Genomic DNA, 56,496 nt, shown 5'->3' with positions numbered 1-56,496 from the left:
GATGCAAATGCCTGTACAAGAACAATTACAGGGATTGTGGTTGGACAACCAGCCGCCGCTCTTAACGGAACTGCATCTACAACGGCGGTATCATGTTTTGGAGGAGCAAATGGAACAGCTACAGTTGTGGCTTCAGGAGGAACACCTGGATATACGTATTCATGGGCACCGTCTGGAGGTACAGCCGCTACAGCTACAGGTTTAGCAGCAGGAACTTATAGTGTAACTATTACAGACGCTAATGCTTGTCAAAGAACAATCACAGGTATTGTAGTAGGACAACCTGCAGCAATTGTTGATGGAACAGTTACAACAACTTCAGTTTTTTGTTTTGGAGGATCTAACGGTACTGCTACTGTTGTGGCTTCAGGAGGAACTCCTGGATATACTTATTCTTGGTCACCTTCAGGAGGTACAGCCGCAACTGCTACAGGATTAGCAGCAGGTACATATAGTGTAACTATTACAGATGCAAATGCGTGCACAAGAACAATTACAGGTATCGTAGTTGGTCAGCCGGCTGCTCTTGACGGAACTGTAAGCACAACAGTTGTCTCTTGTTTTGGTGGATCTGACGGAACAGCTACTGTTATAGGAACAGGTGGTACAGGTGGATATACTTATTTATGGTCTAATGGTGCTGTAACGGCTACAGCTGCAGGATTAACAGCAGGGACTTATAGTGTAATCATTACAGATGCAAACGCTTGTACAAAAGCAATAAACAATATAATAATTACGCAGCCAACTGTTATAAGTGCAAATCCATCACAGGTTGATGTAAGTTGTAATGGCGGCAGTAACGGTTCAGCAACTGTTGCACCAACAGGAGGAACAGGGGCTTATACTTATCTTTGGTCTAATAATGCAGCAACAGCTACAGTAAATGGTCTGTCAGCTGGAACTTACAGCGTTATTATAACGGATGCTAACTCTTGTACTATTACACAAAACTTTACTATTGCACAACCTGCAATTTTAGCAGCTTCAGAAGCTGGAAAAACAAATGTAAGCTGTAATGGCGTAGCCAATGGTACTGCAACAGTAGCAGTAACAGGAGGTGTAACTCCTTACACTTATTCGTGGTCACCTTCTGGCGGTACTGCAGCGACAGCTTCAGGATTAGCAGCTGGTACTTATACGGTAACCGTTACTGATGGTAATGGTTGTACGATAACTCAGAACTTTGATATTGCTGAACCAACGGCATTTACTGTTTCAAGTACACAAACTAATGTAAATTGTTTTGGAGATGTAACAGGATCTGCAAGCGTAACAGTTAGCGGGGCTACAGCTCCTTATACTTATTCATGGGCTCCAGCTGGAGGTACTGCAGCTACAGCTACAGGTCTTATAGCAGGAACTTATACTGTAACTATTACAGATGGCAATGGTTGTACAACTACAGAAAGTGTTACAATCACTCAGCCAACAACAGCTTTAACAGCTTCAGCAGGGGCAATTACTAATGTAAATTGTTTTGGAGATACGACTGGTTCTGCAACTGTAAATGTAACTGGCGGAACAGGAGCTTACACATACCTATGGGCACCTTCTGGCGGAACTGCGGCTACAGCTTCAGGATTAGCAGCAGGAACTTATACAGTAACTGTTACAGATGAAAATTTATGTCAGACTACGCAAAACTTTACAATCAGTCAGCCTGCCGCTGCACTTTCTGCAACAACGGCGACAACTGATGTAAGTTGTTTTGGAGGAAGTAACGGTACAGCTTCAGTTACAGTTTCTGGAGGAACATCAGGATATACTTATGCATGGGCTCCATCTGGTGGTACTGCTGCAATTGCAACAGGATTAGCTGCAGGGAATTATGCAGTAACCATTACAGATGCTAATGGATGTCAGCTTATTAAAAACATCACAATTGGTACACCTGCGCAATTCTCAACTTTTATTGCTAAAACAGATGTTTCTTGTAATGGAGGAAGTAATGGTACAGCAACTGTTACAGCAACTGGTGCTACAGCTCCTTATACTTATTCTTGGGCTCCAGCAGGCGGAACTGCGGCAACAGCAACAGGATTAGCGGCTGGTACTTACACAGTAACTATAACAGACAATAATGGATGCAGTATAACTGATAGTGTAACTATTGGTCAGCCAACGCTGCTTACTGCTGCAACTACACATGTTGATGTAACTTGTATTGGAAGAACAGACGGATCAGCAACTGTAACAGCTTCAGGAGGAACTTCAGGATATACTTATTTATGGGCTCCATCTGGTGGAACTGCCGCAACAGCAACAGGATTAGCTGCAGGAAATTATGCAGTAACGATTACAGATGCTAATGGATGTCAGATAACAAGATCGGTAACTATCTCAACTACTCCAGATACTACGGCACCAGTTCCAGATGTAACCAATCTGCCTGATATCACAAACTATTGTTCTGTTTTATCGTCACAAATTACAATTCCAACTGCAAGTGATTATTGTGCAGGAACTGTAACGGCAACTACGACAAGTCCTCTTAACTATACTGCCGAGGGAACTTACGTAATCACATGGAATTATAATGATGGAAATGGTAATACTACAACACAGAATCAAACTGTTAAAGTATTAGCTTCTCCATTAAATCAGGTAACTTTTACAGGAGCAACTTATACTTATAACGGAAATGCTCAGACTGTACAAGTTGCAAATCTTCCTGCGGGAGCGAGTGTAGTATATACTACTTCTCCAGCAACAGGAACATCAAATGGTGCTGTTAATGCAGGAGTTTATACTGTAACAGCGGTTGTCTCACCAGCGGCAACTTCTCCTAATTGCTCACCAATCACGCTTACTGCGCAGGTAACAATTAATAAAGCGGCACAGCAAATCACTTTTGCGCCATTAGGAGTAAGAACTCTTGGAGCACAAAATACATTTAATTTGACAGCTAGTTCAAATTCGAATTTACCTATCAGCTACACATCTACATTTATAACTCCTTTACCAGCGGCAACAGTAACGTCAGCAGGAGCAGTTACAATGTTGAGACCAGGAGAAATAACTATAACAGCAGAGCAAAGTGGTAATGCCAATTATTTACCTGCTGTAAGTGTATCTCAAGTATTAGTAATTAGAAACAACGACGTAACAATTACTAAAGTTACGATTGGTAATAAAGTATTTACAAATCCGGCTAAGAATCTATATTATTTAATGGAATGTGGAGAAAACAATGTAAACGTGGCATTTGTAAATGAAACGAATGCAGTTTTTAGTCCATCTGCTAATTTAACTATTAATCCTCCTAAGCCAGGAATTTATACACAGAATGTAACAGTTACTTCTGAGGATGGAAGTACAACTGCTACTTATGTTATAACTGTCGAAAAACCGTTTGGTTTCTATGATATTGTACACCAGAAATTTAATAACGTATTGTTAGTTAATAACAATCCTCAAACAAATGGAGGTTACGAATTTGTTGCTTACCAATGGCTTAAAAATGGTCAGGTTATAGGAACAAACCAATATTTTTCAGCAGGAGATGCTTTGTCTAATATCTTAGATTTGAACTCTGATTACAGTGTAAAAATGACAACTAAAGATGGAAAAGTACTGCAGACATGCAGCACTAAACTTCAAGCACAAAATTCATTTCAGATTAAACTTTACCCTAATCCGGTTCAAACAGGAAAAATTATTACTGTAGATGCCGACTTACCACAAAGTGATTTGGATAATATGCAAATTAGTCTTTACTCTGTTTCAGGTCAATTGATTACAACCATGAAATCATCAACTGCACAGACTCAAATACAATTACCTCTAACATCAGAAAGTAATATGTATTTGGTAGTTCTTGAATCTGGCAGTATCAAGAAATCATTCAAAGTAATTGTAAAATAAAAAAAACATACCGGTAACAGATCACAAATGTTACCGGTTAATACAACTTTAAGATGAAAAAGTATATATGTACCTCTATAAAATCTATAGCAGCAATCACCGCATTGTTTGCTGTATGCCTTCAGGGTTATAGTCAGGATAAAAAACAGGAACTATCGATATCTGTCGCAGGGCCAGCTTCTTTTCTAAAATATCATTCAGGGGGTGGTTTAGTACCAGGAAACGGAATTAGCGCAGGAATTCGATATTCTTACTATTTAAGTGAAACTCTAAGTATTGGTGTTGGTGTTGAGTATCAAACGTACAACTCAGATGCAAAATATGCATTTCTCAGTGGTCAGTACATGACAACTGATGCTGAAAATGAAAACTTTCAGTTCAGATACAGAGCAACGAACTTGAGAGAAGAGCAAAAATTAGGCTATGTAAATATTCCTATTGGAATCCAGTTTGAAACTCCTGGAACTAGTCAGTTGTATGTTGCGGCAGGTGCCAAAATAGGATTTGCTACTAGCGGAACTTATGAAAGCAAAATACAAAACCTTACAACAAGCGGCTACTATCCTCAATACAATGTGGAATTATTAAGTCCTGCATTTGCCGGTTTTGGTTCTTTCAATGACATAAAAAGCAGCAAACAAGATCTGAATACCGAAGTGTCTTATTCAGTTACTTTTGAAACTGGTTTAAAGCAAAAAATCGGAACAAGAAGTTCTTTTTACCTTGGTGCTTATTTGGATTATGGTCTTAATAATATTTATGACAAAAGCGATAATAAGCAGGTGGTTCAGTATAATCCCGAACTTCCTGTACAATTTCAATACAACAGTGTACTAGATTCTTCTTTTGCTCATGACATCAGATTGGTTTCATATGGTCTTAAGCTAAGATTTGCAATTCGCTAAACTTAAAAATAAATGTAAACCCTTTTTCTTCGTTAGGAGAAAATTTTAAAAAAGTCGATTTCTTGGGGGAAATCGGCTTTTTTTTTATAAAACAAAAAGGCGGTAATTCGAAAATTACCGCCTTAAAAATGATGTATGTTTTTTTATTTTGAAATCTCGTACCAGGGAATCTCAAATTTTCCTTTCATGAAATAAACATGTACTGCATCTTTTTCATTATAAGTATTGTATTCCTCTTCAGAAACCGAAACTTCATCTGGATTTTTTTGTTTGCCCCAAGGTGCTAGTTCTATATAATAGGTCTTGCTTTTTCCCGTGCTGATTCTTTTACTTAAAACAGAAGATTTATAATGAAGATTTTTTGATGTATCAAAATTACAATTTACAAAGACTATAGTGCCATAACTATATGCAGCCATTAAAGCAATTAAGAATAAAATTGATAAAAAATCTTTTGCTTTGTTAAATTTAAATTCTGAATTCCCAATGATAAATAAGGCCGTAAATACTAATCCTAAAACTGTCATTGGCATCCAGATATTCGAATAATTGAAAATATTAAAGTCAAACATGCTTCGAATGAAAACTGCTATGGCGGGAAAAAACAGCCCCGCAAAAATAGAGGGATAACTTGAATTTTCGCGGCTGTCAATTTGAATTAGACCTTTATAATATTTAAATAAAATTAAACCGATTATAGGAAACACAATACATATAGTAACAACTAGAGAATAAGGATTTGGATAGAAAAATCCCAAAACCGCCGCAATTCCTCCAGCCCAATTAAATATTTTTACGGTTTTAGAGGCACGTTTTAGCGTTTCTTCTCTTTCTTCTTTTGACCATCCAAATTTCGGGTTGTTTAGAATTTCTTTTTTCTCATTCTTTTTATCCTGTCTATCAAGATCAACGTATTGATTTTTTAACCAATCTTTAATATCGTTGAGGTTGGTTGTCTGCGACGCAATTTTAATAGTTTTTTGATCTTTATTTTTAGCTTCAATAAAAATAAATTTATCCGTAATTCGATATCCTTTTATTTCATCAAAAAGCAGTTCTTTTTTTGAAAATGCACCAATGCTTACAATTTTGTGCGTATCAATAATAAATTTTCCTTTTGCGGTTTCTATAATTCCAATCACAAAAACGACAATCATTAAGATAGAAAGCGGTGCCAGAAAATAATAATATGCTTCTTTTTGAATATCCTTTTCAAAACCTGGCAGAAAAGGCATTAACAATAAAAAGCTAAACAAAGCAACAAGCAGTAAACCGCCAACGTAAACTACACCAGCATAAAATTTTCCTATTCTGTATTCTTTCATTTTTTAATGTTTTAAAATGGAATAAAATGATAATAAAAAGGCGATAATTTTAAAACTATCGCCTTTAAAAAAAACTTTAACTAGAGAATGTTAAACCTTTCTCTTTAAAACTACTATAAAGTTCCTGACGAGCAATACTTATCGTTTCTTCGGTACGGTAAATGCTGCACCAGAATTTGATTAAAAGTTTGTATTTTCCATCAGAAATAGAACTGTAATAAATTTGTGAAGTTTTAGAATTATTCACCAACGGAAGCTTTAATAATGTCTCGTTCACAATAGTATTAATCTCTTCCGGAATAGTTTCTCCGTTAATTTCAAAAGTAATTTCTACCAATTTAAAATTATCAGTATACGTCCAGTTGGTAATGTTTTGAGATAATAAATTACCATTCGGAATAATAATTTCGGCACCATTTGGAGCATTAATTTTAGTAGTACGAAGTCCCATCGATTTTACACGTCCAGATTCTGAACTTATTTCGACAACATCGCCAATCTGAATCGGTTTATCAAAAATCAAAATGATACCCGAAACAAAATTGTTTACCACATTCTGAAGTCCAAGTCCGACACCAACTCCTAATGCTCCTAAAAGAATACTTAATTTGTCTAACGGCATTCCAGAAGCGGCAACAGCCAGAAGGTAACCACTTATTAAAACAATTAACCTTGTAATCAATAATTTAGAATGCTGTCTTTTATTGATATTTTCTTCGTTTTCATCGTCAATTTCACCAAAGAAATACGCCACATAATTTTGCAGTAAATGTGCAATCCAAATAATAATAAAGAACAAAACAATGTTACCCAAAGTAAAAGTTATACTTCCGATCGTATTTGGGTGACTTAATAGTTTTTGTATAGAAAGACGAAGTGATTCCCAAATATTCAAATTTGAAGCAATCACAATCAGCCACATATAACTGATTACGATTATGAAAGGTTTTTTAAGCGTATTAGATAAACTTTCGTAATCAAACATCTTTTCAATTCCTCTTTTTACTCGCGTAGTGTAGATTTGAAGCAGAATGATTTCTAAAATAATCTTCAATAAAACACTTAAAGCTACAATTTGAGTAAGCGAAATGAAAGCAGTAAGACTCAGCATATTTGAAAGCGAAACTCTCCCGAATAAATTGTAAAGAATAGAAAGTCCATTTAAGCCTATAAAAAGAATGCTGGCCCATTTAAAAAATCTCTTAATATAAAGCTGTTCCTTTAAGGTTTTAATTTGTACCAGCCCGTAACGAACCCCAAGTATATTGATAATAATAAAAGCGCAACGCTGCAATAAACCAATGGTAATAAATAAGTCTAAGAAACAAAGTGCAAAAAACAAAGCCAAAAGCAAAAGCCAATTGCGCATAGCAACGCCCGACCATTGGTTTTTAAATAAAATTGTCAAAGCGCCTAACAAAGCCAGCTGTAATAATTCTAAAAATAACGCTGGAGCATACAAATTGGTAACCACTGCAATATTTAAGGAAATAACGGCAACAGGAATTAAAACGCCTCTATTAAGATATTTAAAATTGAATTGCGATAAGTTTTCGGCGTGTCCGTTTTCTTTTAAGTATTTGATGTTTCGGGAAATGTACCAAAACAAAAGTCCCATAAAAAAGCACAAAGTAATCAATCCGCCGGCTTTGTAACTCAAGTAATAAGCAGCAACGTTTTCTTCTATAATAACTTTGGCTTTAATGTTATGCGTTACTTTTTTCTTTATTGCCGAATCGCTCGTCTGCCAAAGTGATGGGTATTCTTTCTTGAAAATACTGATTCCAGATTTTTCTAATTTGCCTTCAACCGTAACTAAAGCATTCGAAACAGATATTTTTCGCTGTACAGTAAGCCTTTTTTTATTGTTTAAAATCGACTGATTTTTGGTCATTAAACTATCAGTAGCAATGTATCTTTTTTTAAGATTAGCAAACTCTTTTTTAAATTGCTTACGACGAATAGTATCACGCAGCAAAGTAATTAAGGTTTTGTCTTTACGAAGATCAATAACTCTTTTTTTGATTTTTTCGAGATTAAGATTTCGTTCGTTAATTGCTTTGTTCTGCTCTTCAAGCTCCTGCTGAATTTCCTGCAGCACCAAACGGTACATCTGCTGGTTACGAACATTTGGATTGGCGCCTTTTAGACTTGCCAGAATAAGTTCAAGTTTACTTTCGGTACGTTTCATTTCTCCAAAAAGATGAAAAGTACCGCCTTCAAAATCAGTATCGTTATAAGCTGATTCCAAGACTTCGCCGGCTTTTTCAATCGACATCAAATAGTCACTGTCTGTGGCTGTTGTGTCATTAAATAATCTTCCGGGATTTTCTTTTTTTGCAATCGCTTTAGCCTGAGAAAAGGCTTGCTGCACCAACAAAAAAGAAAAAAACAGGGTAATAAAATAAAGTGGTTTTCTAATCATGATCATAATGTAAATGGTGTATTTAGGGAGCTCAAATTTAATTTTTTTTAAATGACTTTGAGTTAAGAAAAATTAAATTGCAGTACGCTTTTGATAATTTTCTTTTTTAACGCTTTTTACACTTTACTTTTTATCAATATGATCAAAAAAAGAGGCAAATTATAGGAGCTCCGTATTTTACCAGGTTTCTTTTTTTATTTTGTTTTTTTAATCTAAGTTTGAAACAATTAGAAACAAATGTATTTATGGAAGAGAAAGAGACCTGTCCGGCACAAAGGCTTTTAAAAATATTATCGGGAAAGTGGAAATCCGAAATTTTTCGTTTGGCTGTAGATGCGCCCTTACGATTTAATAATTTATTGAGGCTGATTCCAAATTCTAATAAACAATCTTTGTCTATAGCTCTAAAAGAATTAGAAGAGGAGGGATTGTTAGAAAAAACGACCATAAAACTAAAGCCGTTACATATAGAATATCATTTGACCGAAAAAGGAAAAACACTGATTCCGATTTTTCAGCAATTAGAAGGATTGTCTTAATTAGTTTTTCTATAAAAGATAGGAAAGATTCCCAAGTACTATTCTGTATTCTGACCCAAAATACAGAAGTTCTTCAAGAATCATCCTAATCCAAAAAATAAAAACGTCAGTTAAAAAGCAGTTTGGTTTTAGCTAATAAAACCAAATTGATTTTCAAAAGCTTTTCCAATTACAGGAATTGGTTTCTTTTGTTCGTTGGCTGCATTAATAATTCCGAAAATCCATAGAATGAAAATTACATAACCAATGTAGCTTAAAAAGTATAGTGCTGGGATAATTGACACTATAATTGTAAGCGCAATGTTTATGATTAACGAAACTATAAAAATTCCGAATCCTTGTTTCAAATGATAGTTTACCAAATCACTTTTTGGTGTTAAATCTTTACTTTTAACAAAAGCTATAATCCATCCAATAATAGTAATATAGCTTAAGATAGAAAGGGTTTTATTATTCATCGTTTTAGTTATTTATTGAAACAAAAATAAATACAAAGAATAGAACCCTAAATAGCCGCTTTGTCTTCGGTAGCTTTAGCTTGGTATTGGTATAATTTAAGTGGGTAAGAGGAGAAATGATGGTTGTAAAAAGTTAATTTTCTTCTTTCATCAATTTAAAAAACTGTTCTTTTTTTCCTCTAGAAATAGGTACTACCGATTTATCATTCATATGTACCATTCCTTCGCGCGAATAACTCACAATCGAATTAATGTTGATTAAATGCGATTGATGAATCCTGAAAAACAGAGGCGGTTCCAGCATATCTTCATAATTTTTAAGAGGTTTAGAAACCATAATTTTACGCCCGTCTGTTAAAAAGAAAGTAGTATAAGATCCAGAAGTTTCGCATCTGATGATTTGATCCAGTTTTACCACATACATAGCTTCCTGAGTCGGCAGAATGATGCGATCCGGTGTTTTAGAAAGATTATCTTGTAACTCCGCTAACTGCTGTTTTTCTAAAACTCGCTGTTGTAAAAGCGCAATTCGTTCAATAGCCGTTTTCAATTCATCTGGATCTATTGGTTTTAAGAGATAATCAACTGCGCTGTATTTAAAGGCATTAATAGCATGCTGTTCGTACGCAGTGGTAAAAATGAGATGAAAAGAATTAAATGAAATCTGCTGTAAAACGTCAAAACCAGTTCCGTTTTGGAGCATAATATCCATAAAAACCAAATCAGGTTTAAGGCGGTCAATCAATTTTACAGCTTCGTCTACACTTTCCGCGTAAGCGATAATTTGAATATCCGGCGCGACCATTTCGAGCATAATAGACAATGCTTCGCTAATTCTTTTTTCGTCTTCTACAATTATAGTTTTATACATTTTTTATAGGATTGGAATAGTAATAATCACCAAACATCCAGAACTATCAGTTTCAGGATCACGTTCTAAAACCTGAAAACCTGCAAACGGATGATCTTTCTGCATTTTAGTTAATCTTTCGTCTGTAATTGTGGTAGACAAAGATTGATGATTGTCGTTAATTTTTAATTTTCTCGAAGCTGTCAATCCGATTCCGTTGTCTTTTATGGTACAGATTAAATTCATTTCGTCTCGTTGTTCAAAATACACTTCTAATAAACCTTTGGAAGTTTTATCGCGCGGTTTTAATCCATGTTCAACCGCATTTTCAATAAAAGGCTGAATCAACAGCGGCGGGATATGAATGTCGGTTTCTAGGTCTTTACTGCATTCAATGCTATAATCAAAACTATTATTAAGACGAAGCTGCTGGAGTTCGATATAATTTTTTAAAGTTCCCATTTCTTCTTCCAATGAAATAGTTTCTTTACGAGACTGCTCCAGAACCTGACGCGTGAGTTTGGCAAATTTAGTAAGATAAGAAACTGCTGGAACCGTATCTTTTTGCAGAATCATACTTTGAATATTTCCCAAAGCATTAAAAATAAAATGCGGATCCATTTGCGAACGCAGCAATCTTCTTTCCATAGAAAGTCTTGCAGCAAGATTTTCCAGCGTTTCTTTTTCCATTAACTGCATTTTCAAATCGCTGTTTGCTTGTTCTTGTTTCAGAATTTCTTCTCGATTAAGATAATATCTCTGTCTATAATAATACGATCGAAACATAAAAATAAGACCAATTAAAAGAACACCGGCGATTCCGTAACCCAGAAGTTTATTCTTTTGTTCCAATTCATTTTCCAATTCTAACTGCTGAATGCGCTCCATTTTTTTTGAAGATTCGTATCTCACATCAGCATTTTGAAGCATTTTTTGTGTGTTCTCGTTATACTTTAATTGATTGTATTTAGTGAACAAAGTATCATAATGATAGTAAGCTTCAAAATCATTTCTTTTTACCGAAACATCTTTTAGAGAATTATAAAAAGTCGCCAGTAAATAATTGTCTGTGTAAGGAAGACTCTGCTGGTATTTTATGCCTTCTATAAACAGCAATTCAGCCTTCGCATAATCTCCTTTTTCGGTATAATAAAAACCCTGAAGTCCGATCGAGCTTCTGTAAATAATTTTGATATTATACTTTTTTGCAATGGCAGTTGCTTTTTGAAGGTTCTGCAGAAAAGCAGTTTCGTTTATGGGTTTTGGACCTTTTGAATACAAATCAGCAAGGTTGATATAAGCAATTCCGATATTACTTTTACTGATAATCCTATGTGTATTTTTCTCTGCGAGAACCACAGTTTCTTTAAAAAAATCTAAGGCCGTCTGCCATTCCTCTTTATAACCCGAATCCAATCGATCCGTCAAATAACCGCCATATGCCAGCCTTGCATGCAATCGACTTTCTGCGTCATTTGCTTTTTCTGCATGATCTAAAGCTTCTTCAGCATATTTTTTGACTTTTTCTGGTGAAGCGGGTGAAAATAAATACGAAATATCAGCAGCGATTTTTGCGCATTCATCGTGCGCTTTTTCTTTAGAAAATAATTCGTAGGCTTTTAAAAGATTCTCTATTGCCTGAGGTTTATCTTCTATATAAGATTTTAAAGCTCCCATCGAATAAAACGCAAAAGCTTTTGCTCGGATTTTATTGGTTTTTTCGGATAAAACAAAGGCAGAATCAACGTAACGGGAAAAAGTTTTTATATGAAGCAGACGTCTCTGAGTTAAAGCCAAATAAGAATAACAGATTACCTGATCTTCTATATTGTGTTTTTTCTTTGCTAATTCTAAAGCTTGAAGCTGCATTTTTTTGCTCGAAGAAGAATCAGAAAAACGCTTTTCATAACCGTAAGCGGCTATTTTTTCTATCGAAGAAATTTCTTGTGCATGAGTATTAGAAATATACAATATCGCAAAGTAAAACAACCATTTTGACTTTTTGATTTTGATCAGATTTAGAGTAGTTTTTGAGTGCATGTATAGTTGTTATGATAGCCAAAGTACAAATTGAAAACTGACTGACCAAAAAAATAAACACCATTTTTTTGAGTAAATACCTTTGTTTATTAGGCTTTTAGAAGATTCGTAACCAGCTCAAAATCTTAATAATTATAGGGATTAACCAAATAAAAACTTAAATCATCCATTTGCCAATTATGAATTGTCGCAAGAAGATCTTCGCTGTAATCTTGCTGCTATTAATTATTTTTTAAAACTTAAAATTATGAATAAGAATTTATTTACAATACTATTGATTGCTTTTTGTTTTATATCTGGTTTGTCATATGGACAACAAGATGATAAACGCATTAAAATTGAAATTTGGGTAAAAGATGGGGCTAAAAATATAAAAGCGCCAGTACGTTCTGCAACATTCTCGTTTACCAAAAGTGTCATTAATCCTGAAACAAATGAAGTAAAAAACAATTACTATTTCTCTCTTGATTTTGAGAAGCAGGATATTGTATTATTAGCCGCTTTTATGAAAAACAAAAACGGGATCGACGGACAAATCATCATGACTGATTCTTATGGAAAAATGCCAGCCAGAAAATTTGATTTTACCAAAGGAAGAATCGATTCGCTAAGTGATCAAATCACGGCTGATTACAACAGCGCATATATGTCTCTTGTTTGCGACACATTGATAATAGATGGCGTTAAAATCGATTAAAGATGTCTGAATTCAAGAAATTTACTAGAGAAGGAAATCTTTTTGTAATGAAAAGACAATACGGTTTCGGATTAATTATTGTACTCGCAATGGCCGCTTTTACTGTCGGCGGCATTTGGTACAAAAACGCAGCAATGATTTGGATTTTTGGTATTCTGACCATTTTATGTTTTATTTCGATATGGCAGCAAATTTTTAATATTGACATTGATAAACAGGAATTTAATATTAAAAATGGTCTGATAAATAAGCCCATTCAAATTCCGTTTACCGATTTTTTAAATTTTGAACTGGTCAAAATCAGACACAATTTTATAACTACAAATGTTTCTTTAAATCTTTATTATATGAAAGATAATAAAGAAAAATGCACCGGAATTGCACAGAGTTTTTCAACAAGATCATTGCAGATTTTAATTAATGAAATCAATGAAATTATAAGCCAAAATGAACATTCAAGAAAGATATAGTATTGAAGAAACTCTAAATGCCTTTTCGTTTTGCCCCAAAAAGCCATCTTTACAATTGTCTAGATGGTTTTTAGCGGGCATAATGGTGTGCGGAGCTGGGTTGTTTCTATTTGAAAAATATATTGATAGAACTGGATTTTGGGTAATTTTTATAGTGTTAGTATATTTTGTCTTACACAGTCTATACGATCTCAAAATAGGTTCTAAGATTCGATATACTTTTGATAAAAAAGAGAATGCGGTCTATAAAAGCAGTTTGTTTTTTTCTAAAAGAAAGATTTTGAAACTTAGCGAAGCCGTGATTTTCGTCTCTTCAGAAATGGGAAGCTGGTATTACGCTTTGGGCGCAGATAAGAGTCAGTTTGTTAAAAATTACAGGATAAGTGAGAATTTTACATCAGGCAGGAAAAGTGATGTAAAAAAAGAGGCTTATGAACAATTTATATTGATGAAAATTGATAAATTAATCGAGTCAATTCAAACCAAATAAACCAACCAGAGATATGAAGACCAAAATAATTACATTTTTGCTTTTATTCATTTTGATTTCGTCCTGTAAATTTATAAAAAATACGCCGAACGAAATTTTTCAGCAAGTTGGTTTAAATGCCAATAAAATTCCTTCTAGTTTTGAAAGGGTGTTTAAAGAATTTCGTCAGCAAAAAGCAAACGGAACTTTGCAATTGCCGTCTGAAGATGGAAAATCAATGCGAAAAGCAACTTGTGTTGAAGTTGTAAATTTTGCTTACGCGAATACCTTTAAAAAAGATATTGAAAGAATTAAAGATTTAAATCCAGATCGAGATGCCGAAGAAATTGTAAAATCGGGAATCGATTTATTTGAATATGCAGACCAGATTCAAAGCAAAGATTTTATGATCATCGCCAAAATGATTGATGATGGAAAAAGCAATGAAGAAGTAGATGCTGCCGCCAGAAATCTTGATGATACTAAAGGAATTGAACTCGATAAAAAATATACAAAAGTGATGGACTTACTGCTTCCATACGCTGATAAAAATGGAGTAGAATATAAGAAGTTTTAAAACTTTTGAGGTTCTAAAATTAAGATTACATTTATTTATCGGAATAATTTAAAAAGCGTAAAATCAGTTTTTTACGCTTTTTTGTTTAATGAATACTTTAATATTAAATCTTAGATTTAGAATCTTTCTCTATACACACAACTTCGTTTCCAGCTATAGCATAAACCAGATCTTCTTGATTGGGTTTTAAAATATAATTACCAGTAAATTCTCCAAACGCAGGCAATATCAATTGATTGGGTTTGTGAAAAAAACAACGCAATTTTAAGGTTTGCAATCCGAGTCCGCGAAGTACAATTCCAGGATGAACGTGACCCGAAAAATTAAAAAAGTTTTCTTTTTCTTCTGGATGATGGGTCAACAAAAAATGATCTATTTCTAAAAAATCAACGACTAAAATTCCTAAATCATAATAATGTGTTCGGTCTATAATATCATGATTTCCGGCAACCAGAATTGTTTCGTATTTGGTATCTAAAATCCATTCTTCAAACAATTCCCATTCTGTATTTTTCGTGCTGTGAAATAAATCTCCCAAAAAGATGATTTTCTGCGGATTAAATTGCTCCAAAACAGTTGTGATTCTTTTGAAATTTTCGGCAATAGCATTTGACGGAATCGCAATGCCATGTTTTCTAAAATGAGAAACTTTCCCCAAATGCACATCCGAAATTATGATGAGATTCTTGCTCTCCCAAAATAATGCGCCGCTTGGGTGAAGTATAAAAGTTTCGTTTTGTATTTGAATTTTCATAGATTTTATTTCATGTAAGAAGCCGTCATTTTCTGAATTCTTTCGGCTAATGTTTCGCTGGAAAGTTTTTCTCTTAATCGATCGGTTATAATTGGAAAACTAAATGGTGTTGGTTTTAAGCATTTTTTCCAGACAATTTCTTGTTTTTCAATTCGTTCTAAAGCCAATATTAAACGTCCTTCTTCTAATTGATGTTCAAAGGTTTCTCGATACGCTTGATGCAAAAGCAAATTGTCGGGCTCAAAATCACGAAAAACTTCAAATAACAATTGCGAACCGCTTTGTAAGTGTTTTGTCTTGACCATTTTTCCAGGAAAACCTGTAAAAACCAAACCGGCAATTACCGCAATATCTCTAAATTTTCGTCTTGCCATTTCGGTTGAATTCAGACTTTTCTGCAAATCGTGGTGCACATATTCAGTCGAAAATAAGTTATTATCCAGCATTCCCTGAATATCAATTTCCTGATCCGAAAGTAATTCAAATCCGTAATCATTATAAGCCAACGAAAAACTAATCGATTGAATTAAACTAATTCGGTATGCTAATAAACTTGCCAAAGCTTCGTGAACAAAACGTCCTTCAAAAGGATAAAAAATAGCATGATATCCTTCTCTGGTTTTAAAAGTTTCAATCAGGAATTCATCTGCCTTTGGAACAATCGATTCTTTGCGTTGTCTTTGAAACAAAGGTTTTAAAGCTTTTAATTCTGGCGAAAGATCATCAGTATTAGCACGATACAATTCCTGACGAAGTAATTCGCTCATTTGTGATGATAATGCCAGACGACCGCCCATCCAGCTGGCAATTTTAGATTCTTTTTTTGGACTGGCTTTTTTGACCAAAACCTGCATGTTTCGAATGGTAAAAAGTTCGAGTTTTTTTCCGGCAAAAATGAAAGTGTCGCCAGGTTTCAGTTTAGAAATAAACCATTCTTCAATAGTTCCGATATAACCGCCGCTTATAAATTTGACATTCATAACAGCATCACCAACAATAGTTCCAATCTGCATTCGATGATGCATCGCAATCATTCGACTATTGATTTTATAACACCCATTTTCGTCAATTTCTACCTTTTTAAATTCATCGTATGCCTGAAGACTTTGACTTCCGTTAGTAATAAAATTTAAAATCCAGTTCCAGTTTTCTTTTGTAATAGTTTGATAACTAAATGTTCCCTGTATTTCTTTAAAAATTTCATCAGGAAAAAAACCGTCAGAAACTGCCAAAGTATTGAGGTATTGCACCAAAACATCCCAGCTGTTTAAATATGGAACACGATCTTCTATAACGCTGTTTTCAACTGCTTTTTTTAAGGCAGAGGCTTCAATTAATTCGATTGCATGAGTGGCGAGAAAATAAATCACGCTTTCTTTTCCAGGTTGATGGCCGCTTCGTCCGGCGCGCTGCATAAAACGTGCAACTCCTTTTGGACCGCCAACCTGAATTATCGACTCGACAGGAGCAAAGTCAACCCCAAGATCTAAGCTCGAAGTGCAGACAACTACTTTTAATTCTTCGTTGCGAATGGCATTTTCTACCCAAAGTCTCGTATCACGGTCAATACTTCCGTGATGCATCGCCATTTCTCCCGCAAATTCAGGATATTTTTCTAATAAGCGTTGGTACCAAATTTCACAAGCCGAACGCACATTAGTAAAAATTAAAGTGGTTTTACTGGCTTTTACGATTTTTGCAGCTTCATCAATTAAATGCAGTCCCATATGCCCGCGCCAAGGATAACTATCCATTTTCTCTGGAAGAACAGAAACCACTTTTATTTTTTTATTGATGACGGCTTTAATTAAAACAGAGTTGTTGTAAGCTTCAGAATCAACTCCTAGTAAAACTTCTTGTGCTTGCTGTAGATTTCCAATCGTAGCCGAAATTCCCCAAATGCGAATATTTTTGGCAATAGTTTTTAATCTCGATAATGCCAATTCGACTTGAACACCGCGTTTTGTACCGAGTAATTCGTGCCATTCGTCAATTACTATAGAACTGCAATTTTTAAAGATTTTGTCATAACCTTTTGCTGCCAAAAGCAGTTGTAAGCTTTCTGGCGTTGTAATCAACAAATCGGGCATTTTTCCTTTTTGTTTCGCTCTTTCTGCCGCTGAAGTGTCTCCAGAACGAATTCCAACCGTCATTGGAATATCCAAATCATTTATAACTCGTTCTGCTGCTTGTTTTATTTCGACAGAAAGTGAGCGAAGAGGCGTAATCCAAACGGCTTTTAAACCTGTAGTGTATTTGGTTTTATAGTTCGGATTTTCTTTGATGTAATTCAAAATAATAGGCAGCCATAAAGCGTATGTTTTTCCGCTTCCAGTTGGTGCATTTAGAAGCCCGTTTTTACCTTGCAGAAAAGCAGTCCAAGTCTGAGTCTGAAACGGAAAAGGTTTCCATCCCTGATTTTCAAACCAATTATTCGCTATGGTAAAAAGTTCTTCTCTATTCATTTTTTTATTTTTTTGCTGTGAAGGTGCAAAGGCGCAACGTTTTTATTGCCACGAATTGTACTAATTTAACTAATTTTTATCTGCATACTGAATTAGTCTCGCAAAGTCGCTGAAGCGCAAAGTTTTATTTTTTTAACTAAGTTACTCTTCAAGTTTGTCATTTCGACCGCAGGGAGAAATCTTCGCAAGTAGCTCCGTAAAGTATTTCGCCAATCTTTGTATAGTTTCTTGTGTGATTTAAGTTGAAAAGAGAAATCACAAACGGCAACTATGTGCATTAAAACAAAGTGAAACGCCTTTTTTTAAACGCAAAAAAGACTATGTTCCTATGTGTTTAAAATAATCTTAAACAATCATATTCTTTAGATCCTCAATAGAATTAGCTTCTTCAATTTTCTTATCATGTCTCCATCTTAAAATTCTTGGAAAACGTGTTGCAACACCGCTTTTATGTCTTTTAGAAAGTGAAATTCCTTCAAAACCAATTTCAAAAACCAACTTTGGCGTTACACTTCTTACAGGACCAAATCGTTCTAAAGTATTTTTTTTAATGAAATCATCGACCATTCTAAATTCAGCATCAGTTAATCCAGAATACGCTTTCGCGAAAGTGACGAGTTCACGTTCCTTATTATCGTTTTCATGCCACAGGGCAAAAGTATAATCGGTAAAAAGGTTAGAGCGACGTCCGTGTCCCCGCATGGCGTAGGTGAGGACTGCATCAATTGTTAAGGGCTCGATTTTCCATTTCCACCAATCGCCTTTTTTTCTTCCAACAAGATAGGGCGAATCTTTTTTCTTCAACATTAAACCTTCGCTTCGCATTTCGCGGGATTGAAGTCTTTCTGCTGTCAATTCTTCCCAAGAAGAAAATTTGACTCTTTCTGAAAGCAGCAACGGAATATTTTTATCTTTTATTTTTTCGAATAAATCTTCTAATAAATTCCGGCGTTCTTCATACGGAAGGTTTCGAATATCTTTTCCCTGCCATTCTAATAAATCGTATGCTTTTATAATTACGGGAGTATTTTTTAAAACCGAAGCCGAAACATTTTTGCGTCCAATTCTGGTTTGCAAATCATTAAAAGTTCCTATTTCATTTTTTATGAAAGGAAGAATCTCGCCATCGATTACCGTTCCATTTGGAATTACACCAATAAAACAACCAAATTCGGGATATTTATCCGTTACCAATTCTTCGCCGCGACTCCATACATAAATTTCGTTTTCACGAATGATTGTTTGTGATCGAATTCCGTCCCATTTATGTTCGGCGCTCCAATCTTCAGGATTTCCTAAATTTTCAATTTCTCCTTCAATTGGATAAGCCAGATAAAAGGGATATGGTTTTGATAAATAATCGCTGCTTTTTTCATCCAAAATCAATTCCTGAAACGTAATTGTATTCGGATTCCAATCGCCCATTAATTTATAAGCTAAAGTATCTTCATCAACATTTTGTGCTTTTGAAAGTGCGCGCGTCATTAATTTTTGACTTAAACCTATTCTGAAACTGCCTGTAATTAACTTTGTGAAAACGAATCTTTCATAATAGTTTAGAGCTAGCCAATTACTTTGCAAATATTCTTTCTTTTCAGAATCTGTTTTCTTTTTGAGCGCAATAATTTCTTGTAGATATTCGGTCAGACTTTTGTCAGAATGCTCTTTTGTGGTAGGAATAACCAAAGCAATTGTTTCGGCCAAATCGCCGACGATATGATAACTTTCTTCAAAAAGCCAAAGCGGAATATGAGCTAGTTCATTGGCCCATAATCGCAGTAAAGTAGTGTTAACAGGACGAGGAGGACGTCGATGCGAAAGTATTGCGATCGTCCAGACTTTATCTTCATCACTTGCCTTCAAAAAATAATTAGTCAAAGCATCAACCTTTACCGAAGTTTTATTAGAACTGTCAAGCGTTTTTATAAGTTCGGCAAAGTTTTTCATGCTTTATTGGTTTATAATTTGTTACAATTAATATTTCGTTGGAATTTGGAATTTTAAAATTGTAATTTCATTCTAATTATCTTCATCATTCGTTTCTCCGTCATATTGAGTATGCGCAGTTCTGGCGTCGTAACCAAGTTCACGAAGGTATTTCGAAAAAACATCCGAATAACCGTGTGTGCAGATTACTCTTTCTGAACCTGTTGCTTTTATACTTTCTAGAAGTCCTGTCCAATCGCAATGGTCGCTTAAAACAAAACCTTTATCTACGGCACGTCGGCGTCTTGCTCCTCGAAAAGCCATCCAGCCGCTTGCTGAAGCGGTTACATATGGAGTCATTCTTCTAATCCACGTAGTTCCGTGAGCACTAGGCGGGGCGATGACGATATTTCCGAGTAAATCTTCTTTTTTGGTTTCGGGAGTAATGCGAATTGTCGGCGGTAACTGAATTAGAGGACGAACTACTTCAGTCATATTTTCTATAGCTCCGTGCGTATATATTTTTCCAATATTTGGATCTAGGTTTTTCAGTAATCGCTGTGCTTTTCCTAGCGAATACCCGAAAAGAATAGAAGTTTTTCCTTCTGCACGATTCTCAACCCACCAATTATTAATTTCCGTCATCACGTCAGTCTGGGCTTCCCAATTAAAAGCAGGAAGTCCGAAAGTACATTCTGTTATAAAAGAATGACACTTAACAACTTCGTACGGAACAGAAATTCCGTCATCTTCCGTTTTGTAATCGCCTGTAAAAACCCAAATTTCGCCTTTGTATTCAACCCTAATTTGTGCAGAACCAATTATGTGCCCGGCAGGATGCAGAGAGAATTTTACGCCATTTATGGTGAAAGTTTCGTTCCAGTCTTTTCCGGTAACATTTATTTCGCCCAAACGATGTTTAATTATGGGAACGTTTGTATGATGTGTAATGTAATTTTTATGCCCCCAGCGCGAATGATCTGCATGTCCATGTGTAATTATAGCGTTGTCAACAGGACGCCACGGATCTAAATATACATTGGCCTGCTGGCAGTATATTCCTTTGTCGTTAAAGGCTAATAATGGAGTAATCATTCTTTGAAATTTGAAATTATGCGCTTGCAGCAATAATTAAATAAGCGATAAGCGAAATGCTTAAAACAAATAGCATCATTGTAATAAATGTCAGCATTGCGGTTGAATATTGGTATTTTCCCTTTTGCAGTAATTGTACCGTTTTTTTATAGCGTAAATACGATAGCAGAATTGTTAAGGCACCTGCAATTAATAACCCGATTCCTAAATAAATAGTAAAGTTACTGTTGGGAGCAACCGTTTCTGCTAGATATTTTGCAGGAAGCTGTTTTAAAAACAACGAAAACTTTACAGCTACAAATCCAAAAACCATAATTCCGATACCAGTACGAAGCCATGCCAATAATGTCCTTTCGTTAGAAAGATATTCATTCATAATTTCCTGATCATTTTTTGGCGACATATAGTTTTTTATTTATTCAAAATTATTGTAAGGAGGACAGTTGTATTTTTCATCTTCGTGGTCTAGATTAAAACTGTCGTAAGGATTTGTTTCATCGTAAGTTGAAAACGGAGTATTGTCTTCGGCATAATTTAAACCGCTTTCTATAAGTTCATAAGAATCTTCAGAATCACAATATTGTTTGTGGTTAGTTTCTTGATTTTGTCCAGATGTAAACTCTTCATCCATTGCTTCATTTTCATGAGCAGTATCAATATGATCAGGTTTACTTAATTGATATGAATCAAATTTTCTGCTGTCTAAATTATTGGCACTTGTTTTCATAACGGATATTTTTAAATTAGTAAAAATTTAGTTTCTATCGATATACAAATTTGATAATTAGATGATTGAAAATTTTATAGGATTTGATTTTAATCTTACATGATTCATTTCCAGGTCGGTTTTCATTCTGTAAAAATCAAATTTAATTCTGTAAAATACATGAAGTTGTATTTTGCAAATTTGTAGATATTAATTTCAAAAAATTAAATATTATGGAAACTTCAAGAAAAGATTCGAAATCTGGAATGAAAGATTCTGGAAAAACTCAAAAATCAACAACTGATTCTAGAGGAAAAAATGGTAATGCAAAATCTACGGATTCTAAAGGCAGAGCCGGACATTAATTATTTTTAGTAACTAAGTAAACTAAAAAATGGAAGCGTGCTGTTTAATCGTAAACAGCACGCTTTTAGTTTAAAAACGTATAGGAAGTTGGTTATTAAACTTAATACTAAAGTGCTTAACTTAAAAATATCAAAAATAAACCAACTTGATTTATATTTTAAAAGAAAGGTTTTATATAATTTTCATGTTTGTATTCTGATTTCTTCAAGAATATGATAATTTATTTCAAAACGGCTTCAATAGTTTTTACAAAAGCTTCTACCGGCTGTGCACCCGAAACGGCATATTTGCGATCAAATACAAAAAACGGAACTCCTTGGACACCAATTTCTCCCGCTTCTTTAATATCTGATTCTACTTCTTTAATAAATAAATTATCGCTTTCTAAAACTTCTCTAATTTCATTTTCAGCCAAACCGGCATCGATGCCAAGTTTTATAAGAGTTAATCCGTTGTTTAGATCCTCGCCATCTGTAAAATAGGCTTTAAAGAATATTTCCTCCATCTGATCGCCAAGATTCTTAGTTTTTGCCAGCTGAATAATTCTATGAGCATTTAAGGAGTTTGATATAACTGCTTTGTCAAAATTATAATCTAAACCAACGCTTTTCGCTCGTTCTGCAACGCCTTTGTGCATTTCTTTAGATTGTTCAATCGACATTCCTTTTCTTTCTGCCAGAAACGTATAAACATCCTGATCTGGCTGTGAAGTGATTGTTGGATCAAGCTGAAAGCTTTTCCATTCAATTTCAAAATCACTATCTGGAAATGATGCTAATGCACTTTCCAATTGTCTTTTTCCAATATAACAAAACGGACACATGATGTCCGACCAAATTTCTATTTTCATTTTACAAAGTTAAGGATTTTGTTTGTTTTGTTTCAGGTTTCAGGTTTGAAGTTCTTGGCTTGTGTTTATTTTAACCGCAAAGTTCGCAAGGAATTTTACTTTTAATTACTTCTAAAAACGCAAAGGTCGCAAAGGTTTGATGAAAAAAAACTTTGCGACCTTTGCGAACTTTGCGGTTAAAAAAGCACAAAGCATATCAACCTGAAACTTCAAACCTGAAACCTGAAACAAAATAAAAAACCGCAACTCTTAACTAAAGAATTGCGGTTTCTAGGTATAAAAAATGGTTGGTTAATAGCGATATCTTTTTTTTACAATGATATATCTTTAATTCGAAACTAAAAAATATCCCTGTAACAGAAAGAAACTTTAATGTTAACTATTTAACATTACAGGCATTACCAACATTGTAACAGTTTCTCCTTCTTCTAAACCATCAACAGGAGTCAAAATTCCCGCTCTGTTAGGTAATGACATTTCAAGCATAATCATGTCAGATTGTAAGTTAGTCAGCATCTCTGTTAAGAAACGAGAGTTGAAACCAATTTGAAGATCGTCACCTTGATAATCACAAGTCAATCTTTCTTCTGCTTTGTTTGAGTAATCGATATCTTCTGCAGAAACGTTTAATTCTGCTCCAGCGATTTTCAAACGAATCTGGTGTGTAGTTTTGTTAGAGAAAATAGCAACACGACGAACAGAACTTAAGAATAAAGAACGATCGATCATTAATTTATTTGGATTCTCTTTTGGAATTACCGCTTCGTAATTAGGGTATTTTCCGTCGATTAAACGACACATTAAGATATAATTGTCAAATGAGAAAGTCGCATTTGAATCGTTGTATTCAATTTTTACTTCTGCATCAGAACTTCCTAAAATACTTTTTAAAATGTTTAAAGGTTTTTTAGGCATGATAAAATCAGCAACTTGAGATGCTTTTACATCTGTACGGGCATATTTTACCAATTTATGAGCGTCTGTAGCAACGAAGATTAATCCTTCTGGTGAAAACTGGAAGAATACTCCAGACATTACCGGACGTAAATCATCGTTTCCTGCAGCGAAGATTGTTTTACTTACTGCAGTTGCTAAAACCTCTGCAGGTACTAAAGTTACAGATGGATCTTCTAAACTTACCGCTTTTGGAAATTCTTCTCCAGCAGCATAAGCCAATGCATATTTTCCAGAATTTGAGCTGATCTCAACAGTATTGTTGTCTTCTACTGTAAAAGTTAAAGGCTGTTCTGGGAATGTTTTTAAAATTTCAAGCAAAAGTTTTGCTGGTACAGCAACGCTTCCTTTACTTGTAGAATCGATTGATAATGTAGCAGACATCGTCGTTTCAAGATCTGAAGCGGAAACTGTCAACTCATTATTGTTTAGTTCAAATAAAAAGTTGTCTAAAATAGGCAACGTATTGTTACTGTTGATTACACTACCTAAAACTTGTAATTGTTTTAATAAGTACGAACTCGATACTATAAATTTCATCTGTTTTCTTTTATTTTTTGATAGATATCTTAGTCATTAATGCGACTAAATATACCGATTACAAATATATCTTAAACTATTTAAAATACGACATTTTTTTATTAACATCTATTTACTGTATTTTCTTTTTCTTACAAAAGTAAATGCCAGGCCAAAAATTGCTAAAATTAGAATTGGAACTCCGATAGTTATGAATTGTGTCATCGTATAGCTTTCATAAACTTTTTCTTTGTCCAATAATGGCAGTTCTACATCTTTGCTTCTAATGTTAATAAGTCCGGTATCATCAAGTAGATAATTGATGCAGTTCATCATAAAGTCTTTATTGTCGTAAAGATTTCCTGTTCTTTGATCGTATCCTAATTCAACTGGCATACCATTTTTGTCCAATTGGTTTCTTGCTAAATCTCCATCAGCAATTACAATCATTTTGTTTGGTTTTCCTGATGCTGTAAACGAATTGTCTTTAAAAGGCAAAACTCTATTTTCAAAAGCAGAATGGAAAGAACCTTCTAATAATATTGCAAGCGGAATATTTCCTTTATTTAAATAATCCTGCGGTGTAGTTTTTTCTGTAACCATATTCAAATTGATTTCAGAAGGTGTTCCGATTGTTTTTGAATATTGAGAAGATTGTAATAATACTGTTTTTTTGATTCCGTTTTTTAAAGTATCAATTGGGCTGGCAAAATCAAATTTAATTCCACCTAGATTTTTTACAATAGGATGCTGGCTTGTTGGATAAACTTCTGGAGCAAATTTCCATTTAAATTCCTGATATTGGGTTGCGCTTCCTTGTTCGCCAGTTGCCAATTTTATTGGGCTTCCGTATTCATCTTTTATCAAATCTGGATTAATTCTGAAACCGTATTTGAAGAACATATCGTTTAGATTCAAATCTCTCGGATAGGCTAATGTAGCTCCAGCATCATTGTACAAGCTATCCATATCGGCAGCAACCTGATCGATTAGCCAAAGCGTTTTACCGCCATTCATAATAAACTGATCCAGAACTTCTTTTTCTTCATCAGAGAAATTTTGAGTCGGTTTAGAAATTATAGCTAAATCATATTTTTTAAGCGCATTCAAAGTTCCGTTCGGATCTTTTGCAACAGAATCCAAAGTAAAAGGTCCGATGTAGTAGCTTTCACGAATCTGCATCAGCATTTTTGCGATATGAATTTCGTTTAATTCTCCGTTACCTTTTATAATCGCGACTTTCTTTTGCTTGCTTTTGCTAATTTTATTGATAGCATCAGCAATAGAATATTCTAAATGCTGAATAGAACCTATTACTTTTTGAGTAGTAGAAGCGCCCATTCTGTTTTTCAACAAAGGAATATTTACTTCTTTATTATTGTAAACTGCAACAGCCCAAGGAAAAACCATTTCTTGAGATTGTTTTCCTTTGTCGTCAACGGTTATATTTATTGGTGTTAATCCTTTTTGGAAAAGTGATTTGGTTAAATCTTCGCTTTCTTCTTCATTTTCTAACGGATCAACAAATTCAAAAACTATATTTTTATTATAAGCTTGAAATTCTTCTAATAACTGCTTGGTTTCTTGTTGTAAACGTTTAAAATCCGCAGGAAGTTCACCATCCATATAAATTTTTATAGAAAGCGGATTTTTAACTTGTTTAACAATTTGTAATGTTGTTTGAGATAACGTATAACGCTTGTCTTTTGTTAAATCAAAACGATGAAAAAACAACGTTCCAAGTACATTTAAAACAATTAAAATGAAAATGGTAATTCCTAATGTTTTGATATTTTGCTGAGTAGATGCTTTCATTAGGCTTTAAAAGATTTTAATTGATAAACAGTAAATGATAAAAATGCAATTGCTATGCTCAGAAAATAAACAACATCGCGGGTATCAATTACACCTCGGCTCATACTTTTAAAATGATTCTGCATTCCTAAAACCGATATAAAACTTCCCGATCCTGGAATTAAAGAAGCGATTCCTTCAAATCCAAAATAAAAGAAAAAGCACAAGAAAACAGCAATAATAAATGCCACGATCTGATTTTCTGAAAGGGTAGAAGTAAAGATTCCGATTGCTGAATAGGAAGCGATTAAAAACAATAATCCGAAATAAGAACCAATTGTACTTCCCATGTCGATATTGCCTTCTGGCGAACCTAAATCAGAAATTACTTTTACATAAATCAAGGTTGGAATGATCGCTAGAATTATTAGCAAAAACGAACCAAAGAATTTTCCGTTTACAATCTGCCAGATTGATAACGGTTTGGTTAATAATAATTCTAAAGTTCCTTGTTTTTTTTCGTCAGAGAAACTTCTCATCGTTACGGCCGGAATCAGGAAAATTAAAATCCAAGGTGCCAAAGTGAAAAATGGAGTTAAATCAGCGTAACCAGTATCAAGAATATTGTAATCTCCTTTAAAAACCCATAAAAATAGTCCGTTGATAATAAGGAAAATCGCAATGACCAAATAGCCGATTGGCGAGCCAAAGAAGGATTTTATTTCTCTTAAAATGATTGATTTCATTTGTTTTGTTTTTGTTTCAATTTTTTTTCTAACCGCAAAGAACGCAAAGTTTTACGCAATGTTCGCAAAGTTTTTCTCAAAGCTTTGCGAACTTAGCGTTTTTATAAAGCTTCTTTGAAAATAAACTTGCGTTCTTTGCGGTTAAATCGGTTTAATTTAAGCTAACCACTTTATCCAGACTCCAAGCCTCAGGTTTAGCATTGAATAATTTCTTTGTAAAATCCCAAACGGTATTAAAAAGTTCAGAATTTCTATAATTTTCCAAATCTGCTTCCGTTTCCCAATAACTGTAAGTGAAAAAGATGCATTTGTTATTTTTATCCTGATACAATTCTAAAAAACGATTTCCTTCAGCATTCCGTATTTTATCTTTCACCGATTCAAAATTTTCCAGAAAATCAGGAATTTTTTCTTCATGAAAACTCATTTTTACTATTCTAACGAACATGTTGGTAATTTTAGATTTTAGATTGCAGATTTTAGATTTTTGAATTGTCTAAAAGTCTTACAGGTGCGCAAAAATACCAAATTTGATTGTTGTTTTAAATAAAAATTGAAATATTATAAATACCCCTATTTTTATAATTTCGATTTCGTATTGTATTTCAAATATAGCCCGCGGTTTTAACCGCTGGAACACAATGCACATCACGCAATATTTTATCACGTATATAAATAATGTATTTCACAATGCGTCCCCGTGGTTGAAATCACGGGCTATGTTTTATGATGTAATGAAATTTTTATCTATTTTAATTGAAACAAATAGATTATCTGCTCAATCAGCAAAATCTGCGAGAGAATTAATTTTAAGAAAACTTAATCGTAATCACATCACGATAATTCAATCCTAATAAACTATTTGCAGAACCCACTTTTGATGGATTGCTTCTAAAAATTGCAATTTCAAGAAAGCCTGCTTCATTAAAAATAGCCAGTTTTTCGCCTTCGTAAGTTTTTATCGGATATTTGTCTGAAGTTGCAATAGCCGAGTAATTTGGGAGAATTGTTTTAATGCTTTTAGGTTTCATGACAATTTCATACGGACGGCCTTTTGCTGCTTCGAGAAATTGTTGTTTCGAAATATTAGTCACAATATTGCCAAAATGATCAATATAAATTACATATCCTTTTAACGAATTTCCATCGCCGGCAACAACAGCTTGTAGTTCTGTAACTTCTTTTAGGGCTGGAATTTCTTTTCCGATAACATTTAATAAACCGCCTTTTGAAAGATGTGATGCTACTTGAATAAAAATATCTAAATCGGTATATTCAATCGGAAAACGATCGTGAATATTTATGGCAACAATTTTCTGCGGCACGATTTTTTGCGTCAGCATGCTAAGGATTCCGTTATCGGCACAGATAAAGTAGTGATCGTTCCACTGCATAGCGATGTGCTGATTCTCTTTATTGCGCTCGATATCGACACCAATTAAATGCACGGTTCCTTTTGGAAAACTTAAATAAGAAGCTCCAATAATGTAACTGGCTTCGGCCGTATTAAAGGGATCAATGTCATGAGAAATGTCAATAATCTGAACCTCTGGATTTTCAGAAAGAATTTTACCCTTCAACGCGCCCACAAAGTAATCTTTGAGTCCGTAGTCTGTAGTAAGAGTAATTATTGACATCATTTTGTTTATAACTATTGATAGTATTTGAATCTAATTTTCATTAAATTTGAGAAATGCAAAGCTAGTAATAGTAAAGACAAATTGAAAGAAAGAAAAGACAATTTGTAAAATTAGTATCAGTTTTCCGTATTAAGTATTCAGTTATATTCATTTAGAAAAAACAGAACATTTAAAAACTGATTATTACAGCTTAAATTAGAACCCGACAACTCTAAAAATAATAACTGAATTATTTAATTTAAAAACTACTTCATTTGAACGAAAGAATAATCGAGCTAGTAGATATTGCACCAAAGGAGTTTTGGGGCGCGCAGGACAGCCATTTAGAAATTATTAAAAAGTATTACCCGAAGCTTAAAATCGTAGCACGAGGGACAACTTTAAAAGCATTTGGCGAAAAAGAGGTTTTAGACGAATTCGAAAAAAGATTTCAAAGATTAATGCTTCACTTTACACGTTACAATAATATAGATGATAATGTAATCGAGCGTGTAATTATGAGCGACGGTCAAGAGGAGAAAAGAGGTTACGATCATGACAAAATCTTAGTTCATGGTGTCGGAGGAAAGATCATTAAAGCAATGACACCCAATCAGCAATTGCTGGTTGATACGATCAAAAAAAATGATATGGTCTTTGCAATTGGTCCGGCTGGAACTGGAAAAACCTACACTGGCGTTGCTATGGCGGTAAAAATGCTGAAGGATAAAGAAGTAAAAAGAATAATCCTAACACGTCCTGCTGTAGAAGCTGGCGAAAATCTCGGGTTTCTTCCGGGAGATATGAAAGAAAAACTCGATCCGTATATGCAGCCGCTTTATGATGCATTGCGTGATATGCTTCCGAACGAAAAACTTGAAGATTATATTTTAAAAGGAATTATTCAGATCGCGCCTTTAGCGTTTATGCGCGGACGTACACTTGATAATGCTTTTGTAATCTTAGATGAAGCGCAAAACACCACGCATTCGCAGATGAAAATGTTTTTAACCCGTATGGGAAAAAACGCCAAATTTATGATTACAGGTGACCCTGGTCAGGTCGATTTGCCAAGAAGAACAATTTCTGGTCTTAAAGAAGCGATTTTAGTGCTGAAAGACATTGACGGAATCGGAATTATTTATCTGGATGATAAAGATATCGTACGTCACAGATTGGTTAAAAAGGTAATCGACGCTTATAAACAGATTGAAAATCACGATTAATTTTAATTTTAGTCAAATGTTAAATCTAAATCTTGAATTGTGTTTTAACATTATTAATATTCGTGTTGTACGTTTTTCTGAAATGTACAACACGAATATTTTTTTTAGATGTATAAAATGGCAGTAAAAATTCTCAGTTCTTTAGTTTTGATTTTTCTCGTTTCTTGTAAAGACAAAAAAATAGAAGAAAATAAATTCTATGAGAAATTGGATTTACAGAAAAAAGAAATTGTATTGGAAAATATCGGAAAAAAATATTTTGAAAAGAACTGCTATGGCTGTCATGCAAATAAAGGAGCTAAAGACAATCATTTAGAAAATGCGATTCAAAGTGACAAATACAATTATCAGTTTCTTAAAAATTTTATTACAAAACAAGACAGTCTTTTAAAAAATAAAAATAAAGATGCTTTAGCATTAAAAGATTGGAGCAATAACAATACCTACGTACATAATTTTGAATTAAATGAAAGTGAAATAAAGGCAATTTTATATTATCTGAAAAAATGAAATCTAAATCCATCTATTTAACTTTAGCTATACTGTTCTTATTCATTTCATGTAATAAAAAAACTGAATCTGAAATTGAAAATAAATTTGTCAAAACATGGTATGATACACAATATATTGTTCCAGGGAGATCAGAATTGATTGTTAAAAAGGATAGTACATTTAATTACACTTCAGCAGGTTGTGATTGGAGAGTATTTTCTAAAGGAAAATGGAAAATAAAAGGAGATTCTATCGAATTAACCAGCAGTAAAATAGATACTTGTTATATGGCTTTTCCTTTTATTGATTGTGGTTTTTATGAGAGGAAAGATAAAGAAAGAATGGTAACGATTCCTAATTGTAAGCCTGATACAGGAAGTGATTTTTGTTTATTTACTAAAGAAACATTTTATCTTAGAAATGATTCGTTGATTTATAAAATAAAAGATTCAAAATGTCCAGATAGTTTGAGAATTGAATTTGCAAAAACACCGAAAATCAGAAAACATTACAATTAAAAATATTTTTTAATCCTTTAAAATCCGTGTCTTAGCGATAGCTAATCGGTTTTATCCACGTCAAAATAAAACACAATTAAGAGCCGGTCTGTAAATTAACGAAATAGTTAAATAAATAATAAACTTGCCTCATTTTTAGCTTTCTATGCTTAGAATCTTTGTCTAACCGAGCTTAAAGCCTTAAATTTGCTTAAATCACAAATGATTGAATATTAAAATGACAAAACTTAAAAATATAAAAGTTGTTGTAAGTGACCTTGACGGAACCTTATTAAACACAGCACACAGAATTTCAGATTATACAAAAACTATATTTCAAGAACTTCACAATCAAGGATATCTACTTGTTGTAGCTACGGGACGTCATCATCTTGATGCAATGGCGATTATCGAAAAACTAGAAGTTCCGGTTTATTTGGTAAGCTCAAACGGAGCGCGAGTTCATTCGCCGGAAAAAGAAGAACTATTTGCTTTTAATTTAGACAGCGATGTCGTAAAAGTGGCTTTGAATGTTGAAATTGATCCAGAAATTACAGTTGTTTTATTTAAAGAAAATGTTTGGCAGACCAATAAATGGAACGAAAGATTGAATTCTTTTCAGGAAGAATTAAAGTACCGTCCAGAATTGGTTGATTATAAAAATCTAGAAGATTTTGGAGCTATCAAAATTTTCTTTTCATGTCAGGATCACGAAAAATTAGTAAAACTGAAAGATGCCATTTTAGAAAATTCTTCAGAGCATTTACATCACGCTTTTAGTTTGCCGACTTGTCTTGAATTTATGGACAAATCTATAGATAAAGCTGTTGCGATTGAAACGGTTTTAGAAAGAGAAGGTTTTACCTTGGGAGAAGCAGTTGCATTTGGTGATGGTTTTAATGATGTTCAGATGCTTTCAGCAGCAGGAAAAGGTCTTATTATGGGAAATGCACCTGCAATTTTGAAAGAAGAACTTCCAGACTTAGAAGTTATAAAAACCAACGCCGAAGACGGAGTTGCAAAATATATTGCTTCTAAAATCTTGAATAAAGAATTGGCATCTAGTTAAATTTCTTTTTTTGATTTTTTTACATAAAATACAATCCTTAAAGGTTATCTTCAGGGATTTTTTTTGTTAAATGAATAATATGTGGAGGATTCCGCAATGAAATAGCAAAAACATTTTTTTAATAATTTTCAAAGTGTATTTTTGTTTTTCAAATCTATTACCATGACAAAAAACATTTTTTTTCTGGCCTTTTTATCTTTTTTTTCAGCGGCTAACAGCCAGAGTTTAAAATTAGAAGAAATAATGAAAGGCGATTCTTTTATTGGAAATCAACCTACAAGCGGACGCTGGTCATTAGACGGCAAAAAGGTTTATTTTGAATGGAATCCTACAGATGATTTCGGACCAAGTACTTATTCTTGGCAGAAAGGGCAGGCAAAACCAGTGCTTGTAGAACCAAAAGAAGCCGCATTTTCTAAACTTGATTTTAAGAGAAGACCCAATTCTGATGTAGTTTATTATATCGAAAAAGGCGCTTTGTATTCGTACTCTATAAGTAATAAAACCACAAAGAAAATCATTCAGCAAAGTACTTCTGTTTCAAATTTAGAATTAGGAAGCAGTCCAGAAAATTTATTTTTTGAACAAAACCAGAATATTTTTAAATACAATACAAAAGAAGGAACAATTCTGCAGATTACTAATTTAAGTAAAGGTGTAAAAAAAGAAGTTAAACCAGAAAAAGAAACTTTTTTAAACACACAGCAAAAAGAATTATTTCAGTTTATAAAAGATAAAGACGCACGAAAAAAATGGTTTGATGCTAAAAATAAGTTAGTTAAATCTGATTTTGCAAAAGAATATCTTTACGGAAAAGATGATTTGAGAAGCTTGAGAGTAAACCCGAACGGAAATTACGTTACGTTTACTTTAATGGAATCTTCTGAAGGCAAGAAAGAAAAAATGGAAGTTTTTATTACCAGCGATGGTTATAACCAAAGCCCTGATACTAAAGAAAAAGTATCGGTAAACAACTTTGTGAAAACACGTTTTGCGATTTATTCTGCAATAAAAGATTCTGTTTATTTTGTGAATTTTTCGACTTTAAGTCATATTCAAGATACACCGGAATATTTTAAATTGTATGATAATTTAAAAGACAAACCTAAAGAAGATAAACTAATTATTGCTCAGGCACCGATTTATAACGAAACAGGTTCACTTGCAGTAGTTTCAATCAGAAGTCAGGATAATAAAGACCGTTGGATTGTAAGTTTAAATCTTGAAAAAGGAACTTTTGAAGAAATTGATCATCAGCATGACGAAGCTTGGATTGCTGGACCTGGAATTCCGTCGTATTCTTTTTCATCAGGAAATATAGAATTTTTAGGAGATAATGAAACTGTTTATTTCCAGTCTGAAGCAACAGGTTATTCACATTTATATACTTATAATTTTAAAACCAAAAAGAAAACACAATTAACAAAAGGAAATTGGGAAGTTCGTGATGTAACGTTGTCAAAAGACAAAAAAGTTTTCTATTTATCTACTAATACTACACATCCAGGAAATAGAGATTTCTACAAACTGTCTCTGGCAGACGGAATTTTGCAACCAATTTTAACCAAAGATGGTGCGCATGAAGTAGTGCTTTCGCCTGACGAAAAATCTTTATTAGTTCGTTATTCGTATAAAAACATTCCTTGGGATTTTTATATTGCCGAAAACAAAAAGAATACTGCTTTACAGCAGATTTCATCTTCGACAACAGAAGCTTTTAAGAAATACCAATGGAGAACGCCAGAAGTTATTACGTTTAAAGCACAAGACGGAACTCCTGTAAATGCTAGAGTATACACGCCAAAAACGGAAAATGCAAATAAAGCAGCTGTCATTTTTGTGCACGGTGCGGGTTACCTGCAAAATGCTCATAATTTCTGGAGCAATTATCACAGAGAATATATGTTTCATAACTTGTTAACCGATTTGGGTTATACGGTTTTGGATATTGATTATAGAGGAAGTGATGGTTACGGAAGAGATTTTAGAACTGGTATTTATCGTTTTATGGGAGGAAAAGATCTTTCTGATCATTTAGACGGGAAAAAATATTTAGTTGAGAAATACGGAATCGATGCAGATAGAGTAGGTATTTACGGTGGTTCTTACGGTGGTTTTATTACTTTAATGGGAATGTTAACGGCCCCTGGAGAGTTTAAATCGGGTGCGGCTTTACGTTCTGTTACAGATTGGGCGCACTATAATCACGGCTACACAGGAAATATTTTAAATTTTCCTGAAACAGATCCAGAAGCGTACAAAAAAAGTTCTCCGATTTATTTTGCAGATAACTTAAAAGGAAATTTAGTTATGCTTCACGGAATGGTTGATGATAACGTAGAATACAAAGATATTGTTCGTTTGTCGCAGCGTTTCATCGAATTAGAAAAGAAAAACTGGAGTTTAGCTTCTTTTCCTGTAGAATCTCACGGATTTAAAGAAACGTACTCTTGGATAGACGAATACAGCAGAATTTTGAATTTATTCAATTCAACGCTTTTGAAATAATTCTAAATTCTCAGTTTTTATTCTGAATAGAACTTTGTCAAAGTTTAAAGCTTTGACAAAGTTTTTTTGTTTTAGGAAAAACTACAACTGAAAACTATAAATTAAATTTCATTTTCGTGACAAATAATCTAAATTTGCATTCATTAAAAACAACACAACAAAATCAAAATGAGCAATACAATTACAACTACAAATTTTAATTTCCCGAATCAGAAATCGGTTTACCGCGGAAAAGTTAGAGAAGTTTACAACATCAACGACGATTTATTGGTAATGGTAGCAACCGACAGACTTTCGGCTTTTGATGTAGTTTTACCAAAAGGAATTCCGTATAAAGGGCAGATCTTAAATCAGATCGCAACAAAATTTATGGAATTGACAGAGGATATTGTTCCAAACTGGTTAATTGCTACACCAGATCCAAACGTTGCTGTTGGACATTTATGCGAGCCATTTAAAGTAGAAATGGTAATTCGCGGTTATTTATCAGGTCACGCAGCGCGTGAATATGCAGCAGGAAGAAAACAAATCTGCGGTGTTGCAATGGCTGATGGATTAAAAGAAAATGATAAATTTCCAGAACCAATTATTACGCCAACTACAAAAGCAGATAATGGTTCTCATGACGAAGATATTTCTCGCGAAGACATTTTAGCAAAAGGAATCGTTTCTGAAGAAGATTATTTGATCTTAGAAAAATATACTCGTGCTCTATTTCAAAGAGGAACTGAAATTGCAGCTTCTCGCGGCTTGATTTTAGTAGATACAAAATACGAATTCGGAAAAACTAAAGACGGTGTTATTGTTTTAATTGACGAAATTCACACTCCAGATTCTTCTCGTTATTTTTATGCTGACGGATATGCAGAAAGACAAGCAAAAGGAGAAGAGCAAAAACAATTATCTAAAGAATTTGTTCGCCGCTGGTTAATAGAAAACGGATTTCAAGGTCAAGAAGGACAGCAGATTCCAGATATGACGGATGAATACATCGAATCTGTTTCTGAAAGATATATCGAATTATACGAGAATATCTTAGGAGAAAAATTTGTAAAAGCAGATATTGACAATATTGACCAACGTATTGACAAAAACGTTAAAGACTATTTAGCAGGCATTTAATATGAACGCTAAAAACAAAATGGTATTGAAAATAATGCTCATTTTATTTGTTGTTTTTTGGGTTGTTGTTATACTTTTTGTGTTTTTTACTGTAAAATTTACAATTGCAGCATTAGAAGATGGACATGAGGAAAATAAAAAAGGAAAAATTGAGAAAGCTCGATTTGAGAATTTACCAATTTTAAAAGCTATTGTTCTTGATACTGATAGTATTAAAACTCCATTTTCTAAAAAAAATGTAAATGTTTGCCTAATGAATTCTGGAGTAATGAGTTCATATAAAGTAGGTCGTATGAAAAGTAGTAAAGCAAGAAGATATTCAAGTTCATATTCAATATTCAGTACTATATATCAAAGACCCTATATCAATTTGCAAATTGATGGTAAAAAATATATCCTAAATTCAAATGAAATTGTTTTGACTAATAATTTCTCTAATAATATGGTTGAAGGAAATAAATCGGGATTGTGGGGCGCAGAATTCACTACAGATAGAGATTTAGATGAACTTCTCTTTTTAAACAACTATGATTTTTACAAGCAGTATACTAAAAGTACATTAAAACAGGAAAAAGAATATTTAGAAAAAGTAAAAATATTCTGCTCTTTTAGAAATACATACGAGCATATCAATTGTTATTATTTGGATAAATTTGTCAAAAAAGATATACCAGATAATTGCAATAATTTTTATGCTTATCGATACCATTTAAGAGAGTTTACTTTTAGCACAGGAGATACAATTTCTTTTAAAGGAAAAATTGTAAATAATAAGATTGTTCCGTTGCATTAAATTGTATGATAAAATAAATATAGGTATTGACAAAAACGTACTAGAATACCTTTCTTCAAAATAGTAATTTCGGGTTTAAACTAACTATTTAAACCATGAAATCAAAAAATAAAACAAATGCCCTGTTGCTAGTATTTCTATCAGCTGGGCATTTTCTTTTTGCTCAGATTGACGAAAAAGCCACAAAAGAAACCAAAATTTTATACCAGAATTTAAAAACAATTTCAAAAAATCATATTCTTTTTGGACATCAACATGCTTTAGAATATGGACATGGCTGGTCGAATGAGCCAGATCGATCAGATGTGAAATCCGTTACGGGCTCGCATCCTGCAGTTGTGGGAATTGATTTTAGTGATTTTTCTGGACGATCAAAAGAACAGGTCGAAAAAGCAAAAGAAATTTTACGCAAAAATGTGATTGCAACTTATGAAAGAGGAGGCATTACGACAGTTTCGTGGCATTTTAATAATCCTGCTTCCGAAGGTGGTTTTTATTGGAAAGACGGAATCTCTGCAGCTTCAATGGCTTTAATAAAACCCGGAGGTTCTCATCACGAACAATACAAAGGCATTTTAAAGACAATTGCAGATTTTGCCCATTCTGTAAAAGCAAAAGATGGAAAGCTCTCGCCAATGATTTTCAGACCTTTTCATGAGTTTGACGGCGGTTGGTTTTGGTGGGGGAAACCACATACTTCTCGCGAAGATTTTATTGCAGTTTGGCAGTTTACCGTTTCTTACCTAAAAGACACTCTTGGAGTTCACAACTTTATTTATGCTTTTTCTCCAGACAATCAATTTAATACGACTCAAGAATATTTAGAGCGTTATCCAGGGGATAATTATGTGGATCTGCTCGGAATGGATGATTACGCAGATTTTGGACGTGATGGAAAATATGATTTAGAAGCGGGTTTAAAAAAGCTCAAAATATTTTCTGATTTGGCTATTCAAAAGAAAAAACTGGCCGCCTTTACAGAAACTGGTTTAGAATCAATTCCGAATCCGAAATGGTGGACGGATGTTTTATTAAAAACATTAAAAGCAGCGAAATTAGAATTGTGTTATGTTTTGGTTTGGCGAAATGATAGTACAAGTCCAACACATTATTACGCTCCTTTTCCAGGTCAAGTAAGTGAATCTGATTTCATTGAGTTTTATAATGATTCGTTCACTTGGTTTGAAAATGATATAAAACACATTTACAGACTTAAAATGAAGAATCCTGAAAAGAATTAAGTAAAATTAGAATATAATTCCATGTAAATTAGTGCTTTTTGTTGATCGCAATTGTAATAAAAGATAAACAAATTACGATCGTTTTTTTGTAACAATGAAAGTTATTTCTTTCTTTTTTATTTATTTTAAATTTTGATTATATTAACAATTAAACGGTAATTTGACTGTAAATTTTTACATTTAATATAAATATTCGACCTTTGATAGTGATGTTTTTAATGTATCGTTAAAAAGCCTCATTATTTCTTTTTAAATTTATTGTAATTCTAAATTTTAAAAACTAAATATTTTACGATTTTATACAAGATTGGTACATTTGCAATGTGTTTTATAAAGAATTGCAATTTAATTATGTTAATTATTTATAATTCATTAATAAAGAGTTAATGGTTAGTTAATTCAATTAGTGAATAAAACAATATAATTTGTATACGTATACTGTAAATTGATATAAAACATTTGATTACTAATATTTTAACAAATTAAAATCATTATGAAAAATTCAATTATTTATTTAGGATTAGCATTAGTTGCCTTTACAAACGTTTCAACAGCTTCTAATCAAAAATTAACTGCTGCAAACGAGATTACAAATACAGTTGCTTTCGACGGAACTCCTCTAGTTACTGCTGTACAGAAAGGTGATATTGAAGTAATCAAGAAATTTATTGAATACGGAGTAAATGTAAACGAAAGAGCAGGAGATATGTCTCCTTTAATGATGGCTGCTCGTTACAATAAAGTTGAAATTATTAAATTATTGCTTGCTGCTGGTGCAAACGTATCAGATAAAAATGATAAAGATTTTACAGCTTTAAAATATGCAGAATTATCTAAAGCTACTGAAGCTATTGCTATTTTAAAAGATTTAAAATAATATTTTAAAACCAATTGGGTATAATTCTTTTGTTCTGAAATCAAATTTCGATTCATTTCTTTTAGATTCGGAAAAGCGTTTTTCTTTACTGCTATAGAACATCTTTATAAATTATTATACCCAATTGATTTACTATTCAGTCTTACCTGAATCACTTCCTCTTATTTTTCTCAAACATCTCTTTTTTGATCATTGATTTGCTTTTAAAGCATCATATTATTATTTATTTAAAGAAACCTTACAAGTGCTTTAAATAAAGAGCTTTAGAATGATTAGATCTCTTTCCACTATTTTTTTATAATTTTTTTTCCTATAAAGTGTAACATTTTCACTTTTTGATAGTCTATTATAGCAGAACTAAGAATTCGATAACATTTTGTTTTTGAAAATTATAATTCTTTAAGCGGATGTTAAGAAATAGTTAAAACAAGGTACTTTGTATTGCATAATAGTAAAATTGCTTTACATTTGTCAAGAAATTAAAAATCATCATCAATCATTTAACAATCAATCATTATGAAAAAATCAGTAATTTATTTAGGAGCAGCTCTAGTAGCATTTGGAAATGTTGCAATGGCATCAAATCAAGGAACTTTGGCAGTAAAACCAAGAATTGAAGTTTCTAACTTTTTCTCTTCACCATTACATGTTGCTGTAAGCAAAGGAGATGTTGAAGTAGTAAAAAAATTCATCGCTTACGGTGCAGATGTAAACGAAACATCTGAAGATATGACACCATTAATGGTAGCAGCACGTTATAATAAAGTTGAAATTATCAAAGTTTTATTAGAAAACGGTGCTCGTCCAAGCGATAAAAATGATAAAGGTTTTACAGCTTTAAAATATGCACAATTATCAAACGCAAATGAAGCTGTTGCAGTTTTGAAAGATCTTAAATAAGATTTAAAAAAGTTTTGAGTTAGTAAACGGCCTTCTTGAGCAAAGGCCGTTTTTTTATGTTCAAATTTTAAATAATCATTTTAAGGTTATTGAAATGAAAAAAGCACCATTATTTCTAATGATGCTTTTCCTTTTTAAACCCAACAATTTGATTTAAAACTAAAAAAAAATATTATTCTATCGGAACATGTTTCTTTCTATTGAATACCCAAAATAAAATTGGGAATACCAATAAGGTAAGCACTGTTGCCGTCATTAATCCTCCGATAATTACAATAGCCAATGGTTTTTGTGATTCTGAACCAATTCCTGTCGAAATTGCAGCAGGTAATAATCCGATTGAAGCCATTAACGCAGTCATAACAACCGCTCTCGTTCTTGCTTTTACTCCCATAAATATTGATTCTTCGAGCGTAAATTTGGACTTGAGATTATGATGAAATTCGGATATCAGAATTACACCGTTTTGGATACAAATTCCTAAAAGAGCGATAAATCCAACTCCAGCCGAGATTCCGAAATTCATTCCCGTAATATGTAAAGCGATAATACCGCCAATTATGGCAAAAGGAACGTTTGCTAAAACCAATAAAGAATCTTTAAAGTTTCCGAACAAAATAAACAACAGTACAAATATTCCGATTAAACTGATTGGAACAACTTGCGCCAGACGAGCACTTGCACGTACTTGATTCTCAAATTCTCCTGTCCATCCAGTTGTATAGCCGTTTGGAAGTTTCAATTTGTTAACTTTTGACTGCGCTTCGGCAATTGTGCTTCCTAAATCTCGATCACGAACAGAGAATTTTACACCAATAAAACGTTTTGTATTATCTCTGTAAATAAATGCAGGGCCAGTAATGGTTTTAATATCGCAGATTTCTTTTAACGGAATTTTGATGCCGCTGATTGTTGGCACTTTAATTTCGGCTAAATCTTTTTCATCTTTTCGATATTCTTTTTCAAAACGAATTCTAACGTCAAATTTTTTCTCGTCTTCGTATTTTTCTGTTGCCGTTTTTCCTCCAAAAGCAAGTTCTAGAACCGCTTGTGCATCACTTAATGTCACGCCGTAAGCCGCCATTTTTTCTCTGTCAAGAATGACACTGATTTCTGGCTGACCAACATTTCTAAGAATTCCGGCATCTTTTATACCAGGAATATCTTTTATTTCTGCTAAAACTTTATTAGCCAGTTCATCCAGTTTATTCAAATCATCACCATAAATTTTTACTGCATTCGAAGCTTTAAATCCAGCAACAGATTCTGCTACGTTATCAATTACGGGCTGCGAATAATTATATGTAATTCCTTGATGTACTTTCAATTTATTATCCATTTCATTAATCAGATCATCCATAGAAATTTTACGTTTCCATTCTGATTTAGGCAATAAATCTACTTGAAGCTGGATAAATCCAAAACCATTTGGATCGGTTCCGTCGTTGCTTCGACCCGTTTGAGAAAGTACTTTCTTTACTTCTGGAAAAGTTTCTAAATCTTTTCGAATCATTGCGGCTGTTTTTACACTTTCTGGCAGTGAAGTACTCATTGGTAATTCTGCAGTCACCCACAAAGCGCCTTCATTTAATTGCGGTAAAAATTCGGTTCCTAAAAATCCTGCTGAAAAGAAAACAGTTCCCAATATTGCCACAGAAGCGATTAAAGTTTGAACTTTATGTTTAAAAGTCCATGCAAATCCTTTAGATACAATTCGATCCCAGAAATTTACAAACGGATTGTGTTTTTCTCTTACATTTTTGTTTAATAAAATATGAGAAAGAACAGGAACTAAAGTCAGTGTGAAAATTAATGCTCCAAGTAATGCAAAACCTAATGTAAAAGCTAGGGGAGAGAACATTTTTCCTTCTACTTTCTGGAAAGAGAAAATTGGAAGTAAAGCTGTAATAATAATCAGTTTAGAAAAGAAAATAGCTTTACCCATTTCTGTTCCTGTTTTCTTGATCAAACTTCCTTTTGCGATTTTATTGAATTTCTCCATTCCCAATTGATGCGCTCGATGATCTAAGACGACAAATAATCCTTCCACCATTACGACGGCACCATCAATGATAATTCCGAAATCGACAGCACCTAAACTTAATAAGTTGGCACTCATTCCCATCATTTTCAAACATAAAAACGCAAATAATAAGGAAAGCGGAATAACAATAGAAACGGTAAAAGTGGTTCTCCAATCTGCCATAAATAAAAATACGACACAGGTAACCAGAATAATTCCTTCAAATAAATTATGCATTACCGTTTCGGTCGTAAAATTCATCAAATTGTCACGATCGTAAAAGGTTTCGATTTTGATGTCTTTTGGAAGAACATTATCGTTAAGATCTTTAATTTTAGCTTTGATTAAAGCAAGAGTTTCCTGCGGATTTTCACCTTTACGCATTACAACAATCCCTTCAACAGCATCATCATTATTTCCAAGACCCGTTTGTCCAACTCTCGGCATAGAACTTTCGTAAACCGAAGCTAGATTTTTTACCAAAATGGGGTTTCCGCCGGCATCATCAACGATAATGTTTCCGATGTCTTCTTTCGATTTTAACAAACCAACGCCTCGAACTACAAAAGCCTGACCGTTTTTCTCGATTACATCACCGCCGACATTTAGGTTTCCTGCATTTACAGCATTGTAAACTTGTAATGGCGTAATATTATATTTTGCTAATTTAATAGGGTCAACACCAACTTCATAGGTTTTAGTTTGCCCTCCAAAAACATTCAAATCGGCAACTCCAGGCAACGAACGCAATTGTTTGTCAATTACCCAATTTTGGTAAGTTAACAATTCACGACTGTCTCTGCTGTTACTTTTTACAATATATCTCAAGATTTCTCCAGTTGGTCCGTAAGGAGGCTGAACGTCTGGTTCGACATCATCTGGAAGCGAAACGTTCTTTAATAAATTGTTTACTTGAAAACGGGCAAAAGTATCGTCTACGCCATCATCAAAAATAATCTTGATTACAGATAAACCAAACATGGTGATACTGCGGACACTGGTCTTTTTCTGAACAGAGTTCATTGAAATCTCAATCGGAGACGTTACAAAACGTTCAACTTCTTCGGCACTTTTTCCGTTCCATTGTGTAATGATGATAATCTGAGTATTGGTTACGTCTGGAAAAGCATCAATAGGCATATTTTTGAACGAAATAAATCCCGCAACAGCCAATAATCCGACCCAAAAGAAGGTAAATGCTTTATTCTTAAGCGAAAAAGCAATAATATTTTTTATGAATTTGTTCATGTCTTAATTGTTTAAAGCACCGTAAATAAACAACTGATTGTTGGTGATTACTTTTTCGTTTTCTTTTAGACCGCTAGAGATATAGGTAACATCGCCAACCACTCTATAAACTTCAACTTGTCTGGTTTCAATGTTATTTCGATCTTTAAATACCACTACAAAATTTTTGCTTTTATCAAAAACAATAGCTTTACTTGGTACGGCTATCATAGACTTACCTTCGTTAAAAGATAATTTGATATTGGCGTTCATATCCGGTTTTAGCAAATAATCAGGATTGTTTAATTTAATCCTTGCCTGCATCGCTTTAGTCTCAGGATCAATTACGTTGTAGATTTTATCCACTTTTCCGTTAAAAGTTTTATCAGGATAACTCAAGGTTGTAACAGCCGCAGCAGTTCCTAATTTTACTTTATTAATATCAATTTCATTAATATTTGCCATTGCCCAAACTTCGCTGATTTCTGCAATGTCAAAAATATTCTCAGAGCGGTCGTTTCTCAAAAGCATATCTTGATTGATACTTTTTTGAATAATAAAACCACTGATCGGCGCAGTAACTTCGTAAATAGAACCTGCTTTGATATTGTAAATTTTATAAGTTTCCTGAACTTTACTTAATTGAGACTGTGCTTTGTTTACTTCAGATTTTGCTTGAAGAACATCACTTTCAGAATTTAATTTTCCATCAAATAATTCCTGTGCTACCTTCAAATTGTTTTTAGCGACAAGTAAATCACTTTTAGCATCAATAGATTGTTTTTCAAAATCGGCTACATCGGTACTTTTTATAGTTGCCAAAACTTGTCCTTTTTTTACATAGTCACCAAGTTCAACATTTACTTTCATAACGTTTCCACCTACAAGCGGGTAAACATCAATCATTTTATTATTATCAGCCGTAATTTTTCCATAAAAACTCAATTCGTTTTTTACTGGTACAGTCTCAGCTGGGGCAGTTGTAGTTGTTTTCAGCATATCATTACTTAGAACAAAAGAAGTATTGGTTTCTGGATTTTCAACTTCTTTTTTGCAGCTTGCCAGCGATAAACTTACAATTGCAATTCCTATGATTAGTTTATGTTTCATTTTTTTCGTTTTTAAAATAAATCTTTGTTGATGGTACTATTTAATTCTTCTCCTGCAATCACAACTTTTTTCTTTAATTCATTTAACTGAATTATGGCTTGATTGTAGCTTTCCATGAAATCGGTAAATTCTAAAAGGCTGACATTTCGTTTTTGAAAGTTGGTCAGCATTCCGTTATAAACGGCTTCAAAATCAGAATTTACGGTTGGTTTTATCACGCTGTAGTTTTGTCTTGATTCATCCCATTTAGTCCATGCAGAAGTTATTTCTGTTTGAAGCTGCAGCTGAAAATTTTGTTTTTCAACTTTAGACTGCTCCAAGATAGATTGGGCGTATTTGATGTTTCCTTTATTTTTGTTCCATAAAGGCAGCGGAATACCCACACTAACATTGGCTTCATTATTAAAAGCACCGCTTCGCTGATCGTAGTTTGCCCCTAGAATAATGTCGGGTACTGAAAGTGATTTTTGCCATTTTACATTCAATTCATTAGCACCAATTTCTTTTTGTTTGGCAAGATAATCAGGTCGATTTGCTATTGCTTGTTCTTCAAAACCCTTAAGGTCAAAAGCAATTATTTTTAAATACTTATCTGAATCTTCTTTGTTTACTACTGGAATTACATTTTCGGTTTCATTTAAAAGAAGTTTTAGATTCGCTTGTTCTTCAATATTATCATTAATTACTTCTAATCTTTCATTTTTGAAATTAAGGTACAACGACTGCAGTCGCACCACATCTTTCAACGGAATATTTCCTTTTTGAGCCTGAATAGAATACGAATTGATTAAATTCTCTATATGAGCCAGCTGTTTGTCTGTGTTTTCAAGATTTTTTGAGTTGTAATAAACAGTAAAAAAACTTTTGCGTAATTGTAGTTTTAAAGTGCGTAATACATCATTAAACTGAAGCTCGGCCAATTGTGCATTTGCTTGAGCAAGTTTAACTTCATTTCGTTTTTTACCGCCCAGATAAATAAGCTGCTCAATCGAAAATACCTTTTGACCATTTTTACCAATGTCAAAAAATTTGTCTCGTTCTGGATTGTAGGCATTCAATTCGGCCGTTACTGTTGGGTTGTCCCAAATCCTGGCTTGAATAGTGAGGGCTTTTGCAGCATCAATATTATATTGTGATGCCAGTAAAAATAGATTCTTTTTTAAGAATTGGCTTTCACAGTCTTGAAGAGTAACTGTTTTCTGAGCCATACCTATTTGAGTAAAGAGCACAAATAGTACTAATGCATATAGTTTTTTCATTGTATTAAATTTATTTTATACAAATATGCTATCGACAAACTTTAAGAGACCTTAAAATCTACCTTAAAAATAGCTTAAAATAAATTATTTACGAAAAATAATGCGAAGTAAATTTTTGCTATCTATTGTTACTGAGTAAGTTATGATTGCGTTATGAAGGTTTAGTATCCGATTTACAATACGTAAACCAAGACCAAAACCTATTGTGCCTTTTGAGTTTGCACCACGCATAAAAGGTTGAAAAAGATTTTTTTGCTCAACCTCCGTAAGTGTTTTTCCTGAATTGGAAACGGAAATCACTAATAAATCATTTTCGGTGCTGATTTTTACTTTTGCCTGTTTATTATCTGAATATACGTAGGCATTCTTTAAAATATTAGAAATAGCAATTTCCAAGAGACTTTTGTTTCCACTAATTTCTAAAGCAGTGTCCAGATTATCGCTTTCTTCCATTTCAAAATGGATTACAAAATCAGGAAAGTTTTTATTTATTTTTTCAATAGAAGAAAATAAAATTTCATCCATTCGCTGCATTTCATGATTATCGTTGTTTCGATTATCAATTTTAGAAAGCGTTAATAATGAATTGATTAATTCGCTTAAATGATTTATATCTGCTAAAATTACATTCAAAAAAGATTTGTTTTTCTTATCAATTTCAGGATCTGCCAGAGTGTTTTCTATTTGCGAAGTCATTCGCGATAAAGGTGTTCTAAGTTCATGAGAAGCATGAGCAGTAAATTCTTTCTGTTTTTTATAAGAGATTTCGATACGATCCATCATGAAGTTAAATTCGCTGGCAATCAAATCAATTTCATTCTTATTTTTCGTTTCGACACGAGTATCTAGATTGTTCTCGTTTATATTTTTTATTTTTTGATGAAAATCATTTAGAGGCATCATCAGTTTTTTGACAGTAAACGACGTTACAACCCAGCTAATACAGGTAAAAAAGATATACGATATAATTAATGTATATCGTAAGAATAATAATTTTTTCTTACCATAATCATCTGTTGCAGAAATTAAAGCGTAAAAATCCTTGTCTTTAGTATCATAAAAAACTCCATAGACTTCATAGTCGCCTTGTTGCTTAAAGAAAGTTTTATTTTTCTTTAAATACTTCAAATCATCAATAGACCAATTTATCTTGGCATCATCAATACTGCTGTAAATGAGTTTGTAATTGGAATCAAAAACAAGCGTTTTTTCATCATAAAGTTTATTAATAGAATTTTGGTCAATAATTTTTAAAAGCTGATTATCGACTTGTTTGACATTAACTAATAATTTAATATTAGATAATGCCTTAATTTCTAATCGATCACGAAATTCTTCTTTTCTATAATTAGAATACAAAACGAATATAACTGTAGATGCCAAACCAAAAAGAATGGTAAACAGCAAACTAACTAAAAGTGATATTCGATTTTTTAATGTCATTCCTGATCGCTTAAATAATAACCGTATCCAACTTTGGTACGAATAAGTTTGGTTTCGTGGTCTTTATCAATTTTCTTTCTCAAAAAATTAATATAAACTTCAATAGTATTTTGATTCGTTTCTATATGATAATCCCAAAGTTTTTCGGCTATAAATTGTTTGGACAAAACTTTTCCTTTCGCGTGAGCCAAAATCAAAATCAATTTAAACTCTTTAGGAGTGAGTTTTATTTCTTCACCAGCTCTAAAAACCTTCATTTCTTCTTCAAAAATTTCCAGATCATTAATTGTGATTTTGTTTTCGATTTGCTGAGGCACTTCTTTTCTCCTTAAAAGCGACTGAACTCTGGCATATAATTCATCAAAATGAAAAGGTTTTACCAAATAATCATCTGCGCCATTGTCAAAAGAAGCTAATTTATCTTCAATTTCACTAAAAGCTGTCAGCATAATTATAGGAGTCTTTTTATCGACTTCACGAATTCCTTTGCAAACATCGATTCCGTTTACTCCAGGAACATTAATATCCAGAATAATTAAATCATATTCGTAAGGGAAATATTTTTTCAGCAGAAAAGAACCATCATAAAACGGAAAACATTCAAATTCTTTTGAAGTAAAGAAAGTTGAGATTTCCTTAGAAAGCGTAAAATCGTCTTCGAGTAATAATATTCTCATGCAGATTGTTTTTTGTAAATCCGATCCTAAGACCGGATTTACATTTTAAAGGATATTATTTGAAATAAGAGAAAGTCTCGTTATTCTCAATTTTTAATAAAGATTCGTAAATCAATTGGATAACATTTTCAACATCATCTCTATGCACCATTTCAACCGTTGTATGCATATAGCGCAAAGGAAGTGAAATCAACGCAGAAGGAACGCCGCCATTGCTGTAAGCAAAAGCATCAGTATCTGTACCTGTAGACCTAGAAGTCGCATGACGCTGAAACGGAATATTATTAGCTTCAGCAGTGTCAACAATCAAGTCACGCAAATTGTTTTGAACCGCTGGTGAATAAGCAATAACAGGACCTTTTCCCATTTTAAGATCGCCTTCTACTTTTTTGTCAATCATTGGAGTAGTAGTGTCGTGGCAAACATCGGTAACAATAGCAACATTTGGTTTAATTCTGTGTGCAATCATTTCTGCACCTCGAAGACCAATTTCCTCCTGAACAGAGTTTACGATATACAGTCCAAAAGGAAGTGTCTTATTATTTTCTTTTAATAAACGTGCAACTTCAGCGATCATAAAACCACCCATTCTGTTATCAATGGCACGACATACAAATTTGTTTTCGTTTAAAACCATAAACTCATCAGGATAAGTAATCACACAACCCACATGAACGCCCAAAGCTTCAACCTGTTCTTTATTTTCACATCCAAGATCAATAAAAATGTTACTGATCTTAGGAATCTCTTCCTTATCTCTAAGTCTAGTATGAATTGCCGGCCAGCCGAAAACGCCATTTACAATTCCTTTTTTAGTATGAATATGAACTCGTTTTGAAGGAGCAATCTGATGATCAGAACCACCATTTCTGATTACGTATAACAAACCATCTTCTGTAATATAATTTACGTACCAAGAAATTTCGTCTGCGTGACCTTCAATTACAACTTTATAAGGTGCATCGGGATTAATTACTCCAACAGCTGTTCCGTAAGTGTCCGTAATAAAAGTATCAACGTAAGGCTTTAAATAATTCATCCAAAGTTTTTGCCCTTCGCTTTCATAACCGGTAGGAGAGGCGTTATTTAGGTAGCTTTCCAAGAAAGCAATCGACGTATCTTTTAAGATAGTTTTAGTGCTCATAAAAATATTTTTTTGCTAATTTATAAATTTGGTATTAGAGTTGTATATAAATATATAATTTTACATTTAAATTATGATTCAATGAGATTTACCAGTTTTCTTTTGTTTTTTATATTAATTGCATTTACCGGCCACGCACAAGTTACTCCAAAAGAGAACCAGCAAATGGGCTATATACTAACCGAGAATGATTCTATTCTGAGCGATACCGTTCAATTGCCGGAAATAATTATTTCAAAAGAAAAATTAGATCCCGAAGCGCAAAAGCAATTCCTGATTCTTCAAAATCGCGTTTACAAAGTATATCCTTATGCAAAATTAGCGGCAGAAAGATTAACAGCTTTAAATAACGGAATGGCGCGTTTAAAAACAAATCGCGAAAAGAAAAAGTATTTTAAGATTGTCGAAGATTATTTGAACAACGAATTCGAAGAAAGACTTAAAAAACTTTCACGTAAGCAAGGCCAGATCTTAGTAAAGCTTATTCACAGGCAAACCGGAATCACAACTTATGAACTGATTAAAACATTAAAAAGTGGTTTCAAAGCATTTGTGTCCAATACAACTGCCAATTTGTTTGATATAAGTCTTAAAACAGAATACAATCCTTATAATGTAAACGAAGACTATCTAATAGAAACAATCCTAATTCGTGCATTCGAATCTGGAAGGTTAGTCAGTCAGAAACCAGCCAATACAATTAATTATAATGAATTAATGACACATTGGGAAGAAAAAGCAAAGGAGCAGAAATCAGCAAATTAAGTATTCTTCAGTATTTGAAAAAAACTATTAAAAAGCCCAAAAAATATTATCTAATTTTTTTGGGCTTTTTTATTCGTAATATTTATGTTTCGTTTTTCTTTAAAATATTATATAAGAATTAACTTGTTATTTTGTTTAACTGCTTGAAAGAAAGAAATACTATTTTGTTAGATATTTAGTGGATTTTGTGGTAAAATGTTTTTTTTAACAAATAAGTTGAAAAAATAATATTTGTTATTTATGGTTTAATTTGTAGGTTTACTCTCTCAGCTATTTGTTAACCAAAAAATAACCTAAATATGAAGAAAAAATTACTTATTTTTTTTATGCTATTAATGACCATTCATCTATGGTCACAAAAGGGATCTGATTCCGATTACACCGTTTCAGTGAATGGGCATAAGATTACTACGACAGAAAGCTTTAAACAACAGTTTAAGGCAAAGAAATCTACGAACAAGCAAAGTCTTGCAACGGAGTATACGCTCCTGCAATTCACAAAAATTCCTTCTGTAGAAGAACAAAAGAAACTGAAGTCACAGGGAATAACTTTATTGAGTTACTTGTCTAATAATGCTTATTATGTTGCAATAGATTCTGATTTTTATAACAAAAGCAACACTTTTGATAATATAAGAGCAGCAATAACAATCGATCCAAAGTACAAATTGGACCCTATGATTGTGGACAATTTAATACCAGATTATGCAGTAGACGGCGCTAACGGAATAAAGGTTGTAATTAGTTATTTTAAAGGTGTAGACCCTAAAGTTATTTCGCAGGATTTAGCAGGTTTGTTTTTAAAAGGGAGTAAAAATGATACTACTTTTAATGAGGTTTATGTTCAGGCTACAAGAGAAAAACTAGAAGAGGTAGCTAAATTCAACTGGGTACAAAATATAGAGTTAGTTGCAGCTCCAGTTGAAAGTGAAAATAGACCTGGTCTTACTTCGCATAAAGCTAATGTTTTAGGATCTTTAATTCCAGGATTGGGTTATGGGTTAACAGGTAAAGGTGTGAAAATTGGTATTTGGGATGGAAATCTTGAGCAGCACAAAGATCATACAGGGAGAGTGATCAATAGAGAATATGAATCCAATTCTTCGCATGGTGATCACGTTTCAGGAACAATTGGAGGTGCTGGGTTGTTAGATCCAAGAGCAAGAGGTATGGCACCGGAAGTACAGATGTACGGATGGAATTTTAATACGCAATCTAATGGTTTGTCAGTGCAGCAGGAAAGAGTGATGGCTGCTAACCAGGATGGTATAGAACTTACGTCAAATTCGTACGGAGTAAACTTAACTTCGGGATACAATACAGGAAGATATAATACTGGAGATCGTGGAGATGATAATGTTACCACTTTGTTTCCCTATCTTTTAACGATTTATTCAAACGGAAATGCTCAGACTGCTTATCCGGGTGGATTTAATACGTCAACAAAAAACTCAAAAAATGCTTTGCACGTCGCAGCAAATAATCCTGATGACTTAATTAGCAGCTATAGTAGTTTTGGACCTACAATCGATGGTCGTTTGGTACCTCAGATTGCTGCAGTTGGTACAGATGTATATTCTTTAGATTACAGCAATTCCTATCAGGTAATGAGCGGAACTTCTATGGCTACACCAGGTACAACGGGTACTGTAGCTTTGTTGTATGAAAGATATAAAAATATTTACGGTACAAAACCATTGGCTTCATTAATGAAAGCTTTGGTTGCGAATACAGCAGAAGATGCTGGTAATCCAGGGCCTGATTATAAGTATGGTTTTGGTAATCTAAACGGTTTAAGAGCCGTGAAAGTTTTAGATAACAAAATGTTTTACACTGGTACTGTTGCTAATGGAGCTGCATATGAAAAAGATATTGTAGTTCCTGCAGGATTAGTTGGTTTAAAAGTAATGTTAGCTTATTCTGATGTACAAGGTACTCCGGGCGGAACATCAATACAAGTAAATGATTTAGATATCAAAATCATAAAAGACGGAGTAACTACTTTGCCATGGATCTTAAATCCTACTGTGCCAAATGCAAATGCTGTTCGAGGAGTTGATAATATGAATAATATCGAACAGATCACTTTAGATAACCCTTCTCCAGGAACTTATAAGATAATTGTTACAGGTTCAAAAGTTCCGCTTGCAACTCAGGATTTTTCAGTTGTATACGATTATGTTGCTCCTGAATTGATTCTTACTTATCCCGTAGGAGGAGAAAAATTCAATACCGAAACAACAGAGTATATTCGTTGGGATTACGAAGGTGAAGCCAAAAACTTTACAATAGAATATTCTGTTGATGGCGGAATTACTTATCAGATTATAGCAAAAGATGTTCCATCTGCCGCAAGAAATTTTGCATGGAAAGTACCTGAAGGAATTGTTGCTAATGCAAAAATAAGAATTAGTGCAGGTACAAAGACAGATGCTTCAACTGCGATCTTTAATATCATAACTGAACCAAAAAATTTGAAAATAGCACCTTCTGAATGTGGTGTTTCTTCTTATAAAATGGACTGGGATCCAGTTACAGGGGCAAAATATGAAGTATTGAAAATGAACGGCTATAAGTTTGATGTGGTTGCCAGAGTAACAGATCCTACTTATACTTTTGCAAATGTAACTCCTGGAGATGACAATTGGTTTTCAGTACGAACTGTAGACATTGCAACTGGCATTACCTCTGAAAGAGTTAGAGCAATAAACGTAGAGCCTGTTTCTGCACCAGTACTTAGCGCAGTAAGTTTACCGTTTCTTGAAAATTTTAACGCAAGAAAAGCAACAAATTATGTATTTTCTAAAGGAACAACAGGTGTTGTGAAATATGAATATATTAATTCAACATTTTTGGATGGAGCCAAAATGGCAGGATCTGGAGATGTATCTTCATCTCCATGGGTAGCAAGTACAACTACTAACGCTTTTGCAAACAATCCAAATTTTATTAAAAAAGTGTCTTTTTGCAATATAGACGCTACAAGCCTTGCCGGAAAATCGATTCGCGTGAAATTTAACGTGATTTGGAATAGTGTTGGGGCAGCAAACAAAAACTTTTTTAGACTTACAGTTAATGGAAGTCCTTTAACTAGCCATGAGAGTGTAGGTGTTTACGGAGGAGCAGTTTTGTCTGGAAGTAAAGAATTGATATACGATTTATCTGCATATGCAGGAACCTCATTTAACCTTGCTTTTGAGTCTGTAATCGATAATGATGTAATAGTAGTAAGCAATGATAATGTTTACAGTTCGGTATTTATTGATAATGTTTCAATTTTCGAAGCAACAGCTACAGATCTCGAATTATCTTCATTTACTTCTAATACTGGGCTTACAGCTGCTGAAACCTTATCGGTAAAAGTATACAACCATTCTCCTGTTGCCGTAAGCAACATTCCTGTTTCGTATAAAATTAACGGAGGAACAGAAATAATTGAAACGATTGCGGGGCCAATAAATCCACTTAGTGAAGTGTCTTACGATTTTATCCAGAAAGCTGATTTTTCAGCTCCTGGTATTTATAATGTAACGGCAAAAGTAAATTATCCGGATGATGCTGTTGTCGCAAATAATTCAATTAGTAAAGTAGTTTATAATGTTGGATCAGATATTCTAATGGGAAGTAGAGCTCAGGAAACCACATGTTCGGCAGTATTTACAGATAGTGGAACCCGTTATGCAAATTACGGTGATCAGCTTACACAAACCATTACTTTTAAACCTGCTACAGCTGGCAGCAGTATCAATGTAAATTTTACTGATTTTGATCTAGAACAAGATTATGATTTCTTATATGTTTATAATGGACCAACAACGACTTCTACATTGATTGGTACTTTTACAGGAAGTAGTTTACCGGCTACATTAACTTCTACAGCTTCTGGTGGTGAATTAACTTTTAGATTTACCTCAGATCAGATAGAAAACGGCAGAGGATGGATTGCTGATATTACTTGCGTTGCCAAACCAGTCGTAAACGATGCAACCATCGCTTCTATTGTAACACCTGAGGTTTTAGGAAAAAAAACAAGTACACATGATGTCACTATAAGGGTTACTAATTTAGGTCCAAATGCTCTAACTAATTATCCTGTATTTTATCAGGTAAATGGCGGAACAAAAGTAACAGACGTTGTACCTACAATTGGTGCTTACAGTACGGTTAGTTTTACTTTTGCAACTAAAGCAGATTTGTCCGAAATAGGAGCAACCTACACTATCAAAAGCGGAGTAGATATAACAGATGATAATCCTGCTAATGATACGCGTGAAAAAATCGTATACAATCAAAATGATTTGCCGGTTCATACCAATACAGATGGGTATGCAATTTCAAAATTAAAATGGAATGATGTTGAAAACAATTCTGGAATTACAGCATATTCTGATTTTAAAAATATAAAAATTCCGGTGTATGCAGGTTTTACCTATCAACCTGAAATAAAGATTACTAAGCCTGAGACACCAATTACCAGAGATCAGTCAGCGTCAGCAGTAGGAGTGTTTACCATGATAGTAATCGATTTAAATGGAGACGGTAATTTAACAGATGAATTTTACGCAGGAACATTTTGGGTAAATACCGTGCCAACTTCTGCGTCACCTGCAATTCCATCAACAACAAGTACACATTATTTTAGAAATAATTTTAGTTTGGTAGGAGGGTTAACTATTCCAGCAGGTACAACTTCAGGCGAAAAGTTAATGAGAGTTGTACATATGTTCCGTTCTCCATCTGAATATTATAATGTTAATTTAGGACCAACTATTGATGGATTAACTAGTTCAAGAACTGATTTTGAAGTAGAAGAATACACAATTGATGTATTACCTTTTACGGCTGCTGACGCTAGTGTAGAAAGAATTGTAGCGCCAATCAAACCGGGTAATGCACCAGTATCAGTTACTGCATTAATTCGCAATTATTCTACTTCAGCAATTTCTAACTTTCCTGTAGCTTATAAAATTAATAATGGTACCGAAGTAGTTCAAAATTATATTGCTTCGATCCCTGCAGGTGGAACAGCTAACTTTACATTTACAACTAAAGCTAATTTAGCAGCTCCGGGAGATTATACAATTGATGTCTACACAAAGTTAACTGCTGATACAGATTCTACAAATGATTTAAAAACAGTAACACTTTCACATGCTGCAAATTATGCTGTAAATGTTACCGGAACTTTTGACGGAATAAATGATTTTATCAAAACAGATGTTACGCCGGCTCTAAACCTTACTAATAATTATACATATGAGCTATGGGTAAATCAAAGTAAACCGTCCGTTTTCGGACGACTTTTAGATAAGAGTACTGCTCTTGTTTTTATCCATAACAATAATAGTTTGTCCCTGTATAAAGAAAATAGTCTTGTAATTTCTATTACAACGGCAGCAGGTTCTTATGTTATAAATACAGGATTAAATTCCATTAAACAAAATACGTGGCATCATATAGCTTATACAGTAAGTGCAGCCAATGTCTACACTGTTTATATCGATGGGGTTTCTGTTCCTTTTACAAGTACAGGTACAGCAGGAGCAGCCTCTTCAAATGCAGCAGCGCCAGCTTATATTGGTAACAATGCAGGTTTAGCCCGTGGTTTAATTGGTAATATAGACGAAGTTCGTATATGGTCCGGAGTTCGCAGTCAGGCTGCTATTTACGCAAATTCAACAACAAAATATATTGGAAATGAAGCAGGTTTACTGGCTTACTATTCTTTCTCAGAAGGAGACAAACCATTTGTTTTTGATGGTACAATAAGTGATAATACAGCTGTTGTTACAAATGCAGATACCGATGGTGTAGGTGCAGGTAAATTTTGGAATGTACCTGTATTACTTCAAAAATTAGAATTCGTAAATCAGTTATCATCATCTTATGATGCCGGAACAAAGACATTTTCAATTCTGTTAAATGATGGTGCCGATATAACTGCTGCAGTTGCCAATTATTCCTTAGGAATGAAAAGTATTGCTACAATCAACGGAACTACACAAGTAAATGGAGTAACCTCAAACGATTTTACAAATCCTGTTACTTTAACAGTAGAAGGAGTTGGATTTAATACCGGAATTACTGAAACCTACACAATTAAAGTAATTGCAGGCTTAAGTAATGAAAGTAAATTACTCACTTATGATTTTAAAACAACTTCAAACCCTGGATTAGTACAGGAGATCAATACAGATATAGTTGGAAACAGCGCTGTTAAGACAGTACCGTTTGGTTATGATGTTTCAAATTTAATAGCTGATTTTACGGTTTCTCCTGGTGCGGAGCTATATATTGATGGAGTAAAACAATTAAACTCAAAAGTTACTGCTTCAGATTATCGTAATAACTTCTTTGTAACAGTAGTTTCAGAAAACAAACTTTCTCAAACCAATTATACCGTTACTATTAATGCAAAAAATACTGAAGCCAGTATTCTTAATTATGCAGTTGCAAATCAGGTCGGAACAAGTATAATAGACCCTGTATTAAAAACGGTAAAAGTTTATGTAAATAATAATGCAGACTTAAGTGTACTGGTTCCTAATATACAGGTCTCTGATTTTGCAACCTTACGCATAGGTACGTATCTTCAAAATAGCGGAGTGACGACTTTAAGCTATATTTCTCCAGTTGTTTATAATGTGACAGCTCAAAACGGAACTATAGAATATTGGACTGTAACAATCGAAGCTGCGAAACCAACTATTACTTTATTAGGTGATGCAATAGTTTCAATCGATAAAGGCTGTGTGTTTACAGAGCCAGGTTATATTGCTGCAGATAATTTAAATGCTGATCTTACTGCTTCAGTTGTTGTTTCAGGCAATGTTGATGTAAATACAACTGGACAATATATACTAACGTATACAGTAAAAGATGCTTTAATGAATGAAACGATAATTACCCGTACAGTTAATGTATCTGCTGTAAATTGTACTTTAGGATTACCTGTTAATACTATCGAGGGATTTGTACTGTATCCTAATCCTGTTACAGAAGGAAAAGTTCATGTAGTAACATCTTCTGATAGCACGAAGAAAATTTCAATATTTGATATGTCTGGTAAAAAACTGATTTCGGTTCAAACAGATAAAAAAGAAATAAATCTTCCTGGTCTTTCAACTGGAGTATATCTAATAAAGGTAGAACAGGATAATAAAACATCAATTGAAAAATTAATTATTAAATAAAGAGTTTCTTTTTAAAAACTAAAGCGGTTACTTATTATAGTAACCGCTTTTTTTATAACTATATATTAAAGGAGTTTTTAAAGCTTTCATCATTTCATAAATTAATGATAAGGAGCTGTTTCCTGCTGTTCCTTCCAATCTTTGCGGCCGAACCCCGGCCCCAAAGGATTTTCCCTCCCATCAGGGCTAGGGCATCAGGTTGTAAAAGAAAAATCCAGTTTAAATATTTGATCAGGAAATCAAAGAACCATGATTTGAGTAATAAATCGGGGCTGAAAACGGCCTATAGGAAAGAAGTCTACAGCCAAAATCCCAGCAAATGCAGAGCTTTTGAAAAGATTTTGCAGAATCAAAGCAAGCTGATGTACGAAAAAGATTAAAAAGATTAAAAAAACATTGCTTTGTAAAGGAGCTGTTACCAGCGAGTTAAGAAAAAGATGGAAAAAAGATGAGAAAAATATAAAAAAAAGGCTTGAAAATGTAAATAAAGGTTCTACTTTTGCACCCGCAGAAG

General features: G+C 33.5%; 43 protein-coding genes. 20 read left to right on the top strand and 23 right to left on the bottom strand.

What is annotated here, in order from left to right; translation table 11 throughout:
• Positions 1-3,867, top strand: a 3,867-nt coding sequence (locus tag ACFSC2_RS16480) for a T9SS type A sorting domain-containing protein (RefSeq protein WP_379818673.1), incomplete at its 5' end; no start/stop codon positions are given.
• A 53-nt stretch (positions 3,868-3,920) separates the two neighbouring features.
• Positions 3,921-4,772, top strand: coding sequence for an outer membrane beta-barrel protein (locus tag ACFSC2_RS16475; protein ID WP_379817821.1), 852 nt, complete (start codon positions 3,921-3,923; stop codon positions 4,770-4,772).
• A 143-nt stretch (positions 4,773-4,915) separates the two neighbouring features.
• On the opposite strand, the gene ACFSC2_RS16470 is transcribed toward ACFSC2_RS16475, so the two are convergent.
• Together ACFSC2_RS16470 and ACFSC2_RS16465 are read right to left on the bottom strand one after the other, a co-directional pair.
• Positions 4,916-6,097 carry a PIG-Y family protein gene (locus ACFSC2_RS16470; RefSeq protein WP_379817819.1) on the bottom strand — a complete coding sequence of 394 codons (1,182 nt, stop codon included), beginning with the start codon at positions 6,095-6,097 and terminating at the stop codon, positions 4,916-4,918.
• 76 nt (positions 6,098-6,173) lie between these two features.
• The gene (locus ACFSC2_RS16465; RefSeq protein WP_379817817.1) at positions 6,174-8,522 is read right to left on the bottom strand and encodes a mechanosensitive ion channel family protein; all 2,349 of its coding nucleotides are present in this window, start codon (positions 8,520-8,522) and stop codon (positions 6,174-6,176) included.
• 245 nt (positions 8,523-8,767) lie between these two features.
• Here ACFSC2_RS16465 and ACFSC2_RS16460 point away from each other — a divergent pair, with 245 nt between their 5' ends.
• The gene (locus tag ACFSC2_RS16460; RefSeq protein ID WP_379817815.1) at positions 8,768-9,061 is read left to right on the top strand and encodes a winged helix-turn-helix transcriptional regulator; all 294 of its coding nucleotides are present in this window, start codon (positions 8,768-8,770) and stop codon (positions 9,059-9,061) included.
• A gap of 128 nt (positions 9,062-9,189) precedes the next feature.
• Here the strand turns inward: ACFSC2_RS16460 and ACFSC2_RS16455 are convergent, their stop codons facing one another.
• The 3 genes from ACFSC2_RS16455 to ACFSC2_RS16445 form a co-directional block, all read right to left on the bottom strand.
• Positions 9,190-9,519: a DUF4870 domain-containing protein gene (locus ACFSC2_RS16455; RefSeq protein WP_379817813.1), complete on the bottom strand. Its 330-nt coding sequence runs from the start codon at positions 9,517-9,519 to the stop codon at positions 9,190-9,192.
• A gap of 133 nt (positions 9,520-9,652) precedes the next feature.
• Positions 9,653-10,390: a LytR/AlgR family response regulator transcription factor gene (locus tag ACFSC2_RS16450; RefSeq protein WP_379817811.1), complete on the bottom strand. Its 738-nt coding sequence runs from the start codon at positions 10,388-10,390 to the stop codon at positions 9,653-9,655.
• Positions 10,391-10,393: 3 nt separating this feature from the next.
• Complete coding sequence (locus ACFSC2_RS16445; protein ID WP_379817809.1) at positions 10,394-12,409, bottom strand: sensor histidine kinase; 2,016 nt, start codon at positions 12,407-12,409, stop codon at positions 10,394-10,396.
• A gap of 247 nt (positions 12,410-12,656) precedes the next feature.
• On the opposite strand from ACFSC2_RS16445, the gene ACFSC2_RS16440 reads away from it, so the two are divergent.
• Genes ACFSC2_RS16440 through ACFSC2_RS16425 form a run of 4 tightly spaced genes read left to right on the top strand, consistent with a single transcriptional unit; the run spans position 12,657 to position 14,622 of the window.
• Positions 12,657-13,106, top strand: a complete 450-nt coding sequence (locus ACFSC2_RS16440; RefSeq protein ID WP_379817807.1) for a hypothetical protein — start codon at positions 12,657-12,659, stop codon at positions 13,104-13,106.
• 2 nt (positions 13,107-13,108) lie between these two features.
• Positions 13,109-13,576, top strand: coding sequence for a hypothetical protein (locus tag ACFSC2_RS16435; RefSeq protein WP_379817805.1), 468 nt, complete (start codon positions 13,109-13,111; stop codon positions 13,574-13,576).
• Positions 13,554-14,066, top strand: coding sequence for a hypothetical protein (locus ACFSC2_RS16430; RefSeq protein ID WP_379817804.1), 513 nt, complete (start codon positions 13,554-13,556; stop codon positions 14,064-14,066). Before ACFSC2_RS16435 ends, ACFSC2_RS16430 begins: the two co-directional genes overlap by 23 nt.
• 13 nt (positions 14,067-14,079) lie before the next feature.
• Positions 14,080-14,622: a hypothetical protein gene (locus ACFSC2_RS16425; protein ID WP_379817802.1), complete on the top strand. Its 543-nt coding sequence runs from the start codon at positions 14,080-14,082 to the stop codon at positions 14,620-14,622.
• Between the two features lie 103 nt (positions 14,623-14,725).
• On the opposite strand, the gene pdeM is transcribed toward ACFSC2_RS16425, so the two are convergent.
• The 6 genes from pdeM to ACFSC2_RS16395 all read right to left on the bottom strand — a co-directional run bounded on the left by pdeM (position 14,726) and on the right by ACFSC2_RS16395 (position 21,589).
• Positions 14,726-15,376 carry a ligase-associated DNA damage response endonuclease PdeM gene (gene pdeM, locus ACFSC2_RS16420; protein WP_379817800.1) on the bottom strand — a complete coding sequence of 217 codons (651 nt, stop codon included), beginning with the start codon at positions 15,374-15,376 and terminating at the stop codon, positions 14,726-14,728.
• Positions 15,377-15,381: 5 nt separating this feature from the next.
• Positions 15,382-17,841: a ligase-associated DNA damage response DEXH box helicase gene (locus tag ACFSC2_RS16415; RefSeq protein WP_379817798.1), complete on the bottom strand. Its 2,460-nt coding sequence runs from the start codon at positions 17,839-17,841 to the stop codon at positions 15,382-15,384.
• Between the two features lie 345 nt (positions 17,842-18,186).
• The gene (locus ACFSC2_RS16410) at positions 18,187-19,788 is read right to left on the bottom strand and encodes an ATP-dependent DNA ligase (RefSeq protein WP_379817796.1); all 1,602 of its coding nucleotides are present in this window, start codon (positions 19,786-19,788) and stop codon (positions 18,187-18,189) included.
• Between the two features lie 72 nt (positions 19,789-19,860).
• Complete coding sequence (locus tag ACFSC2_RS16405) at positions 19,861-20,862, bottom strand: ligase-associated DNA damage response exonuclease (protein WP_379817794.1); 1,002 nt, start codon at positions 20,860-20,862, stop codon at positions 19,861-19,863.
• 16 nt (positions 20,863-20,878) lie between these two features.
• Positions 20,879-21,265: a YidH family protein gene (locus tag ACFSC2_RS16400; protein ID WP_379817792.1), complete on the bottom strand. Its 387-nt coding sequence runs from the start codon at positions 21,263-21,265 to the stop codon at positions 20,879-20,881.
• Between the two features lie 12 nt (positions 21,266-21,277).
• Entirely contained in the window at positions 21,278-21,589 is a 312-nt protein-coding gene (locus tag ACFSC2_RS16395; RefSeq protein WP_379817790.1) for a hypothetical protein, read from the bottom strand.
• 212 nt (positions 21,590-21,801) lie between these two features.
• Here ACFSC2_RS16395 and ACFSC2_RS16390 point away from each other — a divergent pair, with 212 nt between their 5' ends.
• Positions 21,802-21,933: a hypothetical protein gene (locus ACFSC2_RS16390; RefSeq protein ID WP_379817788.1), complete on the top strand. Its 132-nt coding sequence runs from the start codon at positions 21,802-21,804 to the stop codon at positions 21,931-21,933.
• Between the two features lie 221 nt (positions 21,934-22,154).
• Here the strand turns inward: ACFSC2_RS16390 and ACFSC2_RS16385 are convergent, their stop codons facing one another.
• From ACFSC2_RS16385 to ACFSC2_RS16360, 6 genes are all read right to left on the bottom strand, one after another.
• Complete coding sequence (locus ACFSC2_RS16385) at positions 22,155-22,784, bottom strand: DsbA family oxidoreductase (RefSeq protein WP_379817786.1); 630 nt, start codon at positions 22,782-22,784, stop codon at positions 22,155-22,157.
• A gap of 375 nt (positions 22,785-23,159) precedes the next feature.
• Positions 23,160-24,278, bottom strand: coding sequence for a DNA polymerase III subunit beta (gene dnaN, locus ACFSC2_RS16380; RefSeq protein WP_111283020.1), 1,119 nt, complete (start codon positions 24,276-24,278; stop codon positions 23,160-23,162).
• 108 nt (positions 24,279-24,386) lie between these two features.
• Positions 24,387-26,072, bottom strand: a complete 1,686-nt coding sequence (gene gldG / locus ACFSC2_RS16375; RefSeq protein ID WP_379817784.1) for a gliding motility-associated ABC transporter substrate-binding protein GldG — start codon at positions 26,070-26,072, stop codon at positions 24,387-24,389.
• Positions 26,072-26,797 carry a gliding motility-associated ABC transporter permease subunit GldF gene (gene gldF / locus ACFSC2_RS16370; protein WP_379817782.1) on the bottom strand — a complete coding sequence of 242 codons (726 nt, stop codon included), beginning with the start codon at positions 26,795-26,797 and terminating at the stop codon, positions 26,072-26,074. The genes gldG and gldF overlap by 1 nt, the downstream gene beginning before the upstream one ends.
• A 151-nt stretch (positions 26,798-26,948) precedes the next feature.
• Positions 26,949-27,245 carry a putative quinol monooxygenase gene (locus tag ACFSC2_RS16365; protein ID WP_379817780.1) on the bottom strand — a complete coding sequence of 99 codons (297 nt, stop codon included), beginning with the start codon at positions 27,243-27,245 and terminating at the stop codon, positions 26,949-26,951.
• A 361-nt stretch (positions 27,246-27,606) separates the two neighbouring features.
• On the bottom strand, positions 27,607-28,434 hold the full coding sequence (locus ACFSC2_RS16360) for an SAM hydrolase/SAM-dependent halogenase family protein (protein ID WP_379817825.1): 828 nt from the start codon (positions 28,432-28,434) through the stop codon (positions 27,607-27,609).
• A gap of 257 nt (positions 28,435-28,691) precedes the next feature.
• Here ACFSC2_RS16360 and ACFSC2_RS16355 point away from each other — a divergent pair, with 257 nt between their 5' ends.
• From ACFSC2_RS16355 to ACFSC2_RS16310, 10 genes are all read left to right on the top strand, one after another.
• On the top strand, positions 28,692-29,642 hold the full coding sequence (locus ACFSC2_RS16355; protein ID WP_194141447.1) for a PhoH family protein: 951 nt from the start codon (positions 28,692-28,694) through the stop codon (positions 29,640-29,642).
• A 117-nt stretch (positions 29,643-29,759) separates the two neighbouring features.
• Positions 29,760-30,152 carry a c-type cytochrome gene (locus tag ACFSC2_RS16350; protein ID WP_379817778.1) on the top strand — a complete coding sequence of 131 codons (393 nt, stop codon included), beginning with the start codon at positions 29,760-29,762 and terminating at the stop codon, positions 30,150-30,152.
• On the top strand, positions 30,149-30,652 hold the full coding sequence (locus tag ACFSC2_RS16345) for a hypothetical protein (protein ID WP_379817776.1): 504 nt from the start codon (positions 30,149-30,151) through the stop codon (positions 30,650-30,652). Before ACFSC2_RS16350 ends, ACFSC2_RS16345 begins: the two co-directional genes overlap by 4 nt.
• Before the next feature lie 217 nt (positions 30,653-30,869).
• Complete coding sequence (locus ACFSC2_RS16340) at positions 30,870-31,700, top strand: Cof-type HAD-IIB family hydrolase (protein WP_379817774.1); 831 nt, start codon at positions 30,870-30,872, stop codon at positions 31,698-31,700.
• Between the two features lie 162 nt (positions 31,701-31,862).
• Entirely contained in the window at positions 31,863-34,208 is a 2,346-nt protein-coding gene (locus ACFSC2_RS16335; RefSeq protein ID WP_379817772.1) for a S9 family peptidase, read from the top strand.
• 168 nt (positions 34,209-34,376) lie between these two features.
• A complete protein-coding gene (locus ACFSC2_RS16330) occupies positions 34,377-35,330 on the top strand; it encodes a phosphoribosylaminoimidazolesuccinocarboxamide synthase (RefSeq protein WP_379817770.1) in 954 nt (317 codons plus the stop codon).
• Positions 35,331-35,364: 34 nt separating this feature from the next.
• Positions 35,365-36,123 carry a hypothetical protein gene (locus ACFSC2_RS16325; protein WP_379817768.1) on the top strand — a complete coding sequence of 253 codons (759 nt, stop codon included), beginning with the start codon at positions 35,365-35,367 and terminating at the stop codon, positions 36,121-36,123.
• Positions 36,124-36,218: 95 nt separating this feature from the next.
• Positions 36,219-37,364, top strand: a complete 1,146-nt coding sequence (locus ACFSC2_RS16320; protein WP_379817766.1) for a glycoside hydrolase family 26 protein — start codon at positions 36,219-36,221, stop codon at positions 37,362-37,364.
• 493 nt (positions 37,365-37,857) lie between these two features.
• Complete coding sequence (locus tag ACFSC2_RS16315; protein ID WP_379817764.1) at positions 37,858-38,241, top strand: ankyrin repeat domain-containing protein; 384 nt, start codon at positions 37,858-37,860, stop codon at positions 38,239-38,241.
• Between the two features lie 516 nt (positions 38,242-38,757).
• Entirely contained in the window at positions 38,758-39,141 is a 384-nt protein-coding gene (locus ACFSC2_RS16310; protein WP_379817762.1) for an ankyrin repeat domain-containing protein, read from the top strand.
• A 172-nt stretch (positions 39,142-39,313) separates the two neighbouring features.
• Here ACFSC2_RS16310 and ACFSC2_RS16305 read toward each other — a convergent pair whose 3' ends face one another.
• The 6 genes from ACFSC2_RS16305 to ACFSC2_RS16280 form a co-directional block, all read right to left on the bottom strand.
• Positions 39,314-42,412: an efflux RND transporter permease subunit gene (locus ACFSC2_RS16305; RefSeq protein WP_379817760.1), complete on the bottom strand. Its 3,099-nt coding sequence runs from the start codon at positions 42,410-42,412 to the stop codon at positions 39,314-39,316.
• 3 nt (positions 42,413-42,415) lie between these two features.
• Positions 42,416-43,501 (bottom strand): efflux RND transporter periplasmic adaptor subunit, encoded by a 1,086-nt coding sequence (locus tag ACFSC2_RS16300; protein ID WP_379817758.1) that lies wholly within the window; start codon positions 43,499-43,501, stop codon positions 42,416-42,418.
• An 11-nt stretch (positions 43,502-43,512) separates the two neighbouring features.
• Entirely contained in the window at positions 43,513-44,760 is a 1,248-nt protein-coding gene (locus ACFSC2_RS16295; protein WP_379817756.1) for a TolC family protein, read from the bottom strand.
• Between the two features lie 84 nt (positions 44,761-44,844).
• Positions 44,845-46,203, bottom strand: a complete 1,359-nt coding sequence (locus tag ACFSC2_RS16290; RefSeq protein WP_379817754.1) for a HAMP domain-containing sensor histidine kinase — start codon at positions 46,201-46,203, stop codon at positions 44,845-44,847.
• A complete protein-coding gene (locus tag ACFSC2_RS16285) occupies positions 46,200-46,880 on the bottom strand; it encodes a response regulator transcription factor (protein WP_379817752.1) in 681 nt (226 codons plus the stop codon). Before ACFSC2_RS16285 ends, ACFSC2_RS16290 begins: the two co-directional genes overlap by 4 nt.
• Before the next feature lie 55 nt (positions 46,881-46,935).
• Positions 46,936-48,024, bottom strand: a complete 1,089-nt coding sequence (locus ACFSC2_RS16280) for a M42 family metallopeptidase (protein WP_379817750.1) — start codon at positions 48,022-48,024, stop codon at positions 46,936-46,938.
• Between the two features lie 81 nt (positions 48,025-48,105).
• On the opposite strand from ACFSC2_RS16280, the gene ACFSC2_RS16275 reads away from it, so the two are divergent.
• Entirely contained in the window at positions 48,106-48,789 is a 684-nt protein-coding gene (locus ACFSC2_RS16275; protein WP_379817748.1) for a DUF4294 domain-containing protein, read from the top strand.
• 299 nt (positions 48,790-49,088) lie between these two features.
• On the top strand, positions 49,089-55,982 hold the full coding sequence (locus ACFSC2_RS16270) for a S8 family serine peptidase (RefSeq protein WP_379817746.1): 6,894 nt from the start codon (positions 49,089-49,091) through the stop codon (positions 55,980-55,982).
• Positions 55,983-56,496: the final 514 nt, after the last annotated feature.

This window comes from Flavobacterium artemisiae, assembly GCF_042678225.1.
GTDB lineage: Bacteria > Bacteroidota > Bacteroidia > Flavobacteriales > Flavobacteriaceae > Flavobacterium > Flavobacterium artemisiae.
The sequence above is the reverse complement of the archived record's forward strand: the minus strand, read 5'-3'. Positions and strand labels throughout refer to the sequence as shown.

Excerpts from the sequence above, each read along its gene's own strand:
- ACFSC2_RS16335 (WP_379817772.1), top strand. The coding sequence starts at position 31,863 with ATGACAAAAAACATTTTTTTTCTGGCCTTTTTATCTTTTTTTTCAGCG.
- dnaN (WP_111283020.1), bottom strand. The coding sequence starts at position 24,278 with ATGAAATTTATAGTATCGAGTTCGTACTTATTAAAACAATTACAAGTT.
- ACFSC2_RS16270 (WP_379817746.1), top strand. The coding sequence starts at position 49,089 with ATGAAGAAAAAATTACTTATTTTTTTTATGCTATTAATGACCATTCAT.
- ACFSC2_RS16290 (WP_379817754.1), bottom strand. The coding sequence starts at position 46,203 with ATGACATTAAAAAATCGAATATCACTTTTAGTTAGTTTGCTGTTTACC.
- ACFSC2_RS16340 (WP_379817774.1), top strand. The coding sequence starts at position 30,870 with ATGACAAAACTTAAAAATATAAAAGTTGTTGTAAGTGACCTTGACGGA.
- ACFSC2_RS16440 (WP_379817807.1), top strand. The coding sequence starts at position 12,657 with ATGAATAAGAATTTATTTACAATACTATTGATTGCTTTTTGTTTTATA.
- ACFSC2_RS16310 (WP_379817762.1), top strand. The coding sequence starts at position 38,758 with ATGAAAAAATCAGTAATTTATTTAGGAGCAGCTCTAGTAGCATTTGGA.
- ACFSC2_RS16275 (WP_379817748.1), top strand. The coding sequence starts at position 48,106 with ATGAGATTTACCAGTTTTCTTTTGTTTTTTATATTAATTGCATTTACC.
- pdeM (WP_379817800.1), bottom strand. The coding sequence starts at position 15,376 with ATGAAAATTCAAATACAAAACGAAACTTTTATACTTCACCCAAGCGGC.
- ACFSC2_RS16350 (WP_379817778.1), top strand. The coding sequence starts at position 29,760 with ATGGCAGTAAAAATTCTCAGTTCTTTAGTTTTGATTTTTCTCGTTTCT.
- ACFSC2_RS16295 (WP_379817756.1), bottom strand. The coding sequence starts at position 44,760 with ATGAAAAAACTATATGCATTAGTACTATTTGTGCTCTTTACTCAAATA.
- ACFSC2_RS16330 (WP_379817770.1), top strand. The coding sequence starts at position 34,377 with ATGAGCAATACAATTACAACTACAAATTTTAATTTCCCGAATCAGAAA.
- gldF (WP_379817782.1), bottom strand. The coding sequence starts at position 26,797 with ATGAAATCAATCATTTTAAGAGAAATAAAATCCTTCTTTGGCTCGCCA.
- ACFSC2_RS16315 (WP_379817764.1), top strand. The coding sequence starts at position 37,858 with ATGAAAAATTCAATTATTTATTTAGGATTAGCATTAGTTGCCTTTACA.
- ACFSC2_RS16300 (WP_379817758.1), bottom strand. The coding sequence starts at position 43,501 with ATGAAACATAAACTAATCATAGGAATTGCAATTGTAAGTTTATCGCTG.
- ACFSC2_RS16365 (WP_379817780.1), bottom strand. The coding sequence starts at position 27,245 with ATGTTCGTTAGAATAGTAAAAATGAGTTTTCATGAAGAAAAAATTCCT.
- ACFSC2_RS16280 (WP_379817750.1), bottom strand. The coding sequence starts at position 48,024 with ATGAGCACTAAAACTATCTTAAAAGATACGTCGATTGCTTTCTTGGAA.
- ACFSC2_RS16470 (WP_379817819.1), bottom strand. The coding sequence starts at position 6,097 with ATGAAAGAATACAGAATAGGAAAATTTTATGCTGGTGTAGTTTACGTT.
- ACFSC2_RS16305 (WP_379817760.1), bottom strand. The coding sequence starts at position 42,412 with ATGAACAAATTCATAAAAAATATTATTGCTTTTTCGCTTAAGAATAAA.
- ACFSC2_RS16395 (WP_379817790.1), bottom strand. The coding sequence starts at position 21,589 with ATGAAAACAAGTGCCAATAATTTAGACAGCAGAAAATTTGATTCATAT.
- ACFSC2_RS16400 (WP_379817792.1), bottom strand. The coding sequence starts at position 21,265 with ATGTCGCCAAAAAATGATCAGGAAATTATGAATGAATATCTTTCTAAC.
- ACFSC2_RS16465 (WP_379817817.1), bottom strand. The coding sequence starts at position 8,522 with ATGATTAGAAAACCACTTTATTTTATTACCCTGTTTTTTTCTTTTTTG.
- ACFSC2_RS16425 (WP_379817802.1), top strand. The coding sequence starts at position 14,080 with ATGAAGACCAAAATAATTACATTTTTGCTTTTATTCATTTTGATTTCG.
- ACFSC2_RS16390 (WP_379817788.1), top strand. The coding sequence starts at position 21,802 with ATGGAAACTTCAAGAAAAGATTCGAAATCTGGAATGAAAGATTCTGGA.
- ACFSC2_RS16455 (WP_379817813.1), bottom strand. The coding sequence starts at position 9,519 with ATGAATAATAAAACCCTTTCTATCTTAAGCTATATTACTATTATTGGA.
- ACFSC2_RS16405 (WP_379817794.1), bottom strand. The coding sequence starts at position 20,862 with ATGATTACTCCATTATTAGCCTTTAACGACAAAGGAATATACTGCCAG.
- ACFSC2_RS16475 (WP_379817821.1), top strand. The coding sequence starts at position 3,921 with ATGAAAAAGTATATATGTACCTCTATAAAATCTATAGCAGCAATCACC.
- ACFSC2_RS16430 (WP_379817804.1), top strand. The coding sequence starts at position 13,554 with ATGAACATTCAAGAAAGATATAGTATTGAAGAAACTCTAAATGCCTTT.
- ACFSC2_RS16325 (WP_379817768.1), top strand. The coding sequence starts at position 35,365 with ATGCTCATTTTATTTGTTGTTTTTTGGGTTGTTGTTATACTTTTTGTG.
- ACFSC2_RS16415 (WP_379817798.1), bottom strand. The coding sequence starts at position 17,841 with ATGAATAGAGAAGAACTTTTTACCATAGCGAATAATTGGTTTGAAAAT.
- ACFSC2_RS16450 (WP_379817811.1), bottom strand. The coding sequence starts at position 10,390 with ATGTATAAAACTATAATTGTAGAAGACGAAAAAAGAATTAGCGAAGCA.
- ACFSC2_RS16345 (WP_379817776.1), top strand. The coding sequence starts at position 30,149 with ATGAAATCTAAATCCATCTATTTAACTTTAGCTATACTGTTCTTATTC.
- ACFSC2_RS16360 (WP_379817825.1), bottom strand. The coding sequence starts at position 28,434 with ATGTCAATAATTACTCTTACTACAGACTACGGACTCAAAGATTACTTT.
- ACFSC2_RS16285 (WP_379817752.1), bottom strand. The coding sequence starts at position 46,880 with ATGAGAATATTATTACTCGAAGACGATTTTACGCTTTCTAAGGAAATC.
- ACFSC2_RS16385 (WP_379817786.1), bottom strand. The coding sequence starts at position 22,784 with ATGAAAATAGAAATTTGGTCGGACATCATGTGTCCGTTTTGTTATATT.
- ACFSC2_RS16445 (WP_379817809.1), bottom strand. The coding sequence starts at position 12,409 with ATGCACTCAAAAACTACTCTAAATCTGATCAAAATCAAAAAGTCAAAA.
- ACFSC2_RS16435 (WP_379817805.1), top strand. The coding sequence starts at position 13,109 with ATGTCTGAATTCAAGAAATTTACTAGAGAAGGAAATCTTTTTGTAATG.
- gldG (WP_379817784.1), bottom strand. The coding sequence starts at position 26,072 with ATGAAAGCATCTACTCAGCAAAATATCAAAACATTAGGAATTACCATT.
- ACFSC2_RS16410 (WP_379817796.1), bottom strand. The coding sequence starts at position 19,788 with ATGAAAAACTTTGCCGAACTTATAAAAACGCTTGACAGTTCTAATAAA.
- ACFSC2_RS16460 (WP_379817815.1), top strand. The coding sequence starts at position 8,768 with ATGGAAGAGAAAGAGACCTGTCCGGCACAAAGGCTTTTAAAAATATTA.
- ACFSC2_RS16320 (WP_379817766.1), top strand. The coding sequence starts at position 36,219 with ATGAAATCAAAAAATAAAACAAATGCCCTGTTGCTAGTATTTCTATCA.